The organism is Streptomyces atratus, assembly GCF_014648655.1.
Lineage (GTDB): Bacteria > Actinomycetota > Actinomycetes > Streptomycetales > Streptomycetaceae > Streptomyces > Streptomyces atratus.
Map to the genome: position 1 here is coordinate 1 of NZ_BMRN01000024.1, position 55788 is coordinate 55788.

The window sequence follows — 55788 nt, forward strand, 5'->3', positions numbered from 1 at the left end:
ACCTGCCCCACCTGCACCAAAGCTGCCCGCACCAGCTGCACGACCTGCCCCACCTGCACCAAAGCTGCCCGCACCAGCTGCACGACCTGCCCCACCTGCACCAACGCACCACTTGCACCACCTCCCTGACACCCACGTCGCCGCAGACGTGTACCCGACCGGAGGAACCGCCGTGGCAGCTACGCCCAGGTTTCGCAACGAAGCAGTCGCAGCCCCCGATGCCGACCCCCACCTCGACCCCGCCCGCCCCGCCCCCGATTCGGACTCGGCAGACCGGAAACACCCGGTCGACGAAACGCTTCCCCCGCTGAGGATGTTCACCAGCGGCCTCCAGCACGTGGCCGCGATGTACGCGGGCGTGGTGGCCCCGCCGATGATCCTGGGACCCGCCGTGGGCCTCACCCCCGAGGAGACCGCCTTCCTGATGGGTGCGAGCCTCTTCACCGCGGGCCTGGCCACCCTGCTCCAGACCCTCGGCTTCTGGCGCATCGGCGCCCGGCTGCCGTTCGTCAACGGTGTCTCGTTCGCCGGGGTGACCCCGATGGTGGCGATAGGAAAGGACCGCGGACACGACGGCATCGCCGTCATCTTCGGCGCGATCATCGTCGCCGGCCTGCTCGGCTTCCTGCTCGCCCCGTACTTCTGCAAGCTGGTCCGCTTCTTCCCGCCCGTCGTCACCGGCACCGTGATCACGCTGATCGGCGTCTCGCTGCTGCCGGTCGCCTTCAACTGGTCCCAGGGCGGCAATGCCACGGCCGGCGACTACGGCTCGACGACCAACATCACCATGGCCGCGGTCACGCTGGTGATCGTCCTCGCCCTGCGCAAACTGCTGCGCGGCTTCCTCCAGCAGATCGCCATCCTGCTCGGGCTGGTCGTCGGCACGCTGATCGCGATCCCGGTCGGCATCACCGACTTCGGCGCCGTCAAGGACGCCGACCTGGTCGGCTTCCCGACGCCGTTCCACTTCGGGGCACCGCAGTTCGAGGTCGCCGCGATCGTATCCATGTGCATCGTCATGCTGGTCTGCATGACCGAGTCCACCGCGGACATACTGGCTCTCGGCAGGATCGTCGACCGTCCGGCGGACGAGCGGACCATCGAGGGCGGCCTGCGCGCCGACACCCTGGGCAGCGCCATCAGTCCGCTCTTCAACGGCTTCATGTGCAGTGCCTTCGCCCAGAACATCGGGCTGGTCGCGATGACCAAGGTCCGCAGCCGCTTCGTGGTGGCCGCGGGCGGCGGCATCCTGATAGTGCTCGGGCTGGTCCCCGTAGCCGCATCCGTCATCGCGCTCGTCCCGCTGCCCGTCCTCGGCGGCGCGGGCATCGTGCTCTTCGGTTCGGTCGCCGCGAGCGGCATCCAGACACTGGCGACCGCCGCGCTGGAGAAGGGAGAGAACGCGCTGATCGTGGCAGCGGCCGTGGGCATCGGACTGATCCCGATAGCCGCACCTGACTTCTACCACGCGTTCCCGAAGGATGCGCTCGTCGTGCTCGACTCCGGGATCTCGACCGGATGTGTCGTGGCGATCGTGCTCAACCTGGCCTTCAACCACCTCGGCAGGAAGCCGGGTCCGGAACCGTCGGAGCGGGAGACGAGCCCGGCGGCCCCGGCCCCGGTGGCTGCACACTGACGAGAAGAGCCCGGTCCGCTACGGCGCCGTGGCGCGTACGGCGACCCTCAAGGGTGCTTCCGTACGCGCCTCAGCCGTGACCCGGGTGTGCGTCAGCCGATGTGGTAGCTGTCGCCGTACACCTTCCAGTCGAGCGGCGGATCCAGGTTCAGATTGCCCTTCTTCAGGAAGACCCGCTGGGCGGTGTCCACCCGGCTGGTGTCCGAGTGGGCCTCCTCCTGCTGCATCGCCCAGACCCTGGCGTCCAGGAAGGCGTTGAGGTAAGTCACCTCGTTGCCGCCCTGGGCCGGCGGCTTCGCCTTGGCGAGGGCCCGCTTGCGGATGGAGCTGAAGCCGGTGCTGTCGCCGCCGTCACCGTGCATGACGATGGCGTCGTAGTACGCGAACTGGCCCAGCGTGCCGATGCCGTCCGCCTTGCCCTGCTTGACGGCAGGGTTGAAGTACACCCGGTCCCGCTCGTCGTTCTGGGCCTGCTTGAACGCCGAGTCGGACGCGGCGGTCGCCCAGTCCTTCTTGAAGTTCGGGTCGAGACCGCTGTGCGAGTCGGTGCCGTTGACCTTCCGCAGCGCGGGGAGGTACTTCGCGAGGACGTTGCCGGGCTTGCGCTGGGTGTACAGCTCGACGAGGTCGAGCATGTCGCCGGTGCCGGAACAGAAGCCGATGATGCCCGCGGTGTAGCCGCGGCCGTCGTCGATGTCCTCGATGTACTTGTACTGGGCCTTCCAGTTGAGCGAGGAGTTCTCGGCGCTGGAGACCAGTTGCATGGCGATCTCCTTCTTCGCCGGATCGTCGAGCCCGGTCGCGGCGGCGGCCTGCTGGGCGACGGCCGTCCGCTGGGGTACGGCCTGGTGCGAGGGAGCACCGGCGTAGGCGCTGACAGGTATCGCCGTGAGGGCCAGTCCGACCGTGATGACCGCGATGCGGACGGAGCGGGTGCTGCGACGTGCGGTGCGCTTATGGGGGGTGTGCACCAGTCCTCCAAAGGGAGTTCGTCGTTCCATCTTCTGTTAGGAAGCTTTCCTATCAGGATGGAGCGAGTGCCGTACACCCCTACGACATGGAGGAGTTGAGAACATTCCGCCGGAACGCGGGAAGGCCCCGCACCGCGCGGCAGGCGGATGCTGTTGTTTGATTCGGGGCGAAGTGTTGCGAAGCGGCGGGTGCGGGTGCGAGTGCGGGCTCGGGGCGTGTCGGTGAGGTGGGCGTCGATGCGGGCAAGGTTGATCGCTGCTCAGGCGAGCCGGTGCTGGAGGCTGGTCCTGGTGTGCCCGCGGTAGCGGGATCTCCGTAGGCCGCAGCGTCGAACGCCCTGGGAAATTGTGCCTTCGACGCCGACACGCATTTTGTAACGCTCTTTCCACCGTGTGGTCTGCTGCTCGGCCCGGAGCTGGTGCAGGACCTCAGGCCGCCCGTGCCCCCGCACTGTCTCCGCCGGAACCCCACCCGGTCCACTCGGCCGCATCGACATCGACACACTCCCCATACGACAACGTCGGTTCCCAGGACCACAACCAGGTCTTGGGAACCGACGTCGCACGAGGCCTCGAATTAGCCAACACTGTCCGCGGAAGGCGCGGTGCAAGGCGCAGTGCTGTGCTGTTTTTCGGGTGAGCCTGCGGCTTACTTGTCGGCCTTGTCCAGGCGCCAGGCCACCATTCCTGTGGCCCCCGGAATCCCCTCGGCGTCGATCCTGACCCTGGCCGCTGAGGCTGTGAGGAACTGGCGAAGTGGGACGCCGTCGCAATTCACGGTCCGGCGGACGGTGTTCTTCAGGGCTATGGACAGGGTGATCTTGCCCTTTCCGGCGCAGGCGACCGCCAACTTGTACGAACGCCCTCGCATCAGTTCCGGTTCGCTGTGGAGTCCATCGCTGACACGTTCAAGGCCGGCCTCGACAAACAGCTGATCGCTGTCGCTGACCTCCTCTGTGCCGAGAGCTTCTTGGACCTGCTTACCGAGTCTCTCCTCAGTGCGGTCGGACGTTTCGGAGGGGTGCTGCCGTTGCTGCGCAGGACTGCTCTCCGGCGTGCTCGGCCCGCCGGATTCGCTCCTGCACCCAACGGCGAGGGCAACGGACACACAACAGAGGGCGAGGCTACGCCGCAAGGGGCGCGGTTGGGGCGTCATGAATTCGTCGTCCAGTATCGCCAACCGGTCTCCTTGGTAGGAAGCTTCGCGGTGCCTGAGCCGATCCTTACCTTTCTGCAACGGTCGGAACTGGTCTTGTACTTTGCCCAGTTCACCCTGTAGCCCCAAGAACCGTACTGCATGTGACCGTACTTCTTTGCGGGGATGGAGTGCGTGTATGAGTGCCCCACGGTGACCCCCACCTCCGCAACCACCTTGACGCTGTACTCCGCCTTGACCTCTGCAATAATGGCACTGAAGCTGGCTCCTCCGGTGCCACTGACCTCGCCCGCGATCTTGCCCGCCTTCTCGACGCTGACCCTCATCGATCCGCCCGGACCGTCCTTGAAGCTGGTGCCGTTCCACCAGGACGGAACATGGTAGGCCGTCTTGCTGCTTACTTCGTACCACTGCTTGACCGGGTTGTCGCAGCGCATGGGCCCGACATCACCGTCGGCGCTCACCTCAGGCAGAGCGGCAAGGGCATGATCGGCGGCAGCCTCGACGGCCGACTTGGAAGGGCCCTCCACCACGCTGTCAGCTGACTCCTGCGTGGCGATCTGGTCGGCTGTGACAGCTTCAGGTGCTGCATCGGCTGAGGCCTCTGCTGCGCTGGCTGCGGTAGCCAGTGCCGCAGTGAGGACCAAGGCCGTGGCTGGAGTGAGAACGTACCGCATTGTTGCTTTTCGCACGTGGATTCCCCCTGTGGGTGACACCCATTTGACTGGTCGGGTCTGTGCGCAACCTATGCAACTTCCTTGGATTCATTGGGTGCTTATCGTATTTCCCGAGGAAGACTTGAGGAGGTGGATCCGGGGTGGCATATGTCATCAAGCGGTGAGGAGAAGGCCGATGGCGGAGGCATCGGCCATCCAGGCAGCGGTCGCAGGGGCGACGAAGGAGGTCCTTGGGGGTGCCGAAGGAGATCACCGCGGCAGGAGGGCCAGACTCAGAACGGTCAACTGCATGCACCTGCAGCCGCTCGCCATCGGTTCTATTCACCGCCCGCGCCAGGCTTCGCAGCAGCCGAGCGCGGCTGCTGCGGTGGAATCCTCACTCCAAGAGCGACACCGACTCCGCCACCAGCGGGGGTCGTTGTCGTTATGGGCTCAGCTGTTCGACGGCTGGGTGTTGTACACCGGCGGCTTCGCATATCCGAGCAGCCAGCCGAACCGCGGGCTCACCTGCCGCTCGGCCAGGCGAAACAGGTCGTAGTGCACGAACGCCGCGGCGGGCGTGAGGACGCCGCTCGCCGCGCCTTTTTCGAGTTCCGGTCCGATGCTCGCAGCCTGGGCGATAAACCACCCGACCACGGCCGGAATTCCGGTGTGCAGCAGCGATACGTACAGATACGGATGCGGTGTGACTGGTCTGGCCGTGGTTCTGCCGCTGAAGTACCGGGTTCTGGTCTCGCTAGTAGATACTGGCGGACAAACGTGACGAAGCATCAGGTCGTCATCGCCACCGATTCCCGCCGCATGTCGCTCTTCTGCGGGTGTGCCCCGAGTCGGCGTTCTCGACGGCCGGGACAGGGCCGCGGTCCTCGCGCCGACGGGCTCCTGGTGGAGCTGACCGACGTCGACTACAGCGGTCGGGCCGCACTCGGGGGTGGCCGTGCCCCAAACCTCTGGGCGCGTCGCTGGTCGTGGATCTCGGCAGCCGGGCGGCGAGGGGTTCCGGCCGTTCACCTGCGGGTGTGGCCAGGCGGTCACGGAACTCCGACAGCACCGAGAAATCGAAGCCCGGATCAGCCAGGTCCAGCCCGAGGGCGTACTTGAAATTGATCCTCGCCCGCACCGCCTCCGCGGCCTGTCGGTCGGTGAGCCCCTCCATAAACTGCAAGACCGGCACCAGCGCCGACCGGCCCGGAGACCAAGCCGGTTTCCCCCGCGACGGGAACAGGTCCGTGAACTCCTCGTCGCTGAACAAGGGCCCCAGCTCGTCCCGGATCCGGATCGCCGGACTGCCCTTCGGGAAGGCCGCCTGTGCCCCCCGCGCTGTCTCCGCCGGAACCCCACCCGGTCCACTCGGCCGCATCGACATCGACACACTCCCCATACGACAACGTCGGTTCCCAGGACCACAACCAGGTCTTGGGAACCGACGTCACGCGTGCGCCGGCCTCAGCAGTTGAGGTAGGCCACGTGGATCCAGACGCCCGTGGGGCCGCCCCACAGGTCACCCATGATCCAGTTGCCCTGCCGGCCGCGGTAGTTGAGGTTCTGGCCCTGGTTCACCTGACCGAGGACCGGGTACTCGGAGCCCGGTCCGCCGCGGAAGTTCACCCCGTTGTCGTTGACGGTGCAGACCGCGGCCGGCGCCTTCGCCGCCTGCGCGGCGGCCGGGCTCTGCATGGCCTGCGCGGCGGGGCCGAGGGCCAGCCCGAGACCGGCGGCCAGGACCGTCGCGGCCAGCATCTTCTTCATCATCATGCGCTTCTCTCCTCCGTATCCCGGCCCACATCCGCGTGTGCCGTTCGTCAGCCTCAACGGAGCCGCCGACCGTCGGGTCACGGGTCCGGATCACCCTTCCTGGAGGAGTGAAAGCGCAGGTCAAATGGCATGTGCACCGGCGTGCGCAGCCAGCGGGGCGGACGCTTCCCGCGCCCGTCGATCACGGGTTTAACGGGCGTCGATCCGGTAACCGTCGCCGTACACCCGCCACCGCAGCGGTGTCTCCAGCCCGAGCCTGCCCTCCCTCACGAACACCCGCTGGGCCGTCTCGATCCGGCTGGTGTCGGAGTGTGAGGGCTCCTTGCGGATCGCTGCGACACGGGCGTCGAGGAAGGCGTTCAGATAGGCCGCCTCGTCCCCGCCGCGCGCCGGTGGCGCAGCCGCGGCGAGCGCCTCGCGGCGGATCGTACGGAAGCCGACCGTGCCGTCCGTGTCGCCGTACCCGTGCATCACATAGGCGTCGTAGTAGATGAACTGCCCCAGGGTGCCGAGTCCATCCGCCTCGGCCCGGGCGACCGCCGGGTCGAAGTACGACCGGTCGCGCTCGGCGTCCTGCGCCGACCGGAAGGCAGGGTCCGCGGCCGCCTCGGCCCAGGCCTCGGTGAACGGGCGGCCGAGCCCGTCGTGCGCATCGCTGCCCCGTACCGCGCGCAGGGCGGGGAGGAACCGTTCCAGCGGATTGCCGGGACGCGCCGCCGCGTACCGCTCGACGACCTTCAGCATGTCGCCGGTGCCGGAACAGAAGCCGATGATGCCCGCGGTGTAGCCGCGGCCGTCACCGATGTCCTCGATGTACTTGTACTGGGCCTTCCAGTCGAGCGAGGAGTTCTCGGCGCTGGAGACCAGCTGCATGGCGATCTCCTTCTTCGCCGGATCGTCGAGCCCGGATTCCGGTCCGCCCTCGGCGGACCCGGCCGCCGAGCAGCCGGAGAGCACGGAGACGGCCATGGCGGCAGTGGCGACAGCGATCAGCAGCGGGCGGGGCACGACGTTCACCCCTCAACCCTGCCAGGCCGCGGGGAGCCGCGGGTGACAGGTCTTCGCTCATTCGGCTGTAGCGTCATGGGTATGGAAGATCAGTCTGTTGTGGATGTCGGCGATGTACGGCTGGCATATCGGACCTGGGGCGACCCCTTCGGCTCGCCCGTGGTCCTGCTGCACGGCCTCGGCGGCTCCGCCGCGAGCTGGGAGGCGGCCGGGAGTCTGCTCGGCGAACAGTGGCGGGTGTACGCCATCGACCTGCGCGGTCATGGCGAGAGCGACTGGCCGGACGAGTACTCCGTCGAGCTGATGCGGGACGACATCCTCGGCTTCCTCGACGAGTGCGAACTCGACCGGGTGGGCCTGGTCGGCCACTCGATGGGCGGTGTCGTCGCCCATCTGCTCGCCCAGGAGCACGCGGACCGGGTGGAGCGGCTGGTACTGGTGGAGACCCCGCCGCCGTTCCCGAGCGAGCTGAAGCCGGCCGCCGAACCGGAGGGGCCGGTGGACTACGACTGGGCTGTCGTCGCTCCCATCCGGGCCGAGGTGGCCGACCCCGACCCCGAATGGGCGGCCGGCCTCGGCGAGATCGTCGCGCCGACGCTGATGATCGCCGGCGGCCCGGAGTCCACCATGCCCCAGGGGCGCCTGCAGGACATGGCCTCGCTGATCCCGGACTGCCGGCTGATCACGATCGGGGGCGGTCACCGGGTCCATGAGATCCACCCCGACCAGGTCGCCCAGCAGATCACGGAGTTCTTCACCAGCTGAACGGCGAGCGGCTGCCGGCCCACGGCCCGGCCGGCAGCTGTGTGCTGCCCTTCGGCTCCCCTCGCGGCCGGGGCGTTGTCAGTGCCGGGTGCCATGCTCCGTTCCATGGAACTCGCACTGTTCTTCGCCGATGTCGACGCCCAGCCGTGGGCCGAACTGCAACATGCCTACGGGAGCGCCGCCGACGTGCCCGACTGCCTGCGGGCACTGGCCGGCGACGACGAGGATGCGGCTTCCGAGGCGATCTCGGAGCTGTACGGCAGCATCCTGCACCAGGGTTCGGTCTACGAGGCCACGGCCCGCGCCGTGCCGTACATGGCACAGCTCGCCGGGGCCGGGTACCGCACGGAGGACCTGTTGGTGCTGCTCGGCGGGATAGCGGAGGGCGGCGCGGACCACGGCGACACGGACGAAGCCGCCTGCCGGTCGGCCGTCATCGGTCAACTGCCCCTGATTCTCACGTCGGTCGACGCCGAGGAGGCCGGGCTGCGGCGGGCCGCGGTGTGGGCCGCCGCGATGACGGGGGCGGCTGATCGGGTGCTGCCGGTGCTCCGGCGGCGCCGGAAGCAGGAGACGGATGCCCTCGTACGGGCCGAACTCCTCGGGGCCATGGCGCATCTGGATCCGGCGGGAACGGCCGCTGCGGCAACCGAAGCCATGAGCACGGACGAGCCCGGCGAGGTGAGGATCGCAGCGCTGCTGGCCTGTGTGGACGCCGGACTGCCGTGGACCTCCGCGCACCACGAGGCGATGCTGTCCCTTCTCCCCGCGGACGAGCTCGTCGAGGGCCGCCTCGACCTGGAGCGGAACGAACCGCTGCAGTATGTCGTCGAGGCGCTGCTGCTCCGCGACACCGACAAGGACCGCGAAGCGGTGTACAGCCTGCTCGATGCCGCACTGCGAAGTGCGGTGCCCGAAGCGCGTACAGAGGCGTTGTGGGCGGCCGAGACCGCCTGCCGGCTTTCGCGCAGCGCGCCGGAACGGCTGGTCGCCCCCATGGAGGCGCTCGTAGCCGACCCGGCCTCCGTACCGGCGGCGTACTCGCTCCTCGAGAAGCTGGGCACGCATGCCGTGGCGGCTGCTCCGGTGCTGGCCCGGCTGGCCGAGGGAGAGGGCGATCCCGCGGACCGGGCCCTGGAAGCGCTCGTCGCCGTGGCCCCGGACCGGGCCGCGCCCCTCCTGGCCCGTGACCTGGGACAGCGCCCGCGTGCGCTCGGCGCGGCCTGCGGCTTCCTGATCGGAGGGACGGCCGACACCTCGTTCCCGTACGACCCCGTACTGCTGGACGCCATACGGACCCGGCTGGGCGCGGACGACCTGGACGGCAACGAGCCCATCCGGCTCACGGCCCTGCTCGGCGCCTGGGGGAGCCGGGCGTCCGCCGCCCTGCCCGAACTGCGGTCCGCGCTGCCGAGATTCCCGAAGGTGGTGGCGAAGGCGCTGGCCGCAGTGTGCCCACCGGAACACCGCGCGGCGACGGCGGAACTCCTGACCACCGCGGCCTGCTCCGGACCGGAGGACGGCCGGCTCGCTGCGGCAAGGGCTGTGCGCCGACTGACCGGGGAGACCGGCCCCCTGCTGGCGGCGATTGCCGCCCAGCTGGCCCGTGGCGGCCATGGCGTGCGCGAGGCTGCGGGACTCGCCGCCGAGCTGGGCCCTGAGGCTGCCGGGCTGGTGCCCGCCCTGCGGTCCGCGCTCAGCGCGCCCGGGGAGGATCGCAACATTCCGCAGCTGGACAGCGACGTCGAGATCGCCGCAGCCCTGTGGCGGATCACCGGTGACGCGAAGGAGGCGGTGCCGGTGCTGGCCGGTGTGTTCACCGAGGTCGAACCGGTATGGATGCGCTGGACGTTCACCCGTGCCGCACGGGCGGCGGCCCGCATGGGCGCCGCGGCCCGGCCGCTGGTTCCCGCGCTGGAGGGCCTGCTGACGGACCGGCTGCAGACACCGGCCGCCGTCCTCGCGCTGCACGCGATCGCACCCGAATCCCTCGACGGCCCCCGTCTGGCGGGTCTGGTCCTGGACTCCGCCGAGGAGGACGCCGACGCCGTGACCGCGCTGGAGGCGCTCGTCGCCCTCGGCCGCACCGCTCTCACCGAAGACCACCACCGCCGCCTTACGGCTCTTGCCGAGCGGGACCTCCGGGTGACGGCCTCGGGCCTGGAATCGGGGATGGCCCCGGCCGACGAACGACTGCGCGAGCAGGCACGTGAGGCGGCGCGCATGCTGAGCTGAGCCGGGCCGGGTCCGGCCACCGGCCGTCCCGGCCCGGCGCCCCGCCGACGCACGAGCGCCTGCGCACACCGGCACATTGCGGAACGTTCCGCTCCACCCTCTTGTCGGTGACCCCCGCGCCATGCGATACAGGTCTGGACCATTGCTGCCGGATGGAAGGCACGACCGTGCAACGCCCCCACGCAACCGCCGCGTTGGCCTGCTCCGCCGCCCTGATCCTCGCCGCGCTCACCGCCTGCGGCTCCACCCCCGAGGCGGACACCCGGAAACCCACATCGCCGGACCATGTGACAGCACAGGCCGGCAGCGCCACCTCCGTGCACGTCATGTGGGAGCCGGCCACCGACAACAAGGCGGTCACCGGCTACGAGGTCTACCGCAACGGCGAGAGGGTGAAGTCCGTCGCGGCGGCCAAGGTGATGACCGACGTCGACGGGCTGACCGCCTCGACCGCCTACGCCTTCACCGTCCGCGCCCGCGACGCCGCCGGGAACCTCTCCGCGCCGAGCGCCGCCGCGACCGTCACCACACCCGCCCCGGCCCCCGCCGACCACGAGCCGCCGACCCGCCCGGTGAAACTGCGCGGCACGGCGGACGGCAGCCGGGCGGCGAACCTCTCCTGGGGCGGCTCGACGGACGACGTCGGCGTCACCTCGTACGACATCTACCAGGAGGACTCCCGCATCCACAGCGTGCCCGGCACGCAGACCACGGCGCATCTGACCGGACTGCGCCCCGGCACCGTCTACACCTTCACCGTCCGCGCCCGCGACGCCGCCGACACCTCTTCGCCCGACAGCAACGCCCTCGACCTCACCACCGCGTCGGCGCCGGGCGCACCGGCCGGTACCGCCCCCAGCGACCTGCGGATCAGCAACCGAGTCCAGGGCAAGGAGTACGTCATCGACCTGGACTGGAAACAGCCCGGGACGGGCGGCGAGATCCCGGCGTACCAGCTCTTCATGGACGGCCGGCTGACCACCACGATCGTGTGGGGCTCCACCCCGCCCGCAGGCCGGGCGAGCTACCGGCTCACCGTCAGCGACCCGCGGGGCACCCGCTACTCGATGAAGATCCGCGCCGAGCTGCCCGACGGGAAGTGGGGGGACTTCTCTGCCCAGCGCACGGTCGTCCTGGGCGACTGAAGCCGCGTACGGTCCGCTGTTCCCGGTGCGGGTGCGGTGGGTGATGCGACGTCCCGGCCGGTCTCAGGAGACGACGCGCACGGTCTCCACCCACCCCGGGGGCTGCGGGGCGTCCGAGCCGATGAGCGCCGCGACGAGCCGGCACGAAGGGGACTCGTCCGGCCAGGGCGTATAGCCGTCGGTGAGGACGACGACGATGTTCGGGCGGTCCCGCGCCGCGAGGGCGGCGGCGATGCCGACCCGCATGTCCGTGCCGCCGCCCCCGCCGAGGGTGATCTGCTCGGCGGCCGTCACCCGGGACACGCTCTGCACATCGGCGTCGCAGGCCAGCACGGTGACGCGGTTGCCCCGGATGCCCACCTCCCGCAGCACCCCGGTGACCTCCGCCAGCGCCGAGGCGAGTTCCTCATCCCCCATCGACCCCGAGGTGTCGATGACGACGGCGACACGGGGCAACGGTCGGCGCAGGCTGGGCAGGACGACGCCGCGGAGCGCCGCGCTGCGCCGGGACGGGCGGCGGTAGGTGTAGTCGATCGCTCCGGCGGCCCACGCGGCAGCCTCCCGTACCGCGCCCGCGAGCGCCTGCCGCCAGTCGACTGTGGGCTCCAGGACCTGCTCCGCCCAGCGTTCCCAGCCCGCCGGGAGAGTGCCCCGGCTGCGCCGGTGCGCGCGCATGGCCTCCGCGGTGTGGCGCCGCAGTGCCTCGGCCTCGACCGGACCCAGACAGCTCGGCCCGTCCGAGCCGGCCAGCTCCCAGGGCATCGGTTGCCCATGGGCGCCGGACCCGCAGTTGTGCGGGGGTGGGCCCTGCGGCACACCGGGAAGATACGCCTCGAAGAGCTGCCCGGTCGGCAGGCCGAAGAGCCGCGGCTCCATCCGGCCCGCCGGCAGAGGCAGCCCGTCGGCGATGAGGTCGTCGTTGATCTCGCAGTCCTGGGCGACATTGACGCGGTGCGGGTCACGCTGGTCGGCGGCAGGCAGCCGCTCGGCGCGACCATGGTGATCACGCAGCAGATGCGCCACCTCGTGCACCCACACTGCCGCGAGTTCCCCCACCGGTGTCGCGTCGACGAAGGCGGGTGACACATAGCAGCGCCAGTGCCGGTCCACGCCCATCGTCGGCACGTCGGTGCTCGCCACCACCGACAGCGCGTACAGCGCCGAGGCCAGATAGGGTCGGTCGGTCGCCGCCCGGTAGCGGGCGGCGAGCAGCTTGGTCATGTCCAACTGGGGCCGCTCAGGGGCGGTTTCCGGATCCGGCACCGACGTGCCCGCCTCAGCCGCTCTGCGGTAGCGCGCCGGACAGCTGCAGCAGTTCCAGGAAGGCGTCGATGCCCTCCGGGACCGGCCAGTCGGTGTCCCGCATCGCCGCCAGGTCCACCGCCGCCCTGGCCGCCACATCGGGAACACCCGCGTCCACGGCCTTCGCGAGCACCGCCCAGCCGGCCTCCCAGCGGGAGCGGGTGAGGTCGCCCTGGACGGCCGCGACGACCGCGATGAGGAAGGCCAGTTGACGGTCGCCGCGTTCGGGCAGGGCGAACGCGGCAGGGTTCGCCAGGACGCGGTCGGGGTCGGGCAGATCGAGGTTCTCCAGATAGGACAGCAGCTCGATGCCCGCACCGTCTCCCACGGCCCCGGTCAACGCGCCCGCCATCGCCTCCCGCCCGGCGTCCGTCGCGTACCCGGTGGCGAGCAGCCGCAGCGCCATGTCCCAGGTCCGCGGGGACGGCCAGGCCCGGCCCCGGCTCTCCGCGTCGGCCGGAATGTGATGGACGAGGCCGGGGCGTGCGGTCAGGAAGCCGGAGATCGCACCCCGGGCCCGTGCCGCCGAGCCCGCGACCCTGGCGGCGTCGACGACCGGGACCGCGGCCTTCGGCCACGTACCGGCCATGCCCCGTGCCACGGTGCGCGGATCGTGCGTCCACTGGAGGTGCACGAAACGGTTGGCGAGCGGTGGGCTGAGGTGCCAGCCGTCCGCCGCGCTCGACGGCGGATTCGCCGCCGCCACGATGCGCACGGACTCCGGCAATGTCAGACTGCCCACGCGGCGTTCGAGCACGACGCGCAGCAGCGCCGCCTGCACAGCCGGGGGAGCAGAGGACAACTCGTCGAAGAAAAGCAGTCCCCGGCCCGTGCGCGCGAGCCGGACCGCCCAGTCCGGCGGGGCCATCGGCACCCCGGTCACGGCCGGATCGTCGCCTACGACGGGCAGACCGGCGAAGTCGGAGGGTTCGTGCACACTTGCGATTACCGTTTCCAGCGGTAGGCCGAGCCCGGCAGCGAGCTGCTCCATGCCGGCCGACTTGCCGATGCCCGGCTCGCCCCAGAGCAGCACCGGCTGATTGGCCGTCACAGCCAGTGCCAGTGCCTCCAGTTGAGGATTGGTGGCGGCTTCGGTACGCGAAGTCCGCAGCCTGCGATTGAGATCGTCGGCGGCGTCCAGGGGCCCACGAGCGGCGCCCGCGGACGGAACCGCGTGTGACGCCCCGGGAGCGCCGTGGGCGGCGGTGCCCACCCTCTCCCCGGTGCTCACCGCCTGCCGCGCGGCCGTCCGTCCTGCGGTGCTCACCGCGTCTCCCGCCACTGCTCGTCCTCCGGTACTCACTCGTCCTCGTCCTCTTCGTCCGCGTCGTCCCTCTCTTCCTCCCACTCCTCCCACCAGTCGGACCCGATGCCCGGATGTTCCTTCTCCACCCGTTCCTTGAGGAAGTCCAGGTCCGTCCGCCGGTACTTGCTGATCAACTGGGCCAGCGAGAGCTCCATCTGATCGAGCACGTCGATCCGTGCCCCGGCCTCGATCAGTGCCTTCACGAGGTCCGGCGAACCACCCCCGTCGACCGCCGAGCAGAGCGGAGTGCGGTCCAGGTGATCCTGTGCCTCCAGATCGAGACCGGCCGCCAGGAGCCGGGGCAGCAGGAGCTCGTGGTCGAGCAGATGCAGCACATGGAGCAGGCTGCGCCGTCCGCCGTCCCGCACCCGGAGGTCGACCCCCGCGTCCAGGAGCTCCAGAACCCCCGGCGTGTCCCCGTGCTGGACGCGCAGAAAGAGCTCCCGGCGCTGCGCCTGCAGGGCCTTGGGCAACCGTCCCGTGCCGGACATGCACGCGTGCTCCACGGCGAAGCAGCCGGTGACCGCGCCGCCGAAGGCACGCAGGGCGTTCTCGCGCTGTCGTTCCTGCGGGCTGTGCGGGGAGTCGAGCCGACCGTCACGAAAGACGACCTTGTGCCATTCGCCGCGGCACCTGACCCGTACCGGTGCGGGAGGCGTCGGCCCCGGCGGGCCGGTCGCTGGGCCGAGGCCGGTGAAGAGGGCCCCGGCGACGAGCGGGTGCAACTGTCCGGGAGACACCCCACCCGTCCGCAGAAGATCGAGGTCCGGCAGCCGGCGCCAGACCGCCTCGGGAACGAAGGCCGCGCCGTCGGCCTCCTCCAGCCCGACGAGCCTCATCCGCAGCGGTCCGCGGTCCGTGAACTCCAGCAGGATGTTGGCCGGCCAGGCCTCACCGATCTGGAAGCGCTCCGCCGGGCTGTGCTCCGCGAACCGCCGGACCGCTGCCTCCAGGCGGGGAACGTCGAGCGCCAGCCCGGCCACGATCGATTCGGGAGTCGCGCGGTACCACGCAGGCATCTGCGGTGGTGTCGGATCCCACTCGATTCCCGCCGCCGCCAGGGACTCGGCCACCTGGCCGTTCTGGTGCAGCAGCGTCAGCCACTCGGCGCGGGCCACCGGATCGCCGGAGCCCGGGTCCGCCGTGGGCAGTTCATCGGCGGCGCGCGGTGTGCCGTCGGCGTGGAGGAAGGGCGGCCGGTCCGCGACACCGACGTGTGCCCGCAGTTCGCCGGTGCGGCGCGCGTCCCACAGATACCGGGCGGTGCGCCAGTCCTCGATGCCTGAGCGGAACAGGCCGGGTGCCGGCTGGCGCCCCTTCCCGGCCGTGCCGAACCGGAGGGCGATCCGCTGCGGTCCGTCGACCATCGGGAGCGTACGGAGGTACAGATACAGTGACGTCGGCCCCGGCCCGTCCGGCGTGCGGCCGTAGCCCGCCAGGATCACGATCCGGTCGGTGGCGAGCGTCGAACGGCCGCCGAGGATGCGCGGCAGATGCCAGCGCACCAGGTCGGGGACGAGATGAAGGAGATCGGCCCCGAGCGCTCCGGCCACGTCCGGACCGTACCGTTCGGACACCTGGGCGAGGTCGAACTTCACGTCGAACCGGGCCGCCGCGCAGGCGCCCTGCCAGTCCCCGGCCGCCCGCCGCTCGGCCGACTCCTCGATCATCCACCGGGGCACCGCGTACCGGCGGACCTGACGTCGGCTCGCCAGCTCGTCCGGCGCGAAGTACCCGGCGACCGTGCCCGGGCTCACCGGTAGACGCTCCTCACCGCGCGCAGGTCCGCATGGGTCCCGCCGTCCGGGCGCAGCCGCGCCGCGAAGGACCGCTTCACCTTGCGCGGCAGGCCCGGCCCCAACCCCACGTACTCCAGACGCGAGTCGGCGTCGACGGCCGCGAGGAGGGTCTTCGCGCCCCGACCGGTGAGTCCGGTGTGGCACAGCTCCAGCCGCCGCAGGGGACTGCCGCGCAGGGCGCCGGCCAGCGCATGGGCTCCGATGTCACCGGTGACATTGGACCGGGCCCCGAGACTGCGCTCCGAGGGCGGCCGCCCCAGGTCGAGCGCCTCGATCCCGTCGAGCGCGTCGGCCAGGGCACGCGCGCCGGCGGGCCCGATCCCGTTGCCGCCGAGACCGAGCCGGACCGGACGGGCGGGGTCGGCCGCGGCCGCCAGCACGGCGGCTCCGTCGTCACCGAGGTGGTTGGCGGGAAGGTACAGCTCCCGTACCCCGGCGTCGCGGATGAGCGCGGCCAGCAGCCCAGCCGCCTCGGCGCCGAGTCCGTTACCTCCGAGGAACAGCCGCTCGACCGGCCGGGACCGCTGACTCAGTACGGTGAGCAGTGCCGCGAGACCGTCGGCCGTGAGCCCGCTGTTCACCAGGTCGAGGGTGCGCAGAACGGTGTTGCGGCGCAGCATCGGAACGAGCGCCCGGACTCCGGCGTCGCCCAGGGGGTTGCGTTTCAGCCACAATGCTCTGACGGTGTCGTCCTCGCTCAGCGCACCGGCGAGCGCTGTGACCCCGTCGGTTCCGATGCGATTGCAGCCGAGGTAGACCGTTCGCAGCCCGTGGTCGTCCCGGCCGAGCGCGTCGGCGACGGCCCGCGCTCCTTCGTCGCCCAGCGAGTTGGTGCCGAGCAGCACATGCGCGGCGTGCGGGGAGCGGGCGACCGCGGGCATCACCCGGACCGCGCCCGCTGCCCCGAGCCCCTGCTTGCAGAGATCGACCCGGCCGTCCACCCGCAGCGTGCCGAGCGGAAACGTCTCGTCGGCCTCGACGGAATGTGCCGACTCCAGCCGCTCCAGCAGCGGGTCCAGCAAGGCCGCGTCGGCGAGCGGAATGTCCGGGTGCTCGATCGCGGGACAGCGCACGGGCATCGGCTGCAACATCACTACTCCCCAGGTCCCCCGTCGGCACCCGGCCAGGAGAGGGCGACCGCGTTCTCCGCCCGCTCAGGACGAACCGACGCCATCGACTCTCCTCCACGAAAAGGTGGCAAGACCGGTCGGATTCGAACCGACGTCCTCCAGCTCGCTGCTAGGGCGCGACGACCTCTGCGCTACAGCCTTGCCGTGCGTGATCCTAGCCGTATCGATGCCGAATTCGCACACCAGTGCCTCTATTTGATCGCCTCGCCGCCTCGGCCGCCCGGAGCCGAAGACGGGCCCCGAATGGTCTGTACCTATTGACGAGTTGGTCCAGACCATTTAGTTTCCCCTGTGCTCCATGGCACCAAGGAATCCCGCTCCCCCTCAGGACCGCCTCACCGGTCCCTGCCTCAAGGGAGAACCATGTTCGAGCACATGACCTTCGGAAGAAGAACGTCGACTGCCCTCGTCGCCGTCCTCGGACTCCTCCTCGCGCTGCTGTCGTTACAGGCCGCACCCGCACACGCGGCGGGCAAGCTGACGGCCACCTTCACCTCGGCCGACAACGGGTCGTGGTGGAAGGGGACTTACGTCCTGCACAACGACACCGACACCGCCGTCACCGGCTGGAGCCTCGAATTCGACCTGCCGGCCGGGGTCGCGATCGACACCTCCTACAACGGTACCGTCACCACTCAGGGCAGCCACCTCACCGCGGTCAACGCCCACTACAACGGTACGGTCGCCGCACACAGCACCACCGAGCCGTACAGCTTCTGGTTCGTGGCCACCGGCCCGATCACCGCGCCGACCGGCTGCCGGATCAACGGCGATAAGTGCGACGGCTCCGCGGATGTGCCGCCGGGCGCGCCGAGCGGGCTGAAGCAGACCGATGTCACCGCCCGCACCGCGTCGCTGTCCTGGACGGCGGCCACGGCGGGTGACTTCCCCGTGGCGTCGTACGACATCCTGGCCGGGGGCAAGGTGGTCGGTACCGCCACCGCGGCAACTTCCGCCACGGTCACCGGGCTGACCCCGGCGACCTCCTACTCCTTCACCGTCCGGGCCAAGGACACCCGTGGCAACACCTCCGCCGAGAGCGCCCCGCTGGCCGTGACCACCGTCGACCCGGCCACCGACACCTCTCCGCCCACCGCACCCGGCTCGCTGCACTCCACGGCAACCGACTCCTCGTCCGTCACCCTGGCCTGGACCGCCGCGACGGACAACCAGCGGGTCGCCGCGTACGACCTCTACCGGGGCGGGCAACTCGCCACCACGGTGTCCGGTACGACGACCACCGCCACCATCGGCGGACTCTCGCCCTCGACCTCATACACCTTCACCGTCAAGGCCCGTGACGCGGCGGACAACGCCTCCCCGGCCAGTAACGCGCTCACGGTGAAGACCGACGACATCGTCGGCGAGGGCAACTACGCCACGGTCGGCTACTTCGTCCAATGGGGCATCTACGGCCGCCAGTACTTCGTCAAGAACCTCCACGACTCCGGCGCCGCGAACAAGCTCGACATCGTCAACTACGCGTTCGCCAACATCGATCCGAACAACCTGACCTGCCTGAACGGCGTTACCAGGGGAACCACCGCCGACCCCCAGGACCCCGAGCAGGGCACCGGCGCCGGTGACGCCGACGCCGACTACGGCCGCCCGTTCAGCGCCGCCCAGTCCGTCGACGGCGTCGCGGACGACGGCTGGGGCAAACTCCGTGGCAACTTCAACCAGTTGAAGAAGCTCAAGAAACTCCACCCGAACCTGAAGATCGTGGTCTCGCTCGGCGGCTGGACGTACTCCAAGTACTTCTCCGACGTGGCGGCCACCGACGCCTCCCGCAAGAAGTTCGTCTCCTCCTGCATCGACATGTACATCAAGGGCAACCTGCCCGAGTACAACGGAGCGGGCGGCCCCGGCACCGCAGCCGGGATCTTCGACGGCTTCGACATCGACTGGGAATGGCCGGGCACCGGCACCGGACACCCCGGCAACCACTACTCGCCCGACGACAAGACCAACCTGACCCTGCTGCTCGCCGAATTCCGCAAGCAGATGGACGCCCTCGGCGGCGGCCACCGCCTCCTCACCGCCTTCACCCCCGCCGACCCGCAGAAGGTCGGCGAGGGCTGGGACCTGGGCAAGGTCTTCGACTCCCTCGATGTGGCGAACGTCCAGGGCTACGACTTCCACGGCTCCGGCAGCGACAACTCCTGGGAGCCGAACCGCACCGGCCACCAGGCCAACCTCTACACCGACGATCAGGACCCCTACGACTTCCACTTCAGCGCCGACGCCGCCATCAAGACCTACACCGACGCGGGGGCCGAGCCCCGCAAACTGACCCTCGGCATCCCGTTCTACGGCCGGGGCTGGCAGAACGTCGCCGACGGCGGAGCCGCCGGTGAATGGCAGACGGCGGGCGGCGCCGCCCCCGGCCAGTTCGCGGAGGAGGCCGGCACCCGCGGCTACTCCAACCTCATCGGCGCCTACCCGGCGATGACGGTCCATCACGACGAACAGTCGGTGTCGACGTACGGCTGGACCGGCAGCCAGTGGTGGTCCTTCGACGACACCTGGTCCATCGGCAAGAAGACGGAGTACGTCAAGAACAAGGGTCTGCTGGGGGTGATGGTCTGGGAGATGTCGGGGGACACGCCTCAAGGCACACTGCTCGACGCCCTCGACACCGGGCTGGGGTAAGGGCACGCGACGTCCGTCCCCGAGCAGCCCGCAGGCTCCGCGGGGACGGGTGCCGTGTCTGCGGAGCGGTGGCACTGCTCCGGTCCCTATGGGACGGGCTCAGCCAGTCTTCACAACCTGCTGAACCTGTGCGGCCGTTGCCCGGTTACGGTCACCGCGCTGCTTCTCCCCGGGGCTGCCCCCGGCCGGCGTCCTGCCACGGGAAGGGAGCGAGGTCGGGCTCGATCCAGCCTGTCTTCGCCTGCGAGGAGGCCAGCGTCGACGAACGGTAGAAGCGGGCTGTCAGGAGTCGCTTGTCGAGCAGGGCGGGGTGGTGATCGGCGAATGCGGCGAAGTCGTCTTCGCCGTGTTCGGCCGCGTGGTGACCGACCAGCTCCACCCAGGCCCGGCTGACGGTCGCGTGGTACTTCTGGGGCGCCCCCGCATAGCGGGCGGTGCGCTGGATGCCGTCGCTGACCAGGCCGACCGCCGCGCGCACACCGACCCGCCGCACGGCCAGCCACGTCAGATGGACATGTTCCCGGTGTCCGAACCGCTCGGTGGTTGCCATTACTTCGGCCATCAAGGCCTCGAAGTCGGGCGCGCTGGCAGCGTGCGGGGGATGAGCGGTCACGAGGGCACCTCCGTCAGGGCCTGCAGGGCAGCGCGCAGGCCTGCGATCACGTCCTTCGGCAGGCCGTCGAGCGCGCGATGCTCCAGACCGGCGATGGCCTGTCGGATCGTGGTGGCGGTCAGCTGTCCGGAGGGGGTGAGTTCGATGAGCACCGCGCGGCGGTCTCCCGGGCTGGCGCCGCGGGTGATGTGGCCGCGTCGTTCCAGGCGGTCCAGGATGTTGGTCAGCGTGGTGGGGCGGGTGCCCACGGCCGCGCCGAGTTCGGACACGGTCCGGCCTCGGCCGTCGGACAGGTTGGCCAGTGCGTTGATCTCGGAGGGGGTCAGGTCCAGGTCGACGAGCTCTGTGGCGAGCACGTGCAGAGTGGCGTGGGTGGCCCGCTGCAGGGCAAGCAGGGCCGACCACTCAGATGGCACGGATTCGGATTGCATGATTTCGGACTATACGATTTCGTACTACCTGCTGCAAGTGAGACCCAAGCCGTGTCCGGCCTCGATCACCCCTCACGTCGTAAGGGCTGCTCCGTGGATGACTTGTCGGCTGACGTGCGCCGATGACTAGGAGACGCAGGTCACATTCGGTCATGACGTAGGGGGCGCGCTACCCCGACTCAGGGGTGTAGCCACTGACGACCACGGAGGAGCAGATCGAGGTGACCGACACGCGCACCGAGCGCTTCCCCCCGGCCGGGGTGCCGCAGTGCCCGGCGGCGGACGAGGAGTCCGGGCGCTGCCTGCTCCTGGTCTCGCGGCTCGCGGACCGCTGATGTGCCGTGCCGCGCACCGGAGCCCCGGGCAAGTGCGTCTGGGCGGAGGTCGGCCTGGACGCCGGAACGCGCTGAGGCCGCCTCCTCGCGGGGCGGCCCGACGCATCGGGGGGACGCCCCGGCACTCCGCCCCCGGTGCAGTGCGGTACCGGGGACGGAAGCGAGGGCTCAGCCCAGCTGCTCGTACGCCGGCAGCGTCAGGAAGTCCGCGTAGTCCTGGTCCAGGGAGACCTGGAGCAGGAGGTCGTGGGCCTGCTGCCACCTGCCGGACGCGAACGCCTCCTCGCCGATCTCCGCGCGGATCGCGGCGAGTTCGTCGGCCGCGACCCTGCGGGCCAGCTCCGCCGTGGCGTGTTCGCCGTTCTCGAAGACCACGTCCGCGTTGATCCACTGCCAGATCTGCGAGCGCGAGATCTCCGCGGTGGCCGCGTCCTCCATGAGGTTGAAGATGGCGACGGCGCCCATGCCGCGCAGCCAGGCCTCGATGTAGCGGATGCCGACCGAGACGGCGTTGCGCAGGCCGTCGTACGTGGGCCTGGCGTCCAGGGTGTCGATGGCGATCAGGTCGCCCGCCGCCACCGAGACGTCCTCGCGCAGGCGGTCCTTCTGGTTCGGCTTCTCGCCGAGGACCGCGTCGAAGGAGGCCATGGCGATCGGGACCAGGTCCGGGTGGGCGACCCAGGAGCCGTCGAAGCCGTCGTGGGCCTCGCGGTCCTTGTCGGCCTTGACCTTCTCGAAGGCGACCTTGTTGACCTCGGCGTCGCGGCGGGACGGGATGAAGGCCGCCATGCCGCCGATGGCGTGCGCGCCGCGCTTGTGGCAGGTGCGGACGAGGAGTTCGGTGTACGCGCGCATGAACGGGGCGGTCATCGTCACCGCGTTGCGGTCCGGGAGGACGAACTTGGCGCCGCCGTCACGGAAGTTCTTGACGATGGAGAAGAGATAGTCCCAACGGCCCGCGTTCAGCCCGGAGGCGTGGTCGCGGAGCTCGTACAGGATCTCCTCCATCTCGTACGCGGCAGTGATCGTCTCGATGAGGACGGTCGCGCGGACCGTGCCCTGCGGGATGCCGACGTAGTCCTGGGCGAAGACGAAGATGTCGTTCCAGAGACGGGCCTCCAGGTGCGACTCCGTCTTCGGGAGGTAGAAGTACGGGCCCTTGCCGAGGTCGATCAGACGCTGGGCGTTGTGGAAGAAGTAGAGGCCGAAGTCGACCAGCGCACCCGGCACCGGGGTTCCGTCGAGCTGGAGGTGACGCTCGTTCAGATGCCAGCCGCGGGGGCGGGTGACGACCGTCGCGAGCTCGCCGGCGGGCTTCAGGGCGTACAACTTGCCGGACTTGGGGTCCGTGAAATCGATGTTACGGGTGTAGGCATCGATCAGATTGAGCTGGCCGAGGATGACGTTCTCCCATGTGGGGGCGGACGCGTCCTCGAAGTCGGCGAGCCAGACCTTGGCGCCCGAGTTCAGGGCGTTGATGGTCATCTTGCGGTCGGTCGGACCGGTGATCTCCACCCGGCGGTCGTTCAGCGCGGCCGGGGCCGGCGCGACCTTCCAGGAGTCGTCCGCGCGGATCGCCGCCGTCTCGGGCAGGAAGTCCAGCGTGGAGGTACGGGCGATCTCGGCGCGGCGCTCGCCCCGGCGGGCGAGCAGCTCGTCACGGCGGGGCGTGAACTGCCGGTGCAGCTCGGCCACGAACGCGAGGGCCGCGTGGCCAAGGACCTCATCCTGCCGGGGCAGGGGCTCGGCATCGACGATGGCCAGCGGGGACGGCGCTGGTGCGGACATGAGCTGTCACTCCTTCAGCGGGCGGTGCGGGCGGCTTCTCGCGGCCGCCGGGTCGCCTGAAACGGCACGGCGTGCCAGGGCTCCGGGATACGGCCGTGGGTGCCGTCCGGGGTGCAGAGGGCTTCTGACCAGTGGATAGTAGTTTCCTCATGGTGGAAGTTCAATGGTTTGTTGATGTCGAGATTCTCCGGGTCGACAGAAGTGTGGCGGGGGTGGCGCCGGGTGCCAGTAGGTTCACTCAAGGTGCTTGAGGTCCTCCACCGTGTCGATGTCGTACGCCTGAGCCACATCGGAACACTCGACGAGCGTGATCGCATCGCGGTGCGCCCGCAGATACGCCCGAGCGCCCCGGTCGCCCACCGCTCCCGCCGCGACGTCCACCCACCGGTCGGCCCCGAACAGCACCGGATGGCCGCGTTCACCGTCGTACGAGGCGGCCACGAGACTCGTCCGGGAGCGGTATGCCGACCGCACCCGTGCCACCGCGTCCGCGCCGATGCCCGGCTGGTCGACCAGGAGGACGAGCGCCGCGTCCGCTCCCGTACCGGAGAGCGTCCCGAGCCCTGCCCGCAACGACGAGCCCATGCCCTCGGTCCATTCGGGGTTGACGGTCACCGTGCAGCCGGCGAGGTCGGCGCGCGCTCGTACCTCTTCCGCCGCGGCGCCCAGGACCACATGGACGCGGTCGCAGCCGCCCTCCCGCAGTACGCGTACCGCGTGCTCCACCAGCGGCCGGCCGCGGTGTTCGAGCAGTGCCTTGGGCTGCCCGCCGAGTCGCCGTCCGCCGCCCGCGGCGAGCAGCAGCCCGGCGACCATCGGGGTCTGTGTTGTCCGAGTCATGCGGACTGGATACCTCAGATGCGCCCTCCTCGCGCAAGCGGGCCCCAGGAGGGTACGGACGGGCGGCGCCGCCTCCGGAGCCACATGCACATCACCCTTACGGGACACCCTGATTCTGTCTGCGGAGTGGCGCTCGACACCTGTCATGGCGTTAACTTGCGGGCATCCCAGGACACTTGACCGCGGCCCGGGACCCGGTCGGAACACTGGCACAAGGATGTGCGAGGGGGAGTGCTTTGTTGCGAAGCGTGGGGCAGACGCGGGTGACCGGCAGTGGTGAGGATCCAAGGGTGACGGGGCTGCGTACGGCCGTCTCCCGACTCCGCCGAGAGCTCGCGGGGCATCCCGCGGAGTTCCCGGACCGGGGGATCGCCGAGGACGAGCTGGCCGCGCTGGATGCGATGGCCGTCAGTGGCGCACCCGAGATTCCGCGCCTGCGCCGTTCGCTGCTGCTGATCGCGGGGGCGATCGGCTCGGTCAGCGCACTGGCCTGCGCACTCAGGGACGTACGAGTCGCCGTGGATCTCTTCGGCGAGCCGCCGCGCCGCTGACGTACGGCGGCCCGGGATCAGCGGCGGATCAGCCGACGGGCCGTCGCCGCCGCGACCGCAGAGGTACGGGAGTCCACGCCCAGCTTGGCGTAGATGTGCACCAGATGGGACTTCACCGTCGCCTGGCTCAGAAAGAGTCTCTTGCTGATCTGCAGGTTCGAAAGGCCCTCGCCGACCAGCTGCAGGACTTCCAGCTCGCGCTTGGTCAGGGCCTCGGCCGGAGCCCGCATGCGGTCCATCAGCCGGTGGGCGACGGCCGGGGCGAGCGCCGACCGGCCGGCCGCCGCGGTGCGTACCGCCGCCGCCAGTTCCTCCGGCGGGGCGTCCTTCAGCAGATAGCCGGCGGCGCCCGCCTCGACCGCGGCCAGGATGTCGGCGTCCGTGTCGTACGTGGTGAGGATCAGGACCCGGGGCCCGTCCGGTCGTGCCGTGATGGCCGCGGTGGCCCGGGAGCCGTGCATGCCCGTGCCGAACTGGAGGTCCATGAGGACGACGTCGAACTCGCCGGTCGCGGCGAGCTCGACGGCCCGCTCGGCCGTGGCCGCCTCGGCGACCACACAGAAGTCGGGTTCGGAGTCGAGCACGGCCCGTAGCCCCGCCCGTACCACCGGGTGGTCGTCGGCCAGCAGCAGCCTGATGGGGTTGGTCATGCGGCGTCCTGTCCTGGCCGGCCGTCGGGGAGCGGAAGCGGGAGCGGGAGGGTGAGGGCGACGGCGGTGCCCTGGCCGGGCGCCGACTCGACACTGAGCGTGCCGCCCAGCGAACGGGCCCGCGACCGCATCGCGGGCAGGCCGAAGCCTCCGGTGCCGGCGTCCGTCACGGCCGGCCCGCACCCCGGGGTGAAGCCGCGGCCGTCGTCGACGACGTCCAGCGACACCGAGGTGTCCATGAAGCTGAGAGTGATCTCCGCCCGCCGCGCCCCGGCGTGCCGCACCGTGTTGGCCAGCGCCGACTGGGCGGTACGCAGCAATGCCACCTCGTACGGGGTGGGCAGCTCCACCGGGGTGCCGCTGACCGCGAACTGCACCGTGAGGCCGGGGCCCGTGGTGCGGGACGAGAGGCGTTCCAGGGCGGCCGTCAGGGAGCCGTTCTCCAGATCGGGCGGTGTCAGGGCGCGTACGAAGCGGCGGGCCTCGGCGAGATTGTCCTGTGCGGCCTCGCGGGCCCGACGGACGTGCGCGGTGGCGGGGGCGTCGGCGGGGAGAGTGCGTTCGGCGGCGCGCAGCAGCAACTGGATGCTGGACAGGCCCTGTGCCAGGGTGTCGTGGATCTCACGGGCCAGCCGTTCACGTTCGGCGAGCGTGCCCGCGGTGCGTTCCGCCTCGGCCAGCTCCGCACGGGTCGCCATCAGCTCCTCGATGAGCTCGCGGCGCCGTTCGTTCTCCCGGAACAGCGCGTCGTACCCGAAGACCGTCGCGACCGCGACCGCCGCGCCGAGCACCGGACCGATGAAGGTGCCGGGCGTGACGGCCTGGCCGTGCAGCACGAAGCTGGCGATGGCGGCGGCAGCGGTGACCGCGACGGTCGGCAGGGCCCAGCGCGTCGGCAGCAGATGCAGCTGCAGGAAGTAGAGCGGGAACGCCACCCACAGGGCGTCGGGCGACAGGGCGAGCAGCACCAGCCAGACAGCGCCCAGCAGCGCCAGCCACAGGGCGGCCGGTCGGCTGTGCGGCTGTACGGCGGGGATGAGCGCGCCCGCCGCGTACACGCAGGCCATCACACAGGTGACCACGATGACGGCGGCGGAGTGCGGGGCGCCGTCACGGACGGCTTGTATCGCCGCGAGCGCGAGCAGCCCCACGAGCAGTGCGTGCAGGCACAGCCGTAGCGCGGCGGCGACCGGAGGGTGGGCACGGGAATCCATGATTCGTCCAGCGTAGACGGACGGCGCCCCCGCCCGGTCAATCGAAAGGTTGATGTCAGGCCCCACCGCCGAGCGATGTCTCCGGAGGCCGGCGAACCGAGACTGGGAGCATGTTCGTCGCATGGAGAGATCTCAGGTTCGCCAAGGGGCGGTTCGCGCTCATGGGCACGGTCGTGGTGCTGATCACGCTGCTCGTGGGCTTGCTGTCCGGCCTGACGGCCGGTCTGGCCCGGGAGAACACCTCGGCCGTCACGGGGCTGAACGCGGACCACCTCGCGTTCGCCGCCCCGCCCGACGGCCAGTCGGTGTCCTTCACGAATTCGACCGTCGAGGAGAGCGCCTGGCGGAGCTGGGCCGAGCGGCCCGGTGTGAGTGACGCGGAGCCGCTCGGCATCCGCACCCTCAACGCCGCAACCGTCGAGGGGGAGCGCACGGCCGCCGTCTCGGCCTTCGGTGTCGAGCCGGGCGGGGGCCTGGCGCCCATCGGCGATGCGCGCGTCGGCACCGGGAAGGTGGTGCTGTCCGAGCAGGCCGCCGACGACCTGGGGGCCAGGGCCGGAGAGCGGCTGCGGCTCGGCGGCAGCGAGGTGACCGTGGCAGCGGTCTCGGGAGATGCCTCGTACAGCCACACGCCGGTCGTGTGGACCTCGCTCGACGACTGGCAGCGCTTCGGGGCCGATGGCTCCGGCGGTGCGCAGCACGCCACGGTGATCGCGCTGACCACCACCGACGGCGCGGACCTCTCCGCGGGCGACAGAGCGACGGGCACCAGCACGCTCTCCCTCGGGGACTCCCTCACCGCCATCGGCTCCTACCAGGCCGAGAACGGCTCGCTCCAGCTGATGCGCGGCTTCCTCTTCGCCATCTCCGCCCTGGTCATCGGCGCCTTCTTCACCGTCTGGACGATCCAGCGCAGCGGCGATGTCGCCGTCCTCAAGGCGCTCGGCGCCTCCACCCCGTATCTGCTGCGCGACGCGCTCGGGCAGGCCGTCGTGATGCTCGCCATCGGTACGGGAGTGGGCACCGCACTCGCCTCGGGCATCGGCGCGGTGGTCAGCGGCGGCGCCGTGCCGTTCGTCCTCGACGCGGCGACCGTCCTGGTCCCGGCGGCAGTCATGATCACCCTCGGTGCCGCCGGGGCGGCCCTGTCCATCCGGCGGATCACCGCCGTCGACCCGCTCACCGCACTCGGGAGTGCCCGATGACCCTCACCCTCGCCGATGTCACCCTCACCTACCCCGACGGCGACGGCCGGCTCACCGCCCTGGACCACGTCTCGCTGGATGTGCCCGCGGGTTCGCTCACCGCGGTCGTCGGACCGTCCGGCTCCGGCAAGTCCAGCCTTCTGGCGGTGGCCGCGACCCTGGTCACCCCGGACGAGGGACGGGTCGTCGTCGCCGGTACGGACACCGCGGGCCTCGGGCGTGCGGAAAAGACGGCGCTGCGCCGCGAACGCATCGGCATCGTCTTCCAGCAGCCCAACCTGCTGCCGTCCCTCACCGCGGCCGAACAGCTCCAGGTGATGACCCATCTGTCGGGCGGCGCCGTACGCGGAGCCCGCGGCCGGGCGCTGGAGCTGCTGGACGCGGTCGGCCTCGCGGACAAGGCCGACCGCAGGCCCCATCAGCTGTCGGGCGGACAGCGTCAGCGGATCAATATCGCCCGAGCCCTGATGAACGACCCGGCGGTGCTGCTCGTCGACGAACCGACCAGCGCACTCGACCACGAGCGGGGTGCCGCAGTGCTCGACCTGCTGGTCACGCTGACGACGGAGCGGTCGACGGCGACCGTGATGGTCACGCACGACCGGGCCCATCTGGACCGGGTGGACCGCACCGTCATGATGGACGACGGACGTCTGACGGCGCCCGTAGCGACCTGAGTCGTCATGGGGGAGCCCGGCCCCCATGACATCTCAGCCGGTGGAACCGCTGCTTGCCAGCGCGTCGGAGAGTTCCTTCGCGGCCTGCTGCAGAATCGGCACGATCCGCTCCGTCGCCGCCTCCGTCACCCGGCCCGCCGGACCCGAGATCGAAATCGCGGCCGAGGTGGGGGAGTTGGGTACGGAGACCGCCAGGCAGCGCACCCCGATCTCCTGCTCGTTGTCGTCGACCGCGTAGCCGACCCTGCGGACGTGCTCCAGTGCGTCGAGGAAGCCGTCAGGAGTGGTGATCGTCTTCTCGGTGGCGGCCGGCATTCCGGTACGGGCGAGCAGGGCCCGTACCTCCTCCGGGGACGTATGCGCCAGCAGCGCCTTGCCGACCCCCGTGGAGTGGGGGAGCACCCGGCGGCCCACCTCGGTGAACATGCGCATCGAGTGCTTGGACGGCACCTGCGCCACGTACACGATCTCGTCGCCGTCGAGCAGCGCCATGTTCGCGGTCTCGCCGGTCTCCTCGACCAGACGCGCGAGATACGGGCGGGCCCAGGTGCCGAGCAGCCGGGACGCGGACTCGCCGAGCCGGATCAGACGCGGGCCGAGCGCATAGCGCCGGTTCGGCTGCTGGCGCACATATCCGCAGATCACCAGCGTGCGCATCAGTCGGTGAATGGTCGGCAGCGGGAGTCCGCTGCTCGCGGAGAGTTCACTCAGCCCGACCTCGCCCCCCGCGTCCGCCATCCGCTCCAGCAGATCGAAGGCGCGCTCAAGGGACTGCACACCACCGCTGGAAGCGGCGGGCTTGGAGTCGGATGTGCTGGCGTGGGACGGCGGCACGTCAACGGTCCTTTCGAGGCGGAAGAGCAAGGCAGCAGCCTACCGGGCGGTTCCCGATCGGCCCACTGCTCCGGGTGCGGCGTCCTGGCCGGTCAGAGACCGTTTGTCCCGGTGTCTGCGGTCGGCGGGGCAGTTCTGCGGTGCCGCACTGGTTCCATGTTACGTTCCGCTCTCCGAAATTGATCTTTTGCTTTGTGGAAATCTCCAGTTGTGGGCGCGGGTGGTCCACCGGCTGTCCGGCGGGGAAAGTGGGGTCTTGACGGGCCCGAATCCCGAGTGAAGACTCCTTCAACAGTTCGTTGAATTTGCCAGTGGCCGAAAGTCCGAAGTGAGGAGCACGGGTGTCCGGTGCGGACGTGAATCTGGTACTGCGCTCGACGCGTGTCGTCACCCCGGACGGGACGCGTCCCGCGGCGGTTGCCGTCGCCGACGGGAGAATCGACGCCGTCCTGCCGTACGACACCGAGGTGCCGGCCGGTGCCCGGTCGGAGGACTTCGGTGACGACGTCCTGCTGCCCGGACTCGTCGACACCCATGTCCATGTGAACGACCCCGGCCGCACCGAGTGGGAAGGTTTCCGCACCGCCACCCGCGCCGCGGCGGCGGGCGGCATCACCACCCTGCTCGACATGCCGCTCAACTCCCTCCCGCCGACCACAAGCGTCGCTCATCTGCGCACCAAGCAGCAGGTGGCCGCCCCCAAGGCGCACATCGACACCGGATTCTGGGGCGGAGCGATCCCGTCCAATGTCAAGGACCTGCGCCCGCTGTACGAGGCCGGGGTGTTCGGCTTCAAATGCTTCCTCTCGCCCTCCGGCGTCGACGAGTTCCCGGAGCTCGACCAGGAGCAGCTGGCCAGGTCCATGGCCGAGATCGCCGGCTTCGGCGGGCTGCTGATCGTGCACGCCGAGGATCCGCGCCATCTGGCCTCCGCACCGCAGCGCAGCGGGCCCGCGTATGCCGACTTTCTCGCCTCCCGGCCCCGTGACGCCGAGAACACCGCGATCGAGGGGCTCATCGCGCACGCCAGGCGGCTGAACGCCCGGGTTCATGTGCTGCACCTCTCCTCCGGTGACGCGCTGCCGATGATCGCCGCCGCCAAGCGTGAGGGCGTACGGATCACCGTCGAGTCCTGTCCGCACTTCCTCACCCTCACCGCCGAGGAAGTCCCGGACGGCGCGACGGAGTTCAAGTGCTGCCCGCCGATCAGGGAGGCCGCCAACCAGGACGCGCTGTGGGGCGGGCTGGCCGACGGGACGATCGACTGCATCGTCTCCGACCACTCGCCGTGCACCACCGACCTCAAGACGCCGGACTTCGCCTCCGCCTGGGGCGGCATCTCCTCCCTCCAGCTGGGGCTCCCCGCCATCTGGACCGAGGCCCGCAGGCGCGGCCACTCGCTCGACGACGTCGTCCGCTGGATGTCGGCCGCCCCCGCGGCACTGGCCGGGCTCACCCGCAAGGGCGCCATCGAGGCCGGCCGCGACGCCGACTTCGCCGTCCTCGCCCCGGACGAGACCTTCACCGTCGACCCCGCCGAACTCTTCCACCGCAACCAGGTCACCGCCTACGCCGGCAGGACCCTGCACGGCGTCGTGAGATCGACCTGGCTGCGCGGCGCAAGGATCGCGGCGGACGGCACCGTCGCCGAACCCACCGGACGCCTCCTCGAAAGGAACCACTGACCATGACGGCGACAGCCCGCTTCACCGGCGACGCGAATCCGTACGGCGGCGGCGATCCGTACGCCGACTACCGCACCGCCGACTTCCCCTTCACCGACCTCGTCGACCTTGCCGACCGGCGGCTCGGCGCGGGAGTGATCGCCGCCAACGACGAGTTCTTCGCCGAGCGCGAGAATCTGCTGAAGCCGGAGCCCGCCGAGTTCGATCCCGAGCGCTTCGGGCACAAGGGCAAGATCATGGACGGCTGGGAGACCCGCCGCCGACGCGGCGCGAGCGCCGACCGGCCGCACCCCACGGACGAGGACCACGACTGGGCACTCGTACGGCTCGGTGCGCCCGGAGTCGTACGCGGCATCATCGTCGACACCGCCCACTTCCGCGGCAACTACCCGCAGGCCGTCTCCGTCGAGGCGGCCTGCGTCCCCGGCTCCCCGTCGCCCGGGGAACTCCTCGGGCCCGGCGTGAAGTGGACAACGCTCGTACCGCGTACAGCCGTTGGCGGGCACGCGGCCAATGGCTTCGTCGTCGCGGCCGAGCAACGTGTGACCCATCTGCGGGTCAATCAGCACCCCGACGGCGGGATCGCCCGACTCCGGGTGTACGGCGAGGTCGCCCCCGACCCCGCCTGGCTGGCCGCCCTCGGCACCTTTGATCTGGTCGCCCTGGAGAACGGCGGCATGGTCGAGGACGCCTCCGACCGCTTCTACTCCCCGGCCACCAACACCATCCAGCCGGGCAGGTCCCGCAAGATGGACGACGGCTGGGAGACCCGCCGCCGACGCGACAAGGGCAACGACTGGATCCGCTACCGGCTCGTCGAGCAGGCGGAGATCCGCGCCGTCGAGATCGACACCGCGTATCTGAAGGGCAACTCGGCAGGCTGGGCGAGCCTTTCCGCATGCGACGGGGAGAGCGGCGAGTGGACCGAAGTGCTGCCCCGGACCCGGCTGCAGCCCGACACGAACCACCGCTTCGTCCTGCCGGAGGCGGTGCGGGCAACGCACATCCGGATCGACATCTTCCCCGACGGCGGCATTTCCCGGCTGCGGTTGTTCGGCTCACCGACGGAGGGGGGCGCCGCGCGACTGGCCGCGCGCCACCGCGAGCTCGGCGGTTAGGGCCTTTGGCCCACCCGGGAGCCGGACGGGCCGATATCCGGCCCGTCCGGCTCCATCCGGGTGTGCCCCATCGGTCCTCGTCCAAGGCATATGGGAACCTGGGTGCATGATCTTCATCGCCGTCAAATTCACCGTCCACAGCGCCGACCGCGACAACTGGCTCCCGGCCGTAGAGGACTTCACCCTTGCCACCCGGAAGGAGCCCGGCAATGTGTTCTTCGAGTGGTCGTACAGCGTCGAGAACCCGGACCAGTTCGTCCTGCTGGAGGCCTTCGCCTCCCCCGAGGCCGGGGAGGCCCATGTGAAGTCGCAGCACTTCGCCGCGGCGATGGACACCATGGCGGATCTCGTCGCCCAGACTCCGGAGATCATCAACGTCGAGGTGCCGGGCGAGGGTTGGTCCCGGATGGCGGAGCTCACCCCGCGCTCGCGGTGATCCGCACGTCGGCGTGTCCGTGCCGAGTGACGCGGACACGGCGGCACGGACACACACCGACGCGACAGGCCCCTCAGAACTCCTCGTGGACCTCGGGATCCCCGCCGAACCGCTGCCGCGGCCCGGCCGAGATGCGGGCGAGCTCGTCCGCCGTCAGCTCGAATCCGAACAGGTCCAGGTTCTCGCGCTGCCGTCCCGGATCGGCCGACTTGGGGATCGGTACGGCACCGAGCTGGGTGTGCCAGCGCAGCACGGCCTGAGCGGGCGTCACACCGTGCGCGCCGGCGACGGCGGCCAGCTCCGGGGCGGCCGGCAGATCGCGCCCGCGGCCGAGCGGGCTCCAGCTCTCCGTGACGATGCCCCTGGCGGCGTGCGCGGACCGCAGTTCGTCCTGCGGCAGGCGCGGGTGCATCTCGATCTGGTTGACGGCCGGCAGCACCCCCGTCTCCTGCTCCAGCCGGTCGATCTGGGCCGCGGTGAAGTTGGAGACGCCGATCGAGCGCACCAGACCGTCCTCACGGAGCCGGATCAGCGCCTTCCAGGTGTCGACGTACCGATCGAGCCGGGGCAACGGCCAGTGGATGAGATACAGATCCACGTACTCCAGCCCGAGATTGCGCCGCGACTCCTCGAACGACGCCAGCGTCGGCTCGTAACCGTGATGCCGGCCCGGGACCTTGGTGGTGACGAAGACGTCCTCCCTCCGCACGCCGCTGCGGGCGATCCCGCGGCCGGTACCGGTCTCGTTGCCGTAGCTCAGTGCGGTGTCGACGAGCCGGTAGCCGAGGCCCAGTGCCCCGACGACGGCCTTCTCCGCCGCTTCGTCGCCCAACGGCCAGGTGCCGAGCCCGACGGCGGGAATGGTGCGGCCGTCGTTCAGGGTGCGAACCGGGGTCTCGGTCATGATCTCCCTTTTCGTTCGGAAACCTTACTGGCCAGGGTAGGACGGACCGGGGCGCGAGACACGGACCGTGCGGGTGAGCCCGGCCCACAGCCCCACGGGCCCTGCGCAGTTGGGTGATGACCTCGTCTCCCCGGTCGTGGCCGTAGCCCCGCCGGATCAGGCCGAGGGTCGGGAGACCGGCCGGCGGGTTGCCGCTGCGAAGCCGGGTCAAGCGGCGTGGCCCCCGTCCACCGTCACCTCCGTACCCGTGATGTACGCCGCCTCGGCACTGGCCAAATAGGCGATCAGGGAAGCCACTTCGTCCACGGAGCCGAACCGGTTCAGTGCGGTCGCGGACAGCTGCCCGGCGGCGAGCGGGCCGTCGGCCGGGTTGAGGTCCGTGTCGACCGGGCCCGGCTGGACCAGGTTGACCGTGATGCCGCGCGGGCCGAGTTCGCGGGCGAGCGGCTTGGTCAGGCCGGCCAGCGCCGACTTGCTCATCGTGTAGAGGGTGGAGCCGGGACCGCCCGCGTGCCGGCTGAGAGCCGTGCCGAGGGAGATGATGCGGCCACCGTCCCCCATCAGCCCCGCCGCCGTGCGGCAGGCCAGGAAGACCGCCCGTACGTTGACCGCGAGCACCCGGTCGACGTCGGCGGGGGTGAGGCTTTCGATGGGGCCGAGGACGCCGATGCCCGCGTTGTTGACCAGGATGTCGAGCCGGCCGAGCGTGTCGGCGGCACGGCGCACGGCCGCCGGGGCGGCATCCGGGTCGGCCGAGTCGGCGCGCAGCGCGATTCCGCGCCGGCCGTACGACTGGATCTTCTTGACGACCGCCTGCGCGCCGTCCTCGTCCCGCACGTATGTCAGCGCCACATCGGCGCCGTCCCGGGCCAGCCGCAGGGCGGTCGCGGCGCCGATGCCCCGGCTGCCGCCGGTGACGAGCGCGGCCCTGTTCGAGCCGGTGGTCGTGGTGGTGCTGGTCATGGTCATGGTGGGTCTCCTGGTCCGTGAGGCCGGGTCCTGCCCGGCGTCGGGTCCTTTGACGCCCAGGTCTTTCGACGCCCGGGTCTTTCGACATGGACAAGGAAAGATCTTCTGCGCGGCGGAAACCGGCGGGAATCGGACGCCCACCCCGATGCACCCGATAGCGGGGTTTCTGCCGGGTGGACCGATGAGTTCCGGACCAGAGTGGGGTCAGAAGGGGGAAGCGATCGATTTCCGGACCAGGAGAAGGACCATGACGAAGCTGACTCTCACCACATTTCTCTCGCTCGACGGAGTCATGCAGGCGCCGGGCGGCCCCGACGAGGACACCGGCGGCGGGTTCGAGTACGGCGGCTGGCTCGTACCGTTCGCGGACGAGGGCATGGGGCAGTTCATGACCGAGGTGTTCGACCGGTGCGCCGCGTTTCTGCTGGGCCGCCGTACGTACGACATCTTCGCCGCGCACTGGCCCAAGGTGACCGACCCCGACGACCCGGTCGCCGGCCGCCTCAACCGGTACCCCAAGTACGTCGTCTCGACCACCCTGGAGAAGGCGGACTGGCAGAACACGACCGTCATCTCCACCGATGTCGTCGAGGAGGTCGCCCGGATCAAGGAGCGGACGGACGGCGGCGAACTCCAGATCCACGGAAGTGGCGCCCTCGCCCGGTCCCTGATGGCGCATGACCTGATCGACGAGTACAACCTCCTCGTCCACCCGGTCGTGCTCGGCCGGGGCCGTCGGCTCTTCCCGGACGGCGGGCTGCCGACCGCCTTCGAACAGACCGGGGCACGCACGACCCCCAACGGCATCTCGATCCACACCTACCGGCCCACCGGCCGCGCACAGTTCGGATCCTTCGCCCTTTCGACCCCTCAGCCGGAGACGTAGCGCATCGCCGGCGCCGCGGGCCCGGGGATGCCGGACAGGCCGACGGCGAAGCACGGGACGAACGTCGGGACGGGTATTCCCCGGGCCGGGCACTGCCCGGTACGGTGATCGGTCCGCGTGTGAGCCGCCGAAGTCTCCACAGCGTTCCCGCATCATTCCCGCCGTGGAGAACCAGGAGAACCGGCCAGGTGTCCTCGATCGCCGTACCCGCCCTCGCCCCGCCGCGCCGTGCCTGGCTCACGGATCTGCCGGTGCTCCTCGTGGCGGTCGTCCGGGGCTCCAGCTACCTCGCGGCGAAGGGCATCACCACCACGCAGACCGTCGTCGCCGTCCTCGTACTCCGCTTCGCCGTCGTGCTGCCCGTGCTGGCCGTGGCCGGCCGGCGAAAGCTGCGGGCGCTCAGCGCGGCGCAGTGGCGGGGGGCCGGACTGCTGGGCCTGGTCCTCAGCGGGATCTTCCTGGTGGAGACGTACGGCGTCGTGCACACCTCGGCGACCAACGCCGGGCTCATCATCAGCCTCACCATGATCTTCACCCCGCTCGCCGAGGCCGCCGTCACCCGCGTCCGGCCACCCAGGGCCTTCCTCGCCGCCGCCGGGCTCTCGGTGGCCGGTGTGGCGCTGCTGACCCAGGGCGGCGGATTCACCGCCCCGTCGGCGGGCGATCTGCTGATGCTGGTGGCCGCCCTCGCCCGTACCGTGCATGTGCTGCTGATGGCCCGCATCAAGTCGGTGCAGGGGGCGGACTCGCTGTCGCTGACCACGGTCCAGCTCGGCAGTGCGGTCGCCGTCTTCGCCGTGCTCGCCGCCGTGCCCGGCACCGGCGAGGCGCCGTGGACCGTGGCCGCCGGGTTCGGCGTCCGGGAGTGGGGCGGGCTGCTCTTCCTCTCCGTCTTCTGCACGCTCTTCGCCTTCTTCGTACAGATGTGGTCGGTACGCCTCACCTCGCCGTCCCGGGTCAGCCTGCTGCTCGGTACGGAACCGCTGTGGGCCGCCGCCGTGGGCATCGCGATCGGCGGTGAACGGCTCGGCGTCCTCGGCATGGTGGGCGGGGTCCTGGTCATGGTGGGGACCGGCTGGGGCCGCCGGGCGGTGACTCCGGCTGCTCCTTGAGCCGGTCGGCCGCCGCACCACCGCCCAAAACCGGAACCCCGACCACCGGACTGCCGCACTCCGCCGAAAGTCTCGCGTTCCGCAACTTTGGTGGCTCCCTGCGCCCGAACGCCCGGAACGCGTGCCTGACCTGGGTAGTTTTGTCGTATGACGCGTACGGAGTACCCCTGGCTGCTGCCCTCGGCGATGGCCGACCCCGAGCTGCCCGGTGACCAGGGCGGCCGCTCGCGACGCACCGTGCGGGACTGGATCGTCGACATCACCGCCTTCCTCTTCGCGGCGGGAATCGGTCTGCTCGCGGCGGCGACGATCGAGGCCGACCGCACCACCTCCGACGGCGTCCTCTTCGTCGACTGCCTGATCGGGGTCGTCGCCTGCTGCGCCCTGTGGGTTCGGCGGCGTTGGCCGGTCGGCGTCGCGGTGGGCCTGATTCTGGTCTCCACCGTCGAACCCGTCGCGTCCGGGGCCTTGCTCGTGGCGCTGTTCGGTGTCGCCGTGCACCGGCCGTTCCGCCCCGCGGCGGCCATCGGGGCGCTCGCTCTGGTCACTGCCCCCGTGCAGCCGTATCTACGCCCCGACCCGGGCAGCTCGCTCATCGAATCGACGGTCGTCGGTGTGCTGCTGTCCCTGCTGGTGCTCAGCTGGGGCATGGTCGTACGGTCCAGGCGCCAGCTCGTCGTCACGCTCCGGGAGCGGGCCCGCCGGGCCGAGACCGAGGCCGGGCTGCGCGCCGAGCAGGCGCAGCGGCTGGCCCGCGAGGCCATCGCCCGCGAGATGCACGATGTCCTCGCCCACCGGCTGACCCTCCTCAGCGTCCACGCGGGCGCCCTCGAATTCCGCCCCGACGCACCCCCGGCCGAGGTGGCGCGGGCCGCCGGGGTCATCCGGGACAGCGCGCACGAGGCCCTTCAGGACCTCCGCGAGATCATCGGCGTCCTGCGCAGCCCCGGTGAGAGCGACGGCGACCGGCCGCAGCCCACCCTCGCCACGCTGGACGAGCTGATCGCCGAGTCCCGTCTCGCCGGTATGAAGGTCACCCTCGACAGCGGCATCACCGACCCTGCCGCGGCCCCTGCCGCCACCGGCCGCACGGTCTACCGCATCGCCCAGGAGGGCCTGACCAACGCCCGTAAACACGCACCCGGCGCCGAGGTCACCGTCATGGTCACCGGCGGCCCGGGCGACGGACTCACCATCGAGGTACGCAATCCGGCGCCCACCGAACCGTTCGAGCAGGTCCCCGGCTCCGGCCAGGGGCTCATCGGCCTCACGGAACGCGCCACCCTGGCCGGCGGCCACCTCGACCACGGGCCGGCGCCGGACGGCGGTTTCGGCATCCGCGCCTGGCTGCCGTGGTCGCCCTGACCGCCGGACGGTCCGGGGCGGACGCAAGGATTCCCGGCGCATCCGGTGTCCGGACCTGACTACGGTTGGCGTCATGACCGCCCCGACCCCCATGGATCCCGTGGCCCAGCCCGTCCGGCTGCTCATCGTCGACGACGACCCGCTCGTACGGGCCGGTCTCGCTCTCATGCTCGGCGGCGCCGACGACATCGACATCGTGGGGGAGGCGGCCGACGGTTCCGAGGTCGCGGATCTCGTCGACCGGCTCCGCCCCGATGTGGTGCTGATGGACATCCGGATGCCGACCATGGACGGGCTGACGGCGACGGAGGCACTGCGGACCCGTCCCGATGCTCCGGAGGTCATCGTCCTGACGACGTTCCACGCCGACGAACAGGTGCTGCGGGCCATCCGCGCCGGAGCCGCCGGCTTTGTCCTGAAGGACACCTCTCCGGCCCGGATCGTCGACTCGGTGCGGCGGGTGGCGGCCGGTGATCCGGTGCTGTCGCCCGCGGTGACCCGCAGGCTCATGGCCCGCGCCGCCGGGACCGGGCCCGGGGGCGGCCGGGACGGCCGGGTGGACCGCGCCGACCGGGCACGACGGCGGATCGCCACGCTCGCCGACCGGGAACGCGAGGTCGCGATCGCCGTCGGACGCGGCCGCTCCAACGCCGAGATCGCCGCCGCGCTCTATCTGAGCGTGGCGACCGTGAAGACGCAGGTGTCCCGGATCCTGGCCAGATTCGATTTCAACAACCGTGTCCAGATCGCGCTGTTGGTGTACGACGCGGGCCTGCTGGACGACGACGGCGCAGGCCCGGCGGCATAGGCTGAACCGGTCGATCGCGAGCGATCGAGCCGATCAGACCGGGAGGGGCGATCCCATGTCCGATGCCAGTAGCCACGTCGATGTCGATCTGCGCGGGGTCAAGGACTTCACCGCGAATCCCTATCCGTACTACGAGAAGCTGCGCGCCGCAGGTCCCGTGCACACCATCCGTACCGACGAATTCGAGCGGATCTGGCTTGTGGTCGGGTACGACGAGGGCCGCGCGGCCCTCGCCGACCAGCGGCTCGGCAAGGAGTGGCAGGGGCTGGTGGACCGGCCCGAGGGGAACGACCCGATCTTCGCCAACATGCTGGAGCTGGACGCACCCCACCACACCCGGCTGCGCAAACTCGTCACCCGGGAGTTCACCGCACGCCGGGTCGAGGCCCTGCGCCCGCGCGTCCAGCAGATCACCGATGAACTCCTCGACGCGATGGTGCCCGCCGGGCGCGCCGATCTCGTGGACGCGCTCGCCTTCCCGCTGCCCATGACCGTCATCTGCGAACTGATCGGTGTGCCGGACCTGGACCGGAACACCTTCCGCAGACTGTCGAACGGCGTCGTCATTCCGTCCACGCCGGAGCAGGAGGGCGAGGCGGTGGCCGCCATGGGCGCGTACCTCGCCGAGCTCATCGAGGACAAGCGGTGCTCGCCCGGTGACGACCTGATGAGCGCCCTGGTCAGGGCACGTGACGAGGAGGGGGACGGGCTGTCGCCCGACGAGCTCGTGGGCATGGCCTTCCTGCTGCTCGTCGCCGGCCATGAGACCACGGTCAACCTGATCTCCAACGGGGTACGGGCATTGCTTCACCACCCGGACCAACTGGCCGCACTTCGTGCCGACTTCGGCCTGATCGACGGCGCGGTCGAGGAGATGCTGCGCTATGACGGACCGGTGGAGACCGCCACGTTCCGCTTCCCCCGCGAACCGGTCGAGATCGGGCAGAGGGTCGTTCCGGCGGGCGAGCCGGTTCTGATCTCGCTGGCCGGAGCCGACCGCGACCCCGGCCGCTATCCGGAACCGGACCGCTTCGACATCCGCCGCGACGCCCAGGGCCATCTGGCCTTCGGGCACGGCCTGCACTTCTGTCTGGGAGCGCCGCTGGCCCGGATGGAGGGCCGGATCGCGATCCGTACGCTGCTGGAGCGGTGCCCTCGTCTCGCACTGGACGTGGACGCCGGGGAGCCGGACTGGCTCCCCGGGATGCTGATCCGTGGGGTCCGCGAACTGCCCGTCCGCTGGTGAGGTAAGAAGATCTGTCATGACCGGACTCGATTTGCAGATGGCGCGGAAGGTCCTCGACAGCCAGCCGTTCAGCGGGCTCGTCGGGGCGCGGATCACCGCCTTCGGGGATGGATCCGCCACACTCGAAGTGGACATCCGTCAGGAACTCCGGCAGCAGAACGGCTTTCTGCACGGCGGAGTCCTGGCCTACGCCGCCGACAACTCGATCACCTTCGCCGCCGGGACGACCCTCGGCCCGGCCGTGCTGACCGGCGGTTTCTCCATCCAGTACATACGGCCCGCCACCGGCCGCACGCTCATCGCCCAAGCCGATGTCGTGCACACCGGCCGCCGTCAGGCCGTGGTCCGCTGCGAGCTGTTCGCCGCGGGGGAGGACGGGGCGAAGACCCTCTGCGCGGTAGCCCAGGGGACCGTACTGTCCGCCACACCGTCTTGAAGTGCCTTGACCGCGCCCCGGCGCTCGGCCGGCGGCAGCTCATCCCGCGGCGCGAGCGCCGGACCGGACGGCTGCTGCGTCGGCGATCTCCGCGATCTGCACGGGGCGCCGCTCCCGGCGGGACACCTCGCACGCCTCCGCGATCAACAGCGCGTACCACGCTTCCCGCCCGTCGCACGGATTGGGCAGTTCGCCCCGCACCACCCGTACGAACGCGTTCAGTTCCGCCTCGTACGCCGGGGCGAACCGCTCCAGGAAGCCGGGCCAGGGGCTGAGCGGTGCGGCGGGGCCCTGCGGCTCCGCCGAGGTGACCGGCGTCCGGTCGTCCAGGCCGACCGTGATCTGGTCCAGTTCGCCCGCCAGTTCCATCCGTACGTCATAACCGGCGCCGTTGCAGCGGGTGGCCGTCGCCGTGGCCAGGGTGCCGTCGTCGAGGGTCAGCAGGGCCGCCGCCGTGTCGACGTCGTCGGCCGCCCGGAACATCTCGGGCCCGGCATCCGATCCGGTGGCATACACCTCGGTGACCTCGCGGCCCGTCACCCACCGCAGCATGTCGAAGTCATGGACCAGACAGTCCCGGTACAGCCCGCCGGAGAGCGGCAGATACGCGGCGGGCGGCGGTGCGGGGTCCATGGTCATCGCCCGTACGGTGTGCAGCCTGCCCAGCGCCCCCGCCCGCACGGCGGCGCGCGCCGCTTTGTACCCCGCGTCGAACCTGCGCATGAAGCCCAGTTGGAGGACGCTCCCCGCCCGGTCGACCTCGCACAGCGCGCTCAGTGTCCCCGGCAGGTCCAGTGCGATCGGTTTCTCGCAGAACGCGGGCAGTCCCGCGCGTGCGGCCCGCCCGATCAGTTCCGCGTGCGCCGAAGTGGCCGAGGCGATCACCACGGCGTCCACCCCCGCGCCGAACATCTCGGCGGCGCTGTCCGCGACCGTGGCGCCGACGCGGTCCGCGGCCTCGGAGGCCCGAGCCCGGTCGGTGTCCATCACCACCAGGGCGTCCACCGCGGGATGGCGGGCCAGCACGCCCGCGTGGAAGGAACCGATCCGGCCGGTGCCGATGAGTCCGATACGCATGGACCCAACGTGCCGCCCACCGACTGCTCTGTCAACTATATGTCCTGACAAAGTGAGGGTTTGTTCGGTGTTCATGCTGTCCGGACAACAGGACGACCTGACTACCGGAGGTTCTGACGTGAGGGATACCCTCCACGCGTGCCCAAACCCACCACCGACCCGGCCGCACTCGAACTCGGCGTGGACCGCTCCAGTCCGGTTCCCCTCTACTACCAGCTGGCCCAGCAGCTGGAAGCGGCCATCGAGCAGGGCCGGCTCGCCCCCGGCAGCCTCCTCGGCAACGAGATCGAACTCGCGGCCCGGCTCGGCCTGTCCCGGCCCACCGTCCGCCAGGCCATCCAGTCACTGGTCGACAAGGGGCTGATGGTCCGTCGCCGCGGCGTCGGCACCCAGGTCGTGCACAGCAGAGTCAGGCGCCCGCTCGAACTGAGCAGCCTGTACGACGACCTGGAGGCCGCGGGCGGGCACCCCACGACCCGCGTCCTGCGCAACACTGTCGAGCCCGCCGACGCCTCGGTCGCCGAGGCACTCGCAGTCGCGGAGGGCACCGACGTACACCTCGTCGAGCGGCTGCGGTACGCGCACGACGAGCCGCTGGCACTCCTGCGCAACCACCTGCCCCTCGGGATCGTCGACCTGGGCACCGAACGGCTGGAAACCACCGGCCTCTACCGGATGATGCGTGGCGCGGGCATCGCCCTGCACAGCGCCCGCCAGACCGTCGGCGCCCGGCTCGCCACCGCGGACGAGGCGGTCTCACTCGGCGAGGCCGAGGGGGCCGCGCTGCTGACGATGGAGCGCATCACCTTCGACGACACCGGGCGGGCGGTCGAGTTCGGCTCCCACATCTACCGGGCCTCGCGCTACTCCTTCGATTTCCAGCTGCTCGTACGTTGACGACGGCCACGGGGCCCGTTGACGTCCAAGGCGCCCACCGCTAGAACTGCCGCCAGCCGCATTCGGGCGGCGGGGAGAGAGGGCGGACCCACGATGCGCAGTTTTCGCAAGTCGGCAATCCTGATCGCCACGGCCGCCATCGGCATCGGCCTCACCGTCACCGGATGCAGCAGCTCCGGCGGCAGGAGCGCCGAGGAGAAGCCCCAGGGCGCAAGCGGCAGCGGGGGCAAGGCGGTCTCCACTCCCCGGATGAAGATCGCGATGGTCACGCACTCCGGGGAGGGCGACACCTTCTGGGACATCGTGCAGAGCGGCGCGAAGCAGGCGGCGGCCAAGGACAACGTCGAGTTCCTGTACTCGGCGAACAAGGAGGGCAAGGAACAGGCCCAGCTCGTCCAGGCCGCCATCGACCAGAAGGTCGACGGCATCGTTGTCACCCTCGCCAAGCCGGAAGCGGTCAAGGACGTCGTCGCCAAGGCCGTGAAGGCCGGCATACCCGTCGTGACCATCAACTCGGGCGCGCAGTTCTCCGAGGAGATCGGCGCGCTCGGGCACATCGGGCAGGACGAGAAGGTCGCGGGTGAGGCCGTCGGCGAGGAGCTCAACGCGCGGGGCCGCAAGAAGGCCGTCTGCGTCATCCACGAGCAGGGCAATGTGTCACTGGAGGAGCGCTGCGCAGGCGTGCGCAAGACCTTCAGGGGCACCGTCGAGAACCTCAACGTGGAGGGCACCAACATGCCCGCCTCCACCTCCTCGGTCGAAGCGAAGCTCCAGGCCGACAAGGGCATCGACGCGATCGTCACTCTGGGCGCACCCTTCGCCGCCGCCTCCGTCAAGGCCAAGGAGGGCTCCGGCAGCAGGGCGGAGGTCGACACATTCGATCTGAACGCCGAGGTCGTCAAGCGGCTGAAGGCCGATGAGGTCGGTTTCGCCGTCGACCAGCAGCCCTACCTCCAGGGCTATCTCGCCATCGACGAACTGTGGCTGAACAAGACGAACGGAAACGTCATCGGCGGCGGAAAGCCGGTGCTCACCGGCCCGGCGATCGTCACCGCCGACGACGTGCCGCAGCTGGAGGAATACACCGCGCGCGGCACCCGATGACCGTCCCGCGCGCCGCTGTGCACACCCGGTGCCGAGACACGTGCCCCGCCCCTGCCGGGCGGCGCCGTCGGCGGCTCGGGGATACTTGGCCAGCCGGGCAGGGTGTGAACAGTCCCCGGCCCCACCAAGCAGCACAGCGAGCAGCACAAGAAGGGCACGGCGTCGTGGCAAGGGTTCGGACAGGGGTACGTGCGATGGGCGCCGTGCTTGCGGCGGTGCTCGGGGCTTCCCTCGTGGGATGCAGCAGCACCGGTGGCAAGCGGGCGGAGGAGCGCGCGGCCCAGGCCGCCGCCGAGGGCCGGTCCGCGGTGAACACGCCCCGCTGGACCTTCGCCATGGTCACCCACTCGGGCGACGGCGACACCTTCTGGGACATCGTCCAGCGGGGCGCCGAGCAGGCGGCCGTCAAGGACAACATCAAGTTCCTGTACTCGCACAACGACGAGGCGCAGCAGCAGGCCCAGCTCGTCCAGGCCGCCATCGACCAGAAGGTCGACGGGCTGATCGTCACACTCGCCAAGCCCGATGCGATGAAGGACGTCGTCGCCAAGGCCACCAAGGCCGGTATCCCGGTGATCACGGTGAATTCGGGCTCCGCGGAGTCCAAGCAGTTCGGCGCGCTCACGCATATCGGCCAGGACGAGTCGATCGCGGGTGAGGCCGTGGGCGACGAGCTCAACGCGCGGGGCCGCAAGAAGGCGCTGTGCATCCTGCACGAGCAGGGCAACGTCGGCCACGAGCAGCGCTGCGCCGGAGCGAAGAAGACGTTCGACGGGCAGATGCAGAACCTGTACGTCGAAGGCACCAACATGCCCGACGTCCAGGCGTCCATCGAGGCCAAGCTCCAGGCCGACAAGAACATCGACGCGGTCGTCACCCTCGGGGCGCCGTTCGCGGACGCCGCCGTCAAGGCGAAGAAGACCGCGGGCAGCAAGGCCGAGATCGACACCTTCGACCTGAACGCCAAGGTCGCCACGGCGCTCCAGGACAAGACCCTCGGCTTCGCGGTCGACCAGCAGCCCTACCTCCAGGGGTACGAGGCCGTGGACCTGCTCTGGCTGTACCGCTTCAACGGCAATGTGCTCGGCGGCGGACGCCCGGTCCTCACCGGCCCGCAGATCATCACCTCGAAGGACGCCGCCGAGCTGGCGGAATACACGAAGCGGGGGACCCGATGAGCACGGTTGCAGGGCCATCCGCCCCGGCCGGGAGCGACGAGCGGCTGCTGCGCACCTCGCCGCTGCGCAAACTGCTCGGCCGCCCCGAGCTCGGCTCGGTGGTCGGTGCCGCGGCCGTCTTCATCTTCTTCTCGATCGTCGCCGACAGCTTCCTGCGCGCCTCCAGCCTCGGCACGGTGCTGTACGCGGCCTCCACTATCGGGATCATGGCCGCGCCCGTGGCGCTGCTGATGATCGGCGGCGAGTTCGACCTCTCCGCCGGTGTGCTGGTCACCAGCTCCGCGCTGATCTCGTCGATGTTCAGCTATCAGATGACGGCCAACGTCTGGGTCGGCGTCCTTGTGTCACTGCTGGTCACGCTGGCCATCGGGGCGTTCAACGGCTTCATGCTGACCCGTACCAAACTGCCGAGCTTCATCATCACGCTCGGTACGTTCCTGATGCTGACCGGCCTCAACCTGGGCTTCACCAAGCTGATCAGCGGGACCGTGTCGACGAAGTCCATCGCCGACATGGAGGGCTTCGACTCGGCCCGGCAGGTCTTCGCCTCGCAGTGGACCATCGGCGGCGTCGAGCTGAAGGTCACCATTCTGTGGTGGGCCGTGCTCGTCGCGATCGCCACCTGGATCCTGCTCCGCACCCGCTTCGGCAACTGGATCTTCGCGGTCGGCGGCGAGTCCGACGCGGCCCGCGCGGTCGGTGTCCCGGTGATCCGTACCAGGATCGGGCTCTACCTCGGGGTCGCCTTCGCCGCCTGGGTCTCCGGGCAGCATCTGCTGTTCTCGTTCGACGTGGTGCAGTCCGGCGAGGGCGTCGGCAACGAGCTGATCTACATCATCGCGGCCGTCATCGGCGGCTGTCTGATCACCGGCGGTTACGGCTCCGCGATCGGCTCCGCGGTCGGTGCCTTCATCTTCGGCATGACCAGCAAGGGCATCGTCTACGCGGAGTGGAACCCGGACTGGTTCAAGTTCTTCCTCGGAGCCATGCTGCTCCTGGCCACCCTGCTCAACGCATGGGTACGCAAGCGCGCGGAGGCGACGAAATGACGGCCCCCCAGGCACCGGCCGACCGGGAGACGTCCCACCGGGCGCTCGTCGAGCTGGACAACGTCAGCAAGTTCTACGGCAACATCAAGGCCCTGACGGACGTCTCACTGGAGGTGCACGCGGGGGAGATCTCCTGCGTCCTCGGTGACAACGGCGCCGGCAAGTCCACCCTGATCAAGATCATCGCGGGGCTGCACCGGCACGACGCGGGGACCTTCCTCATCGAGGGTGAGGAGACCACCCTCGCCAACCCGCGCGACGCCCTCGACCGCGGCATCGCCACGGTCTACCAGGACCTGGCCGTCGTCCCCCTGATGCCGGTCTGGCGCAACTTCTTCCTCGGCTCCGAGCCGACCACCGGCGCCGGCCCCTTCAAGCGCCTCGACGTGCGGCTGATGCGCGAGACGACCCGCTCCGAGCTGCTGCGCATGGGCATCGACCTGCGCGACGTCGACCAGCCGATCGGTACGCTCTCCGGCGGCGAGCGCCAGTGCGTCGCCATCGCGCGGGCCGTCTACTTCGGCGCCAAGGTCCTCGTCCTGGACGAGCCCACCGCCGCGCTCGGCGTCAAGCAGTCCGGGGTCGTCCTCAAGTACGTCGCGGCCGCCCGCGACGCGGGTCTCGGCGTGGTTCTCATCACGCACAACCCGCACCATGCGTATCTCGTCGGTGACCGGTTCGTCCTTCTCAAGCGGGGCGCCATGTCCGGCAGCCACACCAGGGCGAGCATCACTCTGGACGAGCTGACCCGCCAGATGGCGGGCGGCAGCGAGCTGGAGGAGCTCAGCCACGAGCTGGAGCGGGCCCCGGGCCCGACCCATCTCGGCGGCCACCCGGTCGCCGACGACCCCCGGTAGTCCCGGGCCGGTACCGGCCCTCAAGAACCCGGCCCGCCAGCCGCGGCGCCCCGGCAGTGGCAGAATCGAGCCCGACGGGCGCAGTCCGCCGCCGGGAGCACCGCCCCCGGCCCCCCAGACCCCGCAGGGACGATGAGCACGTACCGCGACTTCACACACCGCGGCTCCGCCCGCGCCACCGTCCTGCGGACCGTAGGCACCCGGGAGCGGCGCTCGCACCTCACGGCGCCGCGGGTACCCACCGTCGGCATCGACATCGGCGGCACGAAGGTGATGGCCGGTGTCGTCGACGCCGACGGCAACATCCTGGAGCAGCTGCGCACCGAGACGCCGGACAAGTCCAAGAGTCCCAAGGTCGTCGAGGACACCATCGTCGAGCTGGTCCTGGACCTCTCCGACCGGCACGATGTGCACGCCGTGGGCATCGGGGCGGCCGGCTGGGTCGACGCGGACCGCTCCAAGGTGCTCTTCGCCCCGCACCTCGCCTGGCGCGACGAACCACTGCGTGACGCTCTCGCCTCCCGCCTCGTCGTCCCCGTCATGGTCGACAACGACGCCAACACCGCGGCCTGGGCGGAGTGGCGCTTCGGCGCGGGCCGCGGCGAGGACCACCTCGTCATGATCACGCTCGGTACCGGCATCGGCGGCGCGATCCTGGAGGACGGTCAGGTCAAGCGCGGCAAGTACGGCGTCGCCGGTGAGTTCGGCCACATGCAGGTGGTGCCCGGCGGGCACCGCTGCCCCTGCGGGAACCGAGGCTGCTGGGAGCAGTACAGCTCCGGCAACGCCCTGGTCCGCGAGGCCAAGGAGCTGGCCGCGGCCGACTCCCCGGTGGCACACGGCATCATCGAGCGGGTCGAGGGGAACATCCCCGACATCACCGGGCCCCTCATCACCGAACTGGCCCGCGAGGGCGATGCGATGTGCGTCGAACTCCTCCAGGACATCGGCCAGTGGCTCGGCGTCGGCATCGCCAATCTGGCCGCCGCGCTCGACCCCTCATGCTTCGTCATCGGAGGCGGCGTCAGCGCTGCCGACGACCTCTTGATCGGCCCCGCCAGGGACGCCTTCAAGCGCCACCTCACCGGCCGTGGCTACCGACCCGAGGCCCGCATCGCAAAGGCGCAGCTCGGCCCGGAGGCAGGTATGGTCGGCGCCGCCGACCTGGCCCGGCTGGTGGCCCGCAGATTCCGCCGTACCAACCGTCGCCGCGTCGAGCGGTACGAGCGGTACGCGCAGATCTACGACCAGGCCGCGAGCACCATCCGTAGCACGCGCAGCACTCGCACCTCCTAGGGATCTTCACAGACATGACCGCAGCCGAGCACCCCGTCCTGCCGCGCCAGTCCTCGCCGCCCGACGACGACAAGCCGCCGCAGGACCGGCGCCGGGTGATCCGCCGCCGCCTGATCACGGCGACGATCATCGTGCTGCTCATCGGCATTCCGGCCGGCTATCTGCTGATCTCCGCGGGGCAGAGCCGCCGCTCCGGCCAGAACAAGGAGGCCGAGGCCTCCGCACAAGGGCTCAGGGAGGGCTGGCCGTCCCGGGTGCAGCGCCGGATCTTCGAGCTGCCGATGCCCGGCAACGCCCTGGACGTGCAGTACTACGAGACCAACAACTGGAAGGCCAGCCGGCTGTACGTGGAGTTCCGTACCACCTCCGCCGGGCTCGACCGGTTCCTGAGCCGACTGGGCAGCGGTCGCGCCGCCCTGGAGACCGGCAAGGTCAGCATCAGCGAGCGCGACCAGAAGGTCACGGGCTGGAGCTTCGGCCCCGGCGTCGAGTGGGCGGGTACCACGCACACCAACAAGGACCCGCGGCCCACCCAGGACATCACCGTCAACATGTCCGATCCGATGAACCCTGTCGTATATGTCGCATCCGCGGCGACCCCCTGATTGGAAGCCGACAGACCGCTCACTGCACACCCTGCAGTACCGGTTCGAGGGCCCCGAGGACGCCCGCGCCCTCGTCATCGGCCCGCCGCTGGGCACCACATGGCACAGGTCGTAGGGACTGTCCGGCGTCCGGCTCATCCAGGAACAGGGGCTTGATGCCAGGTCAGGGCCTCATGGTCGGGGGAGTCCGCGCAGAAGTCCCGGTGTTCGCCCGGCATCCCATGCATCGCTCGGGTGTTGCGACGATCACGAGAACTCAAGATGCTCCGGCGGAGCTTCTGCGCGTGGCGGGCTATCGGGCGTCGCCGCCGACCGTCCCGGACGGACTCGGAGTCTCGTCCGGGGCAGGGCGGGGGGCTGCGCGCTCGCGAATCCGGGCAGCCGACTTGCGGACGGTCCGGCCCGGTACCCGGCGGAGCTGTACTCGGACGAGGCAAAGACCTCTGCCCGCGACCTCGATCCGCCTCCCAGGGAGGCGGGGGCAACGGCGTTTGGGCTATGTGAGTGATTCCGGCAGAACGGTCGGGTCGCAGTCCACGCGCTGCCGGAGAAGCGCGACGCCCTTTCGCTAATGTCCAGGGCACCGCGCCTTCGCGGGCGAACGTGCAGGCACCCCAGCTCATCGATTCCCACAGCAAGGAATGATCATCCATGGCCGTGTGCGAGGTCTGCCACAACGACTACGAGCTGGCATTCGAGGTGCGTGCCGCGGGAGGGGCGGTCCACGTCTTCGACAGCATCGAGTGCGCCGCCCAGAAAATCGCCCCGACCTGTATCAACTGCCAGTGCCGCATCCTCGGCCATGGCATGCAAGCCGACGGACAGTTCTTCTGCTGCGCCAACTGCGCGCGTGCGAAAGGTCTGTCCCGGTCCCAGCTCGTGGATCACGCCTGAACCCCTCGACCCGGTCGCCGGATCTCACCTGACCTTTGCGGGACACCCCGTCTCTGCGTGTGGTGTTGCTGCCCGGGCGGTCAGCCGGCGGACAGCGCTTCGAGGAGGTCGCCCACGGCCGGATCGGGCGCAGTGCCCGCGCGACATCGGCCTGGACGATCACTCCGACCAGCACGTGATCGCCGATGACCGGCAGCCGACGCACTTTGTGCTCGCTTGTCGTGCGGAGAATCTCCGACGCGTCGTCGTCCGCGCCGATCCTGACGGCCTCATCCTGCGTCAGCTCGCCCGCCGCGCCATGGCCTCCCTGCCATCGTGGCTCTCCGGGGCGGCGTGACCTGGCGCCTCGCGATGCTTCGGACCCCCGGACCAGGTCCGAATCGCACCGTTGGATCTTTCTGGGCGCGACATTCCTGAGACGGCCATCTCGATTCCTGAAGACTGACGCCATGGGCCGTCGGGGATGCTTCGCCGGGCTGGCCCATGCAGACCGTCGAGCAGGGGTCAACGACGGGGCCGCTGACGACCACCCGGTCTCGATGCCACCGCCTCGTCCCGGTCGATGCCGTTGTTGCCGCGGTTGGCCGGCCGGCGGTCATCGCCCGCCGCGGGACCGCCCATGGCTCCGGACCGGGGACCAAACGATGGGTGGTCGAGCAGACCCAACCGCACTCCTGCACTGGTTCAGGCGCTCGCGCATCCGATGGGGGACTCGCGACGACATCCATGAAGCGTTCCTCAAACTCGCCTGCGCGCTGATCTGCTGGCGACGCCTGCGAACCCCGTTGTGTGAGGAGCTCCGGCCAGGAGGTGTGGTTCAGCGGCACAGGGCCGCGTCCACGGCATTCTCAAGGTGCTTCACGGCTTGATTGGTCTTCGGTTCAAGGGTCATCGTGACGCTGGCGGCGCGGCCGTCGTCGGTGGCTGCGGCCCAGGTCCCGTAGCCCGGGATGGCGCCACTGTGGGCCCAGGAGACGCCCCCGCACGACAGCGGCACGCTCATGATCCCCAGTCCGAAGCCGTAGCCAGGGGCTCCCACGGAGACGGTGGTGCGCATCTGGCCGAGCTGGGCCTTCGCGAGGAGGCGGCCGCCCAGCAGCGCGGAGAAGAAGCGATTGAGGTCGGAGTTGGTGGAGACCATCGCGCCTCCCGCCCAGGCCGCGGAGGGGTCGATCTCGGTGACGTTGCGCGGGGATGCGCCGGGGCGGTCCTGGCGGTAGCCCTGGGGATGACGCTCCCGGATGGCGATCTCGCCGGCGGCGGGGAAGTAGGTGTGGCGCAGCCCGACGCGCTCGATGACGCGCTTGTCGACCTCCTCGGCGAAGGGCCGTCCGGTGACCTGCTGCACGATCAGACCGGCCACCAGACAGTTCGTGCTGCTGTATCCCCACTTCGTGCCGGGGGCGAAGGCGGCTTCGTGCCGCAGAGCGACATCCAGGGCGTCGCGGGGAGAGAGGTAGCGGCGCTGGAGGATGTCGTCAGTGACGTCGTCTTCATAGTCGGGAAGTCCGCTGGTGTGCTGCAGGAGCTGACGCACGGTGATGCGGCGTCCGTCGATCCCCTTCCCGCGCACGAGACCCGGCAGGTACGTCTCGACCGGGTCATCGAGGCGGACCTTGCCTTCGCCGACCAGTTGCAGCACGACCACCGCGGTGAACGTCTTGGTGACGCTGCCGATCCGCACCTGACCGTCCCGGGGCACCTCAGCGCCGGTGTCCAGGTCCCCGACACCCGCGGTATAGGCACGGACGAGCCCGTCACGGCCCTGCACACTCGCCAGCGCACCGGGCGCGCCATCGGAGTGCAGCAGCGTCTCCAGTCCCTGTCGCACGGGGTCCGGCCTGGCGGCGGTCGCGGATGCCGCCACGCCCGCGGTGACAGCGGTGGCCAGGGCAAGGGCGGTGAGGGCGAGGCGGGTACGCATCGAGGTTCCTCCAGAGCAACGTTGACGGGCCTTGGTGACAAGAGCAACTCTGCTGAGGGCAGTCGCCGTTGCTCATCAGTGATCACCCTGATCGGACCCCTGGTCCGCCCCTGAGACACGGCCCGCCTGCAACCCGCGTTGCGCCAGGAGCCCTTAGTCCCCTTGTTGACGCCTTCGCTGCGGCCGTTGCGGTGCGGGGTGGGCGGTGAGGCCCGCGTCGACGGCAGCGCGGTCGAGTTCCAGGCCGCCTGCGAACGCGTGCAGACAGGGCAGTTCGGCGGTACGCACTGTGGTGCGTGCGGTGTCGTTGCCCGGAGCCGGGGAGCGGAGCTCGGCGAACTCCCGGACCAGGCAGGCGAGGGTGGTCACGTCGAAGCATGCGACGGTGAGCTTGGCAACGAGCTTGGCATCTTTGTCCCACAGGTTGCCGCGGCGGGTGAGGAGGAGGCGGGCGAGATGCTGCGGGGTGGTGACCGGCCGGTCGTGTCAATCCCCTCGAACTGGGGAGATCTTCTGTGCGGCCAGCTCCGGAGCGGAGTCGGCCGGGTGGTCTCGCTCGTAGTCAATCGGGCTGCGGTATCCGCACACGCTGTGCAGGCGATGGCGGATACATGGGGAGGTCTGGCGAGTCTCCCGACCCCCTTCCATGAGAAATTGTGAGATATGGGAGCGTGGGCGGGTGAGTGAGACGACGACTGAAACCCTGCAATACCGCTTTGACGGGCCAGAAGACGCACCGATCCTGGTCCTGGGGCCCTCGCTCGGTACTTCATGGCACATGTGGGACCGGCAGATACCGGAGCTCACCCAGCACTGGAGAGTCTTCCGCTTCGACCTCCCCGGCCACGGCGGCGCCCCCGCCCACTCCGCGACCGCCGTCACCGAACTCTCCGACCGGCTGCTCGCCACCCTCGACGGTCTCGGCGTCCAGCGCTTCGGGTACGCGGGCTGCTCCATCGGCGGCGCGATCGGCGCCGACCTCGCGCTGCGCCACCCGCACCGGGTCGCCTCGCTGGCGCTGGTCGCCGCCTCGCCCCGGTTCGGCAGCGCCGACGAGTTCCGCCAGCGCGGGGTGGTCGTCCGCACCAACGGCCTGGAGCCGATGGCCCGCACCGCGCCGGAGCGCTGGTTCACCCCCGGTTTCGCCGCCACCCAGCCGGCCATCGTCGAGTGGGCGGTCCAGATGGTCCGTACCACCGACCCCGGCTGCTACATTGCCGCCTGCGAAGCCCTCGCCGTCTTCGACATCCGCGGCGAACTCGGCCGCATCACCGTTCCGACCCTCGTGCTGGTCGGCGCCGAGGACCGGGTCACCGGACCGGGCGACGCCCGCACCCTGGTCGCGGGCATACCGGACGCCCGGCTCGCCCTTGTCCCCGGCGCCTCCCACCTCGCGCCGGTCGAGCAGCCCGGAGCCGTTACCGATCTGCTCCTCACCCACTTCTCCACGGCCTGGCAGGACACCCTCGCCGCCATCCCCGTCCCGCCCTCCGCCCCGCAGCTCTCCACCCCGGTGCTGCCCATCGCGGAGATCACCGCAGCCACACCGCAGCCCGATGCCGGGACCACCGGACGCGCCGACCCGTACGAGCCCGGCATGAAGGTGCGCCGCGAGGTGCTGGGCGACGCCCATGTGGACCGGACCATGGCCGCCTCCGACGATTTCACCGACGAGTTCCAGGAGCTGGTCACGCGCTACGCCTGGGGCGAGGTCTGGACCCGGGAGGGCCTGGACCGCCGCACCCGCAGCTGTGTCACGCTCACCGCGCTGGTCACCTCCGGCCATCTGGAGAGCCTGGCCGCCCATGTCAGGGCCGCGCTGCGCAACGGCCTCACCCCGGCCGAGATCAAGGAGGTGCTGATGCAGACCGCCGTGTACTGCGGCGTACCGGCCGCGAGCGCCGCCTTCTCGATCGCCCAGACCGTGATTCAGGAAGAAACGACGCCCCGCCCGTAGCAGGATGGGGCCATGAGCACCGTGAACCCCGTGCACCTGACACTGACCAAGAAGACGCACTCCTGCATCCGTCTGGAGAAGGACGGGCGGACGCTCGTCATCGACCCGGGCGGCCTGTCGGAGGAGGACGCCGCCGTCGGCGCCGACGCGATGCTGGTGACGCACGAGCACTTCGACCATTTCGACGAGGGACGGCTGCGCGCCGGTATGGAGGCCAATCCGGCCGCCGAGATCTGGACCCTGCGCAGCGTCGCCGACCAGCTCTCCGCGGCCTTCCCCGGCCGGGTCCACACCGTCGGCCACGGCGACACCTTCTCCGCGGCGGGCTTCGACGTGCAGGTGCACGGTGAGCTGCACGCGGTGATCCACCCGGACATTCCGCGGATCACCAACATCGGCTTCCTGGTGGACGGCTCGCTCTTCCACCCGGGCGACGCGCTCACCGTTCCCGACCAGCCGGTCGAGACCCTGCTGCTCCCGGTGATGGCCCCCTGGAACAAGATCTCCGAGGTCATCGACTACGTACGCGAGGTCAAGCCGCGCCGCGCCATCGACATTCACGACGCGCTGCTCGCCGATCTGGCCCGCCCGGTCTACGACAACCAGATCGGCAGCCTCGGTGGAGCCGACCACGGCAGGCTGACCCCGGGGGACTCGACCGGCCTGTGACCGCCGCCGGTCCGGCGACTGTCAGTGGGAGCCGCTAGGTTTACGTACATGCGCATCGCCACCTGGAACGTCAATTCGATCACCGCCCGGCTCCCGCGGCTGCTGGCCTGGCTGGAGAGCACCGGCACGGATGTGCTGTGCATCCAGGAGACCAAGTGCTCGGAGGAACAGTTCCCGGCGGACGAGCTCCGTGAGCTGGGCTACGAGTCCGCGGTCAACGCCACCGGCCGGTGGAACGGGGTCGCGCTGGTCTCCCGGGTCGGCCTGTCCGACGTCATCAAGGGGCTGCCCGACGGCCCCGAGTACGACGCCGTGCAGGAGCCCCGGGCGATCTCGGCGACCTGTGGTCCGGTCCGCCTCTGGTCGGTGTACGTGCCCAACGGCCGCGAGATCGAGCACGCGCACTACGCGTACAAGCTGCGCTGGTTCGAGGCCCTGCAGAAGGCCGTCGCCGCGGACGCCGCCGGCTCGCAGCCCTTCGCTGTCCTGGGCGACTTCAATGTGGCCCCGACCGACGAGGACGTCTGGGATCCGGCGCTGTTCGTGGGTGCGACCCACGTCACTCCGGCCGAGCGCGCCGCCCTCGCCGCACTGCGTCAGGAGGGCTTGTCCGACGTCATGCCGCGCCCGCTCAAGTACGACCGTCCATACACCTTCTGGGACTACCGGGAGCTGCGGTTCCCGAAGAACAAGGGCATGCGGATCGACCTCGTCTACGGCAACGCGCCCTTCGCCGCGGCGGTCAAGGACAGCTATGTGGACCGCGAGGAGCGCAAGGGCAAGGGCGCGTCGGACCACGCCCCGGTGGTCGTGGACCTCGATCTCTGACGCCTCGGACGTCGGCCGTCATTGTCAGTGGTCGCCGATACGGTGGTCGATGTCCTTATCCCGCTTGCTGGCTGCTTGCTGTGACCAGGACAGCCCCGCCCGTTCAGCGCCGGGCGGGGCTTCATTCATGGCCGGTCAGATCGCAGGAATTCCATCCCGAGTCCGGTCGGTGGCCCGGCGCATCCCCAGCGACGCCCCGGCGGTGCCCAGCGCCAGGACCATCAGGAGTGCGCTCACCCACAGCGGTGAGCGGAAGCCGAACCCCGCGTCGATCGCGAGCCCGCCGAACCAGGGGCCGAGCGCGCCGCCCACATTGAACGCGGACGTGGCGAACGAGCCGGACAGAGTCGGTGCGTCGGCCGCCAGCCGGAACACCCACGAGATCAGCGCCGTCCCGGTACCGAACGCAAGCATGCCCTGGACGAAGACGAGCGCGACCGTTGCGAACGGGCTTCCCGCGGTCAGTGCGAACCCGGTCCAGCCGACGGCGAGCGAGAGCAGACCGGCCGTGGTGAGGGCGACCGGCCGGGCGTCGATGATCCGGCCGGCGACGGTGACCCCGACGAACGAGCCCAGGCCGAACAGCGCGAGCAGGGCGGGCACCCAGGCGGCACCGAATCCGGTGACATGGGTTGCGAGCGGCTCGAAGTAGGAGAACGCGCAGAACGTCGCCCCTTGCACGAGGGCGCTCGTCAGCAGGGTCAGCAGCAGCCGCGGACGGGCCAGGGCTCCCAGCTCGTCGCGTGCGGGTACGGGGGTGGACTTCGGCCGTGCCCCCGGAATCGTCCTGGCGATCACGACGACAGCCGGTACGGAGACGAGCGCCACGGCCCAGAACGCCGACCTCCACCCCCAGTGCCCGCCCAGTGCCGCACCGGCGGGCACCCCGGCCACACAGGCGATGGTGACGCCCCCGACCACCACGGACGTGGCGCGTGCCCGGGCCTCGGGTCCGACCATGGAGACCGCCGTCACCAGGGCCACGGCCCAGAAGCCGGCATTCGCCAGCGCCCCGACGACCCGCGTCGCGAGAAGCACCCCATAGCTGGGGGTGAGTGCGCCGATGACATGGACGGCGCTGAAGACACAGAGGAAGAACAACAGGGCACGGCGGCGCGGCCAGTTCCGGCTGAAGAGCGCCATCAACGGCGCCCCGACGACCATGCCGATCGCGAAGGCCGAGGTGAGCAGCCCCGCGGCCGGAATGGATACGTGGAGGTCGGCGGCGATGTCCGACACCAGACCGGACAGCATGAACTCGGATGTGCCCTGGGCGAAGACGGCGAGCCCGAGCGCGTAGACAGCGAATGGCATGAAGAAACCCCATGGACGGCTGATGGATGGACCAGGCAGGGGGTGTGGGCCGCGCCCGCCCGTCATGACGGGCGGCAACGCGGAAGAATGTCCGGGGCGTTCATGGACGGGACTCGACAACGAGGCAGGCGCCCACGTCGGAGAATCTGCGCACGAGCGCATACAAGAAAAGCGCAGCCCACACTGCTGTGGTCCTGCGGCGGCAGTCCGACGCAGCGACCCCATGGCCGGCACACGGCCGGGCGGGATCAATTCGACAGCGGATCAGCCACCGGTGGACCGGTGGCTAGTCTCTGTCGGACTCGGGGCTCGACATGATCGCGAAGCTAGCAGCACGGACCCGCTCTCCGCCAGCACTTTTTGCGCCAGGACACCGGAGCCCGGGAATGCCTCGGCCGGCGCACCGGATCGGCCTCCAGCAACGTGGCGCAAGCCCGGTCACACGGGCAGTGGCCGGTCACAGCGGGCGGTGGTGATCTGCGACAAGAGCCCCGGGCGG

The 55788-nt window shown here is 70.4% G+C and carries 52 protein-coding genes, 1 tRNA gene and 4 pseudogenes; 29 read left to right on the forward strand and 28 right to left on the reverse strand.

The window, feature by feature from the left end; genetic code table 11:
- Positions 1–172: 172 nt before the first annotated feature.
- Positions 173–1636, forward strand: a complete 1464-nt coding sequence (locus tag IEZ15_RS28855; protein ID WP_189280017.1) for a nucleobase:cation symporter-2 family protein — start codon at positions 173–175, stop codon at positions 1634–1636.
- A gap of 92 nt (positions 1637–1728) precedes the next feature.
- On the opposite strand, the gene IEZ15_RS28860 is transcribed toward IEZ15_RS28855, so the two are convergent.
- From IEZ15_RS28860 to IEZ15_RS28895, 8 genes and pseudogenes are all read right to left on the reverse strand, one after another.
- Positions 1729–2607: a chitosanase gene (locus IEZ15_RS28860; RefSeq protein WP_114247471.1), complete on the reverse strand. Its 879-nt coding sequence runs from the start codon at positions 2605–2607 to the stop codon at positions 1729–1731.
- A gap of 164 nt (positions 2608–2771) precedes the next feature.
- Positions 2772–3026 (reverse strand): annotated as a pseudogene (locus IEZ15_RS28865) (transposase); the annotation flags it as partial.
- 230 nt (positions 3027–3256) lie between these two features.
- Positions 3257–3715: a DUF6023 family protein gene (locus tag IEZ15_RS28870; protein WP_189280018.1), complete on the reverse strand. Its 459-nt coding sequence runs from the start codon at positions 3713–3715 to the stop codon at positions 3257–3259.
- Between the two features lie 44 nt (positions 3716–3759).
- Entirely contained in the window at positions 3760–4410 is a 651-nt protein-coding gene (locus IEZ15_RS28875) for a hypothetical protein (protein ID WP_229846160.1), read from the reverse strand.
- Positions 4411–4872: 462 nt separating this feature from the next.
- Entirely contained in the window at positions 4873–5211 is a 339-nt protein-coding gene (locus IEZ15_RS28880) for a hypothetical protein (protein ID WP_189280019.1), read from the reverse strand.
- Between the two features lie 232 nt (positions 5212–5443).
- Positions 5444–5806: pseudogene (locus tag IEZ15_RS28885) on the reverse strand (transposase); the annotation flags it as partial.
- Positions 5807–5886: 80 nt separating this feature from the next.
- Positions 5887–6195, reverse strand: a complete 309-nt coding sequence (locus tag IEZ15_RS28890) for an SH3 domain-containing protein (protein ID WP_114247472.1) — start codon at positions 6193–6195, stop codon at positions 5887–5889.
- 189 nt (positions 6196–6384) lie between these two features.
- Positions 6385–7164 (reverse strand): chitosanase, encoded by a 780-nt coding sequence (locus IEZ15_RS28895; RefSeq protein WP_189280088.1) that lies wholly within the window; start codon positions 7162–7164, stop codon positions 6385–6387.
- Between the two features lie 120 nt (positions 7165–7284).
- Here IEZ15_RS28895 and IEZ15_RS28900 point away from each other — a divergent pair, with 120 nt between their 5' ends.
- The 3 genes from IEZ15_RS28900 (at position 7285) to IEZ15_RS28910 (ending at position 11348) form a co-directional block, all read left to right on the forward strand.
- Positions 7285–7968, forward strand: a complete 684-nt coding sequence (locus IEZ15_RS28900; protein ID WP_189280020.1) for an alpha/beta fold hydrolase — start codon at positions 7285–7287, stop codon at positions 7966–7968.
- 105 nt (positions 7969–8073) lie between these two features.
- Positions 8074–10203, forward strand: coding sequence for a hypothetical protein (locus IEZ15_RS28905; RefSeq protein WP_229846161.1), 2130 nt, complete (start codon positions 8074–8076; stop codon positions 10201–10203).
- Between the two features lie 152 nt (positions 10204–10355).
- Entirely contained in the window at positions 10356–11348 is a 993-nt protein-coding gene (locus IEZ15_RS28910; protein ID WP_189280022.1) for a fibronectin type III domain-containing protein, read from the forward strand.
- A 63-nt stretch (positions 11349–11411) separates the two neighbouring features.
- Here IEZ15_RS28910 and IEZ15_RS28915 read toward each other — a convergent pair whose 3' ends face one another.
- The 5 genes from IEZ15_RS28915 to IEZ15_RS28935 all read right to left on the reverse strand — a co-directional run bounded on the left by IEZ15_RS28915 (position 11412) and on the right by IEZ15_RS28935 (position 17026).
- Entirely contained in the window at positions 11412–12569 is a 1158-nt protein-coding gene (locus tag IEZ15_RS28915) for a vWA domain-containing protein (protein WP_189280089.1), read from the reverse strand.
- A 55-nt stretch (positions 12570–12624) separates the two neighbouring features.
- Positions 12625–13863: an AAA family ATPase gene (locus IEZ15_RS28920; RefSeq protein WP_373302636.1), complete on the reverse strand. Its 1239-nt coding sequence runs from the start codon at positions 13861–13863 to the stop codon at positions 12625–12627.
- An 86-nt stretch (positions 13864–13949) separates the two neighbouring features.
- Entirely contained in the window at positions 13950–15713 is a 1764-nt protein-coding gene (locus tag IEZ15_RS28925) for an ankyrin repeat domain-containing protein (protein ID WP_189280023.1), read from the reverse strand.
- Positions 15710–16846, reverse strand: coding sequence for a leucine-rich repeat domain-containing protein (locus IEZ15_RS28930; protein WP_189280024.1), 1137 nt, complete (start codon positions 16844–16846; stop codon positions 15710–15712). The genes IEZ15_RS28925 and IEZ15_RS28930 overlap by 4 nt, the downstream gene beginning before the upstream one ends.
- 104 nt (positions 16847–16950) lie before the next feature.
- A tRNA-Arg gene (locus IEZ15_RS28935) sits at positions 16951–17026 on the reverse strand.
- 222 nt (positions 17027–17248) lie between these two features.
- Between IEZ15_RS28935 and IEZ15_RS28940 the strand changes: the two genes are divergently transcribed.
- Positions 17249–19537 (forward strand): glycosyl hydrolase family 18 protein, encoded by a 2289-nt coding sequence (locus IEZ15_RS28940; protein ID WP_189280025.1) that lies wholly within the window; start codon positions 17249–17251, stop codon positions 19535–19537.
- A 151-nt stretch (positions 19538–19688) separates the two neighbouring features.
- Here the strand turns inward: IEZ15_RS28940 and IEZ15_RS28945 are convergent, their stop codons facing one another.
- From IEZ15_RS28945 to IEZ15_RS28965, 5 genes are all read right to left on the reverse strand, one after another.
- Positions 19689–20150 (reverse strand): hypothetical protein, encoded by a 462-nt coding sequence (locus IEZ15_RS28945; RefSeq protein ID WP_189280026.1) that lies wholly within the window; start codon positions 20148–20150, stop codon positions 19689–19691.
- Positions 20147–20581, reverse strand: a complete 435-nt coding sequence (locus IEZ15_RS28950; RefSeq protein ID WP_189280027.1) for a MarR family winged helix-turn-helix transcriptional regulator — start codon at positions 20579–20581, stop codon at positions 20147–20149. The genes IEZ15_RS28945 and IEZ15_RS28950 overlap by 4 nt, the downstream gene beginning before the upstream one ends.
- 503 nt (positions 20582–21084) lie before the next feature.
- Positions 21085–22704, reverse strand: coding sequence for a malate synthase A (aceB, locus tag IEZ15_RS28955; protein ID WP_189280028.1), 1620 nt, complete (start codon positions 22702–22704; stop codon positions 21085–21087).
- Between the two features lie 14 nt (positions 22705–22718).
- A complete protein-coding gene (locus IEZ15_RS28960; RefSeq protein WP_189280029.1) occupies positions 22719–22946 on the reverse strand; it encodes a hypothetical protein in 228 nt (75 codons plus the stop codon).
- Positions 22939–23544 (reverse strand): nucleotidyltransferase family protein, encoded by a 606-nt coding sequence (locus IEZ15_RS28965; protein WP_189280030.1) that lies wholly within the window; start codon positions 23542–23544, stop codon positions 22939–22941. The genes IEZ15_RS28960 and IEZ15_RS28965 overlap by 8 nt, the downstream gene beginning before the upstream one ends.
- Positions 23545–23792: 248 nt before the next feature.
- On the opposite strand from IEZ15_RS28965, the gene IEZ15_RS28970 reads away from it, so the two are divergent.
- Positions 23793–24095, forward strand: coding sequence for a DUF5955 family protein (locus tag IEZ15_RS28970; protein WP_189280031.1), 303 nt, complete (start codon positions 23793–23795; stop codon positions 24093–24095).
- A 17-nt stretch (positions 24096–24112) separates the two neighbouring features.
- Here the strand turns inward: IEZ15_RS28970 and IEZ15_RS28975 are convergent, their stop codons facing one another.
- Complete coding sequence (locus IEZ15_RS28975) at positions 24113–24745, reverse strand: response regulator (protein WP_189280032.1); 633 nt, start codon at positions 24743–24745, stop codon at positions 24113–24115.
- Positions 24742–25959 (reverse strand): sensor histidine kinase, encoded by a 1218-nt coding sequence (locus IEZ15_RS28980; protein ID WP_114247486.1) that lies wholly within the window; start codon positions 25957–25959, stop codon positions 24742–24744. The genes IEZ15_RS28975 and IEZ15_RS28980 overlap by 4 nt, the downstream gene beginning before the upstream one ends.
- 110 nt (positions 25960–26069) lie before the next feature.
- On the opposite strand from IEZ15_RS28980, the gene IEZ15_RS28985 reads away from it, so the two are divergent.
- Positions 26070–27164, forward strand: coding sequence for an ABC transporter permease (locus IEZ15_RS28985; protein ID WP_189280033.1), 1095 nt, complete (start codon positions 26070–26072; stop codon positions 27162–27164).
- Positions 27161–27841, forward strand: coding sequence for an ABC transporter ATP-binding protein (locus tag IEZ15_RS28990; protein WP_114247488.1), 681 nt, complete (start codon positions 27161–27163; stop codon positions 27839–27841). The genes IEZ15_RS28985 and IEZ15_RS28990 overlap by 4 nt, the downstream gene beginning before the upstream one ends.
- A 33-nt stretch (positions 27842–27874) precedes the next feature.
- On the opposite strand, the gene IEZ15_RS28995 is transcribed toward IEZ15_RS28990, so the two are convergent.
- Positions 27875–28675 carry an IclR family transcriptional regulator gene (locus tag IEZ15_RS28995; protein WP_114247489.1) on the reverse strand — a complete coding sequence of 267 codons (801 nt, stop codon included), beginning with the start codon at positions 28673–28675 and terminating at the stop codon, positions 27875–27877.
- 341 nt (positions 28676–29016) lie between these two features.
- Between IEZ15_RS28995 and allB the strand changes: the two genes are divergently transcribed.
- The 3 genes from allB (at position 29017) to IEZ15_RS29010 (ending at position 31914) form a co-directional block, all read left to right on the forward strand.
- The gene (gene allB / locus IEZ15_RS29000) at positions 29017–30360 is read left to right on the forward strand and encodes an allantoinase AllB (protein ID WP_189280034.1); all 1344 of its coding nucleotides are present in this window, start codon (positions 29017–29019) and stop codon (positions 30358–30360) included.
- Positions 30361–30362: 2 nt separating this feature from the next.
- Positions 30363–31478, forward strand: a complete 1116-nt coding sequence (alc, locus tag IEZ15_RS29005; protein WP_189280035.1) for an allantoicase — start codon at positions 30363–30365, stop codon at positions 31476–31478.
- Positions 31479–31584: 106 nt separating this feature from the next.
- Entirely contained in the window at positions 31585–31914 is a 330-nt protein-coding gene (locus IEZ15_RS29010) for a putative quinol monooxygenase (protein WP_114247492.1), read from the forward strand.
- A 73-nt stretch (positions 31915–31987) separates the two neighbouring features.
- Here IEZ15_RS29010 and IEZ15_RS29015 read toward each other — a convergent pair whose 3' ends face one another.
- Together IEZ15_RS29015 and IEZ15_RS29020 are read right to left on the reverse strand one after the other, a co-directional pair.
- On the reverse strand, positions 31988–32818 hold the full coding sequence (locus IEZ15_RS29015; RefSeq protein ID WP_189280036.1) for an aldo/keto reductase: 831 nt from the start codon (positions 32816–32818) through the stop codon (positions 31988–31990).
- 207 nt (positions 32819–33025) lie between these two features.
- Entirely contained in the window at positions 33026–33781 is a 756-nt protein-coding gene (locus tag IEZ15_RS29020; protein WP_189280091.1) for an SDR family oxidoreductase, read from the reverse strand.
- A gap of 253 nt (positions 33782–34034) precedes the next feature.
- Here IEZ15_RS29020 and IEZ15_RS29025 point away from each other — a divergent pair, with 253 nt between their 5' ends.
- From IEZ15_RS29025 to IEZ15_RS29050, 6 genes are all read left to right on the forward strand, one after another.
- On the forward strand, positions 34035–34673 hold the full coding sequence (locus IEZ15_RS29025; protein ID WP_189280037.1) for a dihydrofolate reductase family protein: 639 nt from the start codon (positions 34035–34037) through the stop codon (positions 34671–34673).
- Between the two features lie 188 nt (positions 34674–34861).
- Positions 34862–35785, forward strand: a complete 924-nt coding sequence (locus IEZ15_RS29030) for a DMT family transporter (protein ID WP_189280038.1) — start codon at positions 34862–34864, stop codon at positions 35783–35785.
- Between the two features lie 147 nt (positions 35786–35932).
- Positions 35933–37150, forward strand: a complete 1218-nt coding sequence (locus IEZ15_RS29035) for a sensor histidine kinase (RefSeq protein ID WP_114247496.1) — start codon at positions 35933–35935, stop codon at positions 37148–37150.
- Positions 37151–37223: 73 nt separating this feature from the next.
- Positions 37224–37958: a response regulator transcription factor gene (locus tag IEZ15_RS29040; RefSeq protein WP_189280039.1), complete on the forward strand. Its 735-nt coding sequence runs from the start codon at positions 37224–37226 to the stop codon at positions 37956–37958.
- 55 nt (positions 37959–38013) lie between these two features.
- The gene (locus IEZ15_RS29045; RefSeq protein WP_189280040.1) at positions 38014–39204 is read left to right on the forward strand and encodes a cytochrome P450 family protein; all 1191 of its coding nucleotides are present in this window, start codon (positions 38014–38016) and stop codon (positions 39202–39204) included.
- A gap of 16 nt (positions 39205–39220) precedes the next feature.
- Complete coding sequence (locus IEZ15_RS29050; protein WP_189280041.1) at positions 39221–39640, forward strand: PaaI family thioesterase; 420 nt, start codon at positions 39221–39223, stop codon at positions 39638–39640.
- A gap of 39 nt (positions 39641–39679) precedes the next feature.
- On the opposite strand, the gene IEZ15_RS29055 is transcribed toward IEZ15_RS29050, so the two are convergent.
- Positions 39680–40717 carry a Gfo/Idh/MocA family protein gene (locus IEZ15_RS29055; protein ID WP_189280042.1) on the reverse strand — a complete coding sequence of 346 codons (1038 nt, stop codon included), beginning with the start codon at positions 40715–40717 and terminating at the stop codon, positions 39680–39682.
- Between the two features lie 138 nt (positions 40718–40855).
- Here IEZ15_RS29055 and IEZ15_RS29060 point away from each other — a divergent pair, with 138 nt between their 5' ends.
- From IEZ15_RS29060 to IEZ15_RS29095, 8 genes are all read left to right on the forward strand, one after another.
- Positions 40856–41614 (forward strand): GntR family transcriptional regulator, encoded by a 759-nt coding sequence (locus IEZ15_RS29060; RefSeq protein WP_114247500.1) that lies wholly within the window; start codon positions 40856–40858, stop codon positions 41612–41614.
- Positions 41615–41707: 93 nt separating this feature from the next.
- Positions 41708–42718: a sugar ABC transporter substrate-binding protein gene (locus IEZ15_RS29065; RefSeq protein WP_189280043.1), complete on the forward strand. Its 1011-nt coding sequence runs from the start codon at positions 41708–41710 to the stop codon at positions 42716–42718.
- Between the two features lie 164 nt (positions 42719–42882).
- Positions 42883–43896 carry a sugar ABC transporter substrate-binding protein gene (locus IEZ15_RS29070; protein WP_444545162.1) on the forward strand — a complete coding sequence of 338 codons (1014 nt, stop codon included), beginning with the start codon at positions 42883–42885 and terminating at the stop codon, positions 43894–43896.
- On the forward strand, positions 43893–44945 hold the full coding sequence (locus IEZ15_RS29075) for an ABC transporter permease (RefSeq protein ID WP_189280044.1): 1053 nt from the start codon (positions 43893–43895) through the stop codon (positions 44943–44945). The genes IEZ15_RS29070 and IEZ15_RS29075 overlap by 4 nt, the downstream gene beginning before the upstream one ends.
- Positions 44942–45802 carry an ATP-binding cassette domain-containing protein gene (locus IEZ15_RS29080; protein ID WP_189280045.1) on the forward strand — a complete coding sequence of 287 codons (861 nt, stop codon included), beginning with the start codon at positions 44942–44944 and terminating at the stop codon, positions 45800–45802. Before IEZ15_RS29075 ends, IEZ15_RS29080 begins: the two co-directional genes overlap by 4 nt.
- Before the next feature lie 132 nt (positions 45803–45934).
- Entirely contained in the window at positions 45935–47098 is a 1164-nt protein-coding gene (locus IEZ15_RS29085; RefSeq protein ID WP_114247505.1) for an ROK family glucokinase, read from the forward strand.
- Positions 47099–47112: 14 nt separating this feature from the next.
- Positions 47113–47703, forward strand: coding sequence for a hypothetical protein (locus IEZ15_RS29090; protein ID WP_114247506.1), 591 nt, complete (start codon positions 47113–47115; stop codon positions 47701–47703).
- Between the two features lie 651 nt (positions 47704–48354).
- Entirely contained in the window at positions 48355–48597 is a 243-nt protein-coding gene (locus IEZ15_RS29095; protein WP_114247507.1) for a metallothionein, read from the forward strand.
- Positions 48598–48677: 80 nt separating this feature from the next.
- On the opposite strand, the pseudogene IEZ15_RS45150 reads toward IEZ15_RS29095, so the two are convergent.
- Positions 48678–48889 (reverse strand): annotated as a pseudogene (locus tag IEZ15_RS45150) (CBS domain-containing protein); the annotation flags it as partial.
- 290 nt (positions 48890–49179) lie between these two features.
- On the opposite strand from IEZ15_RS45150, the pseudogene IEZ15_RS45155 reads away from it, so the two are divergent.
- Positions 49180–49376, forward strand: a pseudogene (locus IEZ15_RS45155) (IS5/IS1182 family transposase); the annotation flags it as partial.
- A 38-nt stretch (positions 49377–49414) separates the two neighbouring features.
- Here the strand turns inward: IEZ15_RS45155 and IEZ15_RS29105 are convergent.
- Both IEZ15_RS29105 and IEZ15_RS29110 read right to left on the reverse strand, forming a co-directional pair.
- On the reverse strand, positions 49415–50521 hold the full coding sequence (locus tag IEZ15_RS29105; protein ID WP_189280046.1) for a serine hydrolase domain-containing protein: 1107 nt from the start codon (positions 50519–50521) through the stop codon (positions 49415–49417).
- 153 nt (positions 50522–50674) lie between these two features.
- Positions 50675–50890, reverse strand: coding sequence for a hypothetical protein (locus tag IEZ15_RS29110; RefSeq protein WP_189280047.1), 216 nt, complete (start codon positions 50888–50890; stop codon positions 50675–50677).
- A 277-nt stretch (positions 50891–51167) separates the two neighbouring features.
- Between IEZ15_RS29110 and pcaDC the strand changes: the two genes are divergently transcribed.
- The 3 genes from pcaDC to IEZ15_RS29125 are packed head-to-tail and all read left to right on the forward strand — an operon-like array spanning position 51168 to position 53975.
- Complete coding sequence (gene pcaDC / locus IEZ15_RS29115; RefSeq protein WP_373302632.1) at positions 51168–52478, forward strand: bifunctional 3-oxoadipate enol-lactonase/4-carboxymuconolactone decarboxylase PcaDC; 1311 nt, start codon at positions 51168–51170, stop codon at positions 52476–52478.
- A gap of 12 nt (positions 52479–52490) precedes the next feature.
- Positions 52491–53147: an MBL fold metallo-hydrolase gene (locus IEZ15_RS29120; RefSeq protein WP_114247526.1), complete on the forward strand. Its 657-nt coding sequence runs from the start codon at positions 52491–52493 to the stop codon at positions 53145–53147.
- Positions 53148–53195: 48 nt separating this feature from the next.
- Positions 53196–53975 (forward strand): exodeoxyribonuclease III, encoded by a 780-nt coding sequence (locus tag IEZ15_RS29125; protein WP_114247527.1) that lies wholly within the window; start codon positions 53196–53198, stop codon positions 53973–53975.
- Between the two features lie 135 nt (positions 53976–54110).
- On the opposite strand, the gene IEZ15_RS29130 is transcribed toward IEZ15_RS29125, so the two are convergent.
- A complete protein-coding gene (locus IEZ15_RS29130; RefSeq protein ID WP_189280049.1) occupies positions 54111–55289 on the reverse strand; it encodes a Cmx/CmrA family chloramphenicol efflux MFS transporter in 1179 nt (392 codons plus the stop codon).
- Positions 55290–55788 lie beyond the last annotated feature (499 nt).

What these genes read in the sequence shown, in the direction of transcription:
- IEZ15_RS28880 (WP_189280019.1), bottom strand. Translation starts at nt 5,211, where the DNA reads ATGCTTCGTCACGTTTGTCCGCCAGTATCTACTAGCGAGACCAGAACC.
- IEZ15_RS28890 (WP_114247472.1), bottom strand. Translation starts at nt 6,195, where the DNA reads ATGATGATGAAGAAGATGCTGGCCGCGACGGTCCTGGCCGCCGGTCTC.
- IEZ15_RS28895 (WP_189280088.1), bottom strand. Translation starts at nt 7,164, where the DNA reads ATGGCCGTCTCCGTGCTCTCCGGCTGCTCGGCGGCCGGGTCCGCCGAG.
- IEZ15_RS28900 (WP_189280020.1), top strand. Translation starts at nt 7,285, where the DNA reads ATGGAAGATCAGTCTGTTGTGGATGTCGGCGATGTACGGCTGGCATAT.
- IEZ15_RS28905 (WP_229846161.1), top strand. Translation starts at nt 8,074, where the DNA reads ATGGAACTCGCACTGTTCTTCGCCGATGTCGACGCCCAGCCGTGGGCC.
- IEZ15_RS28910 (WP_189280022.1), top strand. Translation starts at nt 10,356, where the DNA reads ATGGAAGGCACGACCGTGCAACGCCCCCACGCAACCGCCGCGTTGGCC.
- IEZ15_RS28915 (WP_189280089.1), bottom strand. Translation starts at nt 12,569, where the DNA reads ATGACCAAGCTGCTCGCCGCCCGCTACCGGGCGGCGACCGACCGACCC.
- IEZ15_RS28930 (WP_189280024.1), bottom strand. Translation starts at nt 16,846, where the DNA reads ATGTTGCAGCCGATGCCCGTGCGCTGTCCCGCGATCGAGCACCCGGAC.
- IEZ15_RS28940 (WP_189280025.1), top strand. Translation starts at nt 17,249, where the DNA reads ATGTTCGAGCACATGACCTTCGGAAGAAGAACGTCGACTGCCCTCGTC.
- IEZ15_RS28950 (WP_189280027.1), bottom strand. Translation starts at nt 20,581, where the DNA reads ATGCAATCCGAATCCGTGCCATCTGAGTGGTCGGCCCTGCTTGCCCTG.
- aceB (WP_189280028.1), bottom strand. Translation starts at nt 22,704, where the DNA reads ATGTCCGCACCAGCGCCGTCCCCGCTGGCCATCGTCGATGCCGAGCCC.
- IEZ15_RS28965 (WP_189280030.1), bottom strand. Translation starts at nt 23,544, where the DNA reads ATGACTCGGACAACACAGACCCCGATGGTCGCCGGGCTGCTGCTCGCC.
- IEZ15_RS28975 (WP_189280032.1), bottom strand. Translation starts at nt 24,745, where the DNA reads ATGACCAACCCCATCAGGCTGCTGCTGGCCGACGACCACCCGGTGGTA.
- IEZ15_RS28980 (WP_114247486.1), bottom strand. Translation starts at nt 25,959, where the DNA reads ATGGATTCCCGTGCCCACCCTCCGGTCGCCGCCGCGCTACGGCTGTGC.
- IEZ15_RS28985 (WP_189280033.1), top strand. Translation starts at nt 26,070, where the DNA reads ATGTTCGTCGCATGGAGAGATCTCAGGTTCGCCAAGGGGCGGTTCGCG.
- IEZ15_RS28990 (WP_114247488.1), top strand. Translation starts at nt 27,161, where the DNA reads ATGACCCTCACCCTCGCCGATGTCACCCTCACCTACCCCGACGGCGAC.
- alc (WP_189280035.1), top strand. Translation starts at nt 30,363, where the DNA reads ATGACGGCGACAGCCCGCTTCACCGGCGACGCGAATCCGTACGGCGGC.
- IEZ15_RS29010 (WP_114247492.1), top strand. Translation starts at nt 31,585, where the DNA reads ATGATCTTCATCGCCGTCAAATTCACCGTCCACAGCGCCGACCGCGAC.
- IEZ15_RS29015 (WP_189280036.1), bottom strand. Translation starts at nt 32,818, where the DNA reads ATGACCGAGACCCCGGTTCGCACCCTGAACGACGGCCGCACCATTCCC.
- IEZ15_RS29020 (WP_189280091.1), bottom strand. Translation starts at nt 33,781, where the DNA reads ATGACCAGCACCACCACGACCACCGGCTCGAACAGGGCCGCGCTCGTC.
- IEZ15_RS29025 (WP_189280037.1), top strand. Translation starts at nt 34,035, where the DNA reads ATGACGAAGCTGACTCTCACCACATTTCTCTCGCTCGACGGAGTCATG.
- IEZ15_RS29035 (WP_114247496.1), top strand. Translation starts at nt 35,933, where the DNA reads ATGACGCGTACGGAGTACCCCTGGCTGCTGCCCTCGGCGATGGCCGAC.
- IEZ15_RS29040 (WP_189280039.1), top strand. Translation starts at nt 37,224, where the DNA reads ATGACCGCCCCGACCCCCATGGATCCCGTGGCCCAGCCCGTCCGGCTG.
- IEZ15_RS29045 (WP_189280040.1), top strand. Translation starts at nt 38,014, where the DNA reads ATGTCCGATGCCAGTAGCCACGTCGATGTCGATCTGCGCGGGGTCAAG.
- IEZ15_RS29050 (WP_189280041.1), top strand. Translation starts at nt 39,221, where the DNA reads ATGACCGGACTCGATTTGCAGATGGCGCGGAAGGTCCTCGACAGCCAG.
- IEZ15_RS29055 (WP_189280042.1), bottom strand. Translation starts at nt 40,717, where the DNA reads ATGCGTATCGGACTCATCGGCACCGGCCGGATCGGTTCCTTCCACGCG.
- IEZ15_RS29065 (WP_189280043.1), top strand. Translation starts at nt 41,708, where the DNA reads ATGCGCAGTTTTCGCAAGTCGGCAATCCTGATCGCCACGGCCGCCATC.
- IEZ15_RS29075 (WP_189280044.1), top strand. Translation starts at nt 43,893, where the DNA reads ATGAGCACGGTTGCAGGGCCATCCGCCCCGGCCGGGAGCGACGAGCGG.
- IEZ15_RS29080 (WP_189280045.1), top strand. Translation starts at nt 44,942, where the DNA reads ATGACGGCCCCCCAGGCACCGGCCGACCGGGAGACGTCCCACCGGGCG.
- IEZ15_RS29085 (WP_114247505.1), top strand. Translation starts at nt 45,935, where the DNA reads ATGAGCACGTACCGCGACTTCACACACCGCGGCTCCGCCCGCGCCACC.
- IEZ15_RS29090 (WP_114247506.1), top strand. Translation starts at nt 47,113, where the DNA reads ATGACCGCAGCCGAGCACCCCGTCCTGCCGCGCCAGTCCTCGCCGCCC.
- IEZ15_RS29095 (WP_114247507.1), top strand. Translation starts at nt 48,355, where the DNA reads ATGGCCGTGTGCGAGGTCTGCCACAACGACTACGAGCTGGCATTCGAG.
- IEZ15_RS29105 (WP_189280046.1), bottom strand. Translation starts at nt 50,521, where the DNA reads ATGCGTACCCGCCTCGCCCTCACCGCCCTTGCCCTGGCCACCGCTGTC.
- pcaDC (WP_373302632.1), top strand. Translation starts at nt 51,168, where the DNA reads ATGAGAAATTGTGAGATATGGGAGCGTGGGCGGGTGAGTGAGACGACG.
- IEZ15_RS29120 (WP_114247526.1), top strand. Translation starts at nt 52,491, where the DNA reads ATGAGCACCGTGAACCCCGTGCACCTGACACTGACCAAGAAGACGCAC.
- IEZ15_RS29125 (WP_114247527.1), top strand. Translation starts at nt 53,196, where the DNA reads ATGCGCATCGCCACCTGGAACGTCAATTCGATCACCGCCCGGCTCCCG.
- IEZ15_RS29130 (WP_189280049.1), bottom strand. Translation starts at nt 55,289, where the DNA reads ATGCCATTCGCTGTCTACGCGCTCGGGCTCGCCGTCTTCGCCCAGGGC.